Genomic DNA, 57671 nt, shown 5'->3' with positions numbered 1-57671 from the left:
AACCCCGCGCTGTTCCAGAAGATCATGGTGCCCTACTACGGCACCCCCACGCCGCTGGCCCAGTTGGCGTCGCTGCAGAACCCCGAGGCGCGCACGCTCATCGTGACGCCCTACGACAAGGGCGCCCTGCGCGACATCGAGCAGGCCATCCGCGACGTACCGAACCTCGGCGCCAACCCCACGAACGACGGCAACATCGTGCGCATCACGCTGCCCGACCTCACCGAGGAGCGCCGCAAGGAGTACGTGAAGATCGTGCGCACCAAGGCCGAAGACGGCAAGGTGTCGATCCGCAACATCCGCCGCAAGGCCAAGGACGACCTCGATGCGCTGAAGAGCGAGGTGGGCGACGACGAGGTCTCGCGCGGCGAGAAGGAGCTCGAGCAGATCACCAAGAAGGCCGTCGACTCGATCGACGACGCCCTGAAGCGCAAGGAAGCCGAACTCCTCGAGGTCTGACCTCGACCGGCACCCCATGACCCACGATCCGGGAACCCCGCGCACGCCGCCCGCCCGGCGGGGCCGGCCGCTCTCGCGGGCCGACATCCAGGCCCAGGTGCGGGCGCGCCGCGAGCAGTTCGAGGAGGCCAACGAGAAGATCACGGCGCGCTCGGGCCGCAATCTGATCTCGGCGATCGCGATCGGCGTGGTGCTGGCCGCGGTGATGGTTCTGAGTCTCGTGCTCATCAAGGAGATCTTCCTGGTGCTCGCCGCCGCCTTGGTGGCGTTCGGCACGCTGGAGCTCGCAACCGCTCTGCGGCACGCGGGCATCCATGTGCCCCGGATCCCGGTGATGGTGGCGGGCGTGGCCCTCGTGCCGGCCTCCTACTACTGGGGCGCCGAGGGGCAGTGGCTCGTCTTCGTGGGCGGGGTCGTGCTCGTGGCGCTGTGGACGGTGGTCGAGCGCGTGGCGATGCCGCGGCTCCCGGATGCGCAGGGGCTCGTGCACGACCTCGCCGCAGGCGTCTTCGTGCAGGTCTACGTCTCGTTCCTCGGGAGCGTGGCGGTGCTGCTCCTCTCGCAGGACGGCGGCCAGTGGTGGGTTCTCTCCTTCATCGTCGTCGTGGTGCTCACCGACGTCGGGGCCTATGCGAGCGGGCTGAACTTCGGCAAGCATCCGATGGCCCCCACCATCAGCCCGAAGAAGACCTGGGAGGGGCTCGCGGGCGCCGTGGTCGTGGCGCTCATCGGAGGAGTTCTGCTCGCGATCTTCGCCCTGGGGCAGCCCTGGTGGTTCGGTCTCATCCTCGGTGCGGTGATCGTGACCACGGCGACCATCGGCGATCTCTCCGAGTCGCTGCTGAAGCGCGACATCGGCATCAAGGACATGAGCTCCTGGCTCCCGGGCCACGGCGGCTTCCTCGATCGGCTCGACTCCATCCTCCCCTCCGCTGCCGCCGCCTACGTCCTCTGGGTGGTCTTCGCGAGCTGAACACGCGGTTCGGGCGAAGTTGCCAGCCAATCGTTGGCACAATAGGAACGTGAGCGTACCCTTCCCCCGCACCCGCAATTCGAGTCTCGGCTACGACGTGACCGAGGTCGACGAGTTCCTCGCGCAGGCGCGGGTCGCCTACGACGAGCGTGCTGCCGAGGGGAACGGCGCCGTGCTGACCAGCGAGGTGGTGCGGAGCAAGGCCTTCTCGATGACGAAGGGCGGCTACTACGCCCCTGCCGTCGACGCCGCCCTGGAGCGGCTTGAAGACGCCTTCGCCCTGCGCGAGCGCGACCGTGCCTACCAGGCCGCGGGCGACGAGGCCTGGTTCTCGAGCGCGCGCTCGCGGGCGGCGGAGATCCTGGCACGCCTCGAACGGCCCGAGCGGCAGAAGTTCGCGAAGGCGGGATTCCTGCAGGTGGGCTACCACACCAAGGACGTCGACGCCTTCGTGGCGTACCTCGTCGAGTACTTCCGCGCCGGAGCAGACGTGACGGTGACGGATGTGCGCACGGTGGTGTTCCGCTCCAAGCGCGGCGGCTACCGCGAGTCGCAGGTCGACGCCGTGCTGGATGCCGTGGTCGACGTCATGCTCGCCGTGCGCTGATTCATCGCACTTTTTGCGCGTTGCGTGGCACCCCGTTTTCGCGAGGATTTCGAGCGTCTCGGAGAGAATTCGCGCGTGAACATTTCAATCTTGTAAAGATGACCCTCTTCCGCGGGTAACCCCTTTGGGTCACAGACACCTGTTGTGTTAGCTATGTCTCACAGCAAAGCCCGGGGTGCGCGATCAGTCGCGCCTGCCGTGCCTATCGCAACACGGATCAGGAAGAGGTATCGACGGATATGACATCCGCAACCACATTCACGCGGCGCACGCTCGCCGTGGCAGCCGGAGGAGCCGCCTTCGCCCTCGTGCTCGCCGGGTGCTCCGCCTCCTCGGGCGGTTCGACGTCGAGCGCCTCCGACGCGATCGTCGTCGGCACGACCGACAAGGTCACCACCCTCGACCCCGCGGGCTCCTACGACAACGGCTCCTTCGCCGTGATGAACCAGGTCTTCCCGTTCCTCATGAACACCCCATACGGCAGCCCCGACGTGCAGCCCGACATCGCCGTCAGCGCGGAGTTCACGGCCCCCACGGCCTACACCGTCAAGCTCAAGCCGGGCCTCAAGTTCGCGAACGGCAACGACCTGACCTCCTCGGACGTCAAGTTCACCTTCGACCGCGACATCGCGATCGCCGACCCCAACGGGCCGTCCTCGCTGCTCTACAACCTCGCGAGCGTCGACACCCCCGACGCCACCACCGTCGTGTTCAACCTGAAGAACCCCGACGACCAGGTCTTCCCGCAGATCCTCTCCAGCCCCGCCGGCCCGATCGTCGACGAGCAGGTCTTCTCGGCCACCGCGGTCACGCCCGACAAGGAGATCGTCGACGGCAAGGCCTTCGCCGGCCAGTACACGATCACGAGCTACGACTTCAACAACCTGATCTCGTACGCGCCCTACGACGGCTACCAGGGTGTGCTGCCGAAGGCCGTCTCTCCGATCAACGCGAAGTACTACGCCGACTCGTCGAACCTCAAGCTCGACGTGCAGGAGGGCAACATCGACGTGGCGTTCCGCAGCCTCTCGGCCACCGACGTCGCCGATCTGTCGACCAACGACAAGGTGAAGGTGTGGGACGGCCCCGGCGGCGAGATCCGCTACATCACCTTCAACTTCAACACGCAGCCCTACGGCGCCACCACCGCCGAGGCCGACCCGGCGAAGGCCCTGGCCGTGCGCCAGGCCGTGGCCGACCTGATCGACCGCAAAGAGATCGCCGATCAGGTCTACAAGGGCACGTACACGCCGCTCTACTCCTTCGTTCCGGCCGGACTCACCGGCGCCACCGAGGTGCTGAAGAGCGAATACGGCGACGGATCCGGCGGCCCCTCGGTCGACAAGGCCAAGGCCGCACTCACCGCAGCCGGCGTCACCACGCCGATCGCGCTGAACCTGCAGTACAGCCCCGACCACTACGGCCCTTCCTCGGGCGACGAGTACGCGCTGATCAAGAGCCAGCTCGAGACCTCGGGCCTGTTCACGGTGAACCTGCAGTCGACCGAGTGGGTGCAGTACGCGAAGGACCGCACGGCCGACCTCTACCCGGCCTACCAGCTGGGCTGGTTCCCCGACTACTCCGACGCCGACAACTACCTCACGCCCTTCTTCCTGAAGGACAACTTCCTCGGCAACCACTACGACAACCCCACGGTCAACGACCTGATCCTCCAGCAGGCGTCGACGGCCGACCCGGCCGCTCGCCAGAAGATCATCGAGGACATCCAGGCCAAGGTGGCCGCCGACCTGTCGACGGTTCCCTACCTGCAGGGCTCCCAGGTCGCCGTGGCGGGAACGAACGTCTCGGGCGTCACGCTCGACGCCTCGTTCAAGTTCCGCTACGCCCCGCTCACCAAGGGATGACCACCGCACTCCTCCCGAGTGACGCACCGTCGCCGGTCGCCCCCACGCCGAAAAGCGCTGGGGGCGGCCTCGGCCGTTACCTGCTCGTGCGGTTCCTGCTGATCTTCCCGACCATCTTCATCCTGGTCACGCTCGTCTTCATCCTGATGCGCAGCATCGGCGACCCGATCACGGCGGCCCAGGGCGGTAAGCTGCCGGCCGACCAGTTGCAGGCGCTCATCCACGCCGCCGGCTACGACCGCCCGGTGATCGTGCAGTACTTCGAATACCTGGGCCAGGTGTTCACCGGAGACTTCGGCAACACCCTGAGCGACAACCGTCCCGTCACCCAGGTGCTGCTCACCTACGGCGGGGCGACTCTCGAGCTCGCCTTCTACGCGCTCATCGTGGCCTTCATCGTGGGAATCCCGCTCGGGATGCTCGCCGCGTACTTCCGCGACCGCTTCCCGGATGCGGCCCTGCGCATCTTCGCCATCCTCTGCTACGCCACCCCGGTGTTCTTCGCAGGGCTCCTGCTGAAGCTCGTCTTCTCGGTCTGGCTGCAGTGGCTGCCGGTGGCCGGCCGCGCGTCGACGCGCACCGAGCTCGCGATGCAGACCCTGCCCAACAAGACCGGCATCTACCTGATCGACGCGATCGCGCTCGGCAATCCGGCGGCCGTCGGCGACGTTCTCGCGCACGCCGTGCTCCCGGGCATCGCGCTCGGGCTCCTCACCGCCGGGGTGTTCCTCCGCCTGGTGCGCACGAACGTCATCGGCACGCTCTCCACCGACTACGTGGACGCCGCGCGCTCACGAGGCGTCAGCGAGTACCGGCTCGTGCGCAAGCACGCCTACAAGCCCGCCCTCATCCCGATCATCACCGTGATCGGCCTGCAGATCGCGCTCCTGCTCGGCGGGGCCGTGCTGACCGAGACCACCTTCGAATGGAAGGGCCTCGGCTTCCAGCTCGCGGCCTACCTCGCCTCGCGCGACTTCGTGGCCGTGCAGGGCATCGTGGCGCTGCTCGCCGTCATCGTGGCCGTGACGAACTTCGTCGTCGACGTCATCGCGGCCCTCATCGACCCGAGAGTGAGGTACTGAGCATGACCACCGAACTCGTCGCATCCGTTCCGCCCACCAGCAGAGGCCTCTGGGGCCGGCTCCCCGTGCTCAAGCAGCTCCGGCAGAGCGTGGGTCTCCAGCGCGGGATGCTCGTCGCCGGCCTCGTGATCGTCGCGATCTTCGTGCTGGTCGCGATCTTCGCGCCCGTCATCGCCCCCTACGGCTTCGCCCAGCTGCGGGATGCGCAGGGCCCGTTCGGCGCGCAGCAGCCGCCGAGCGCCGCCCACATCATGGGCACCACGGTGGGCGGCTACGACGTCTACTCGCGGGTGATCTGGGGCGCACAGACCGCCGTCCTCGTGATCGTCATCGCGGTGGTGTTCTCGATCTTCGCGGGCATCTTCCTCGGCCTCGTCTCCGGTTACATCGGCGGCTGGCTCGACCGGGTGCTCGTGGTGATCGGCGACGCCGTCTACGCGTTCCCCTCGCTGCTGCTCGCGATCGTTCTCTCGATCGTGATCTCGGGCGGGCAGTCGAGCCTGTGGGGCGGCATCTTCGCGGCGGCCCTCTCGATCACGGTGGTGTACATCCCGCAGTACTACCGCGTCATCCGGGCCGAGACCATCCGCATCAAGGCGGAGCCCTACGTCGAGTCGGCCAAGATGCTCGGGGCCTCGACCCCGCGCATCATGTTCCGGCACGTGCTGCGCAACGCCACCCGCACGCTGCCGATCATCTTCACGCTCAACTCCTCCGAGGCCATCCTCACGCTCGCGGGTCTCGGCTTCCTCGGCTTCGGCATCGAGCCGACGGCCGCCGCCGAGTGGGGCTACGACCTCAACAAGGCGTTGTCGGACGTCACGAGCGGCATCTGGTGGACGGCCCTGTTCCCGGGCCTCGCCATCGTGCTCTCGGTCCTCGGCATCACCCTGGTGGGCGAGAGCCTCAACGACCTCGCCGATCCGCGGTTGCGCGGTCGCAAGCGCGTGAAGGCCAAATCCGGCACCATGTCGCTGACCTCGGTCGACGCCGCCCTGCCCTCCGACGAGGAGATCCTGGAGGAGAACCGATGAGCAGTCCCGTCGTGGACATCCGTGACCTCTCGATCTCGTTCGCGACCGACGCCGGTGCGGTCAAGGCCGTCGACGGGGTGAGCCTGCAGGTGAACCGTGGCGAGGTGCTCGCCATCGTGGGCGAGTCGGGCAGCGGCAAGACCGTGACGGCCAAGTCGATCCTCGGGCTGCTGCCCGAGACAGCCACCACCGGGGGAGCCGTGCTGCTCTCGAACCGGGAGGGCACCTCGACCTCCGACGTCGTGACGCTCAGCGGCAAGCAGCTGCGCGGCATCCGCGGCTCCGACGTGTCGATGGTGTTCCAGGAGCCGTCGACCGCCCTGAACCCCGTCTACACGGTCGGCTGGCAGATCGCCGAAGGCCTGCGCGCCCACCGCAAGCTCTCGGCCGGCGAGGCGAAGCGGGAGGCCGTCGAGATCCTGCGCAAGGTCGGCATCCCCGACCCGGAGACGCGGGTGAACCACTATCCGCACCAGTTCTCGGGCGGGCAGAAGCAGCGCATCGTCATCGCCTCCGCCCTCGTGCTGAACCCCGGCCTGATCGTGGCCGACGAGCCCACCACGGCGCTCGACGTGACCGTGCAGGCCGAGATCCTCGACCTGCTGCGGCGGCTGCGTGACGAGTTCGACACCGCGATCGTGCTCATCACCCACAACATGGGTGTGGTGGCCGACCTCGCCGACCGGGTCGTGGTGATGTACCAGGGCGCGGTGGTGGAGGAAGCGGATGCGACCACGCTGTTCGCCTCGCCGCAGGCCGACTACACGAAGAAGCTCCTCGACGCCGTTCCGCGCATCGGGCAGGGCCGCGCGCACACCGAGGAGCGCGCCCGCCTGCGCGCCGAGCGCACCGCGGGAGCAGTGGCGGAGGCCGCCGTGGTCGAGGCGTCCGGCCTCGTGATCGAATACCCCGGCCGATTCGGGCGCAAGGGATTCCGGGCGGTGGACGAGGTCTCGTTCGCCATCCGTCCGGGCGAGGTGCTCGGGCTCGTGGGCGAGAGCGGATCGGGCAAGACCACCATCGGACGCGCCATCGGCGGACTCACCCGCATCACCGGCGGTTCGCTCCGGGTGCTCGGGTTCGAGATGCTCGACTTCTCCGAACGGCGCTTCAAGCCCCTGCGCGCCGACATCGGCTTCGTCTTCCAAGACCCGGCGGCGAGTTTCAACCCGCTGCTGACGATCGCGGACGCCGTGGCCGAGCCCTTGGTTATCCACGGCCGCGCGAAGAACCCGGCCGCGGCCCGCCAGCGCGTCGACGAGCTGCTCGAGGCCGTTCAGCTGCCCAAGAGCTACGGCGATCGCTTCCCGCACGAACTCAGCGGCGGTCAGCGGCAGCGGGCGAGCCTCGCGCGCGGACTCGCGCTCGAGCCGAAGCTGCTCATCGCCGACGAGCCCACTTCGGCGCTCGACGTCTCCGTGCAGGCCCGGGTGCTCGAGCTCTTCGCCGAGCTCCAGCTCGAGTTCGGCTTCGCCGCGCTGTTCATCAGCCACGACCTCGCGGTGGTCGATCTGCTGGCCGACCGCATCGCCGTGCTCTACCACGGCGAGCTCGTGGAGGAAGGGACGGGGGCCGAGGTGCTGGGCGATCCGAAGGACCCGTACACCCGCCGTCTGCTCGCTTCGCTGCCGGTTCCCGACCCCGCCGAACAGGCCGCGCGCCGCATGACGCTCGCCCGCATCCGGCAAGAAGCAGGAGACAATCAGCTCTGATGGGCTAAAATCGGTCAAATCGTGGCAAAGCACTCCCTGACCGAAGCGCGCACGCCGAGACCTCCCCGGGTTGGTGGCGTCGGTCGGCGAACCACGAAGGCCTCGCGCATCGCCCTGCAGGTGATCGGTCTCGCGGCCGTCACGGCCTGCGCCTTCGTCACCGTCGTGGCGCCGAACGTGGGCGTGGCCTCGGCCTCCTCCTTCGGCGGCACCTTCTCGGAGACCGGGCTGGCCTCCCAGAAGCTCGACGTGAGCGGGTCGGTGGCCGCCAGCATCTTCCGCGACAACTACTCCGTCACCGAGGCCCCGAAGCCGATCGTGGTGGCGCTGCCCGCCTCCACCGGCTCGTCGAGCAACGGCTGCCCCGACCCGAACGCGGCCACCGCCGACCCGGCCGGCGCCCAGGTGATCGCCGCGGCGCTCGCGGCGGAACGAGGCTGGACCGGCGCGCAGTTCGACGCCCTGATCGCCCTCTGGAGCCGCGAATCCGGATGGCGCGTGAACGCGCTCAACGCCTCGAGCTGCGCCTATGGCATCCCGCAGGCCCTGCCCGGCTCGAAGATGGCCTCGGCCGGAGCCGACTGGGCCACGAATCCCGCCACGCAGATCACCTGGGGCCTCAACTACATCCAGGGCAGCTACGGAGATCCGATCACAGCACTTGCGCATTCCGACGCGGTGCACTGGTATTGATGCAGATGTCTGCTTCCCGAACCTCCACCAACCCCGTCGTGCGCACGGGCCTGCAGGTCACGGCCTTCGCCGTGGCCGTGGCCTTCGTGGGGCTCTTCGCGCTCAGCGCACACTCGGTCGGCGCCAACGCCTCGGAGGCCTACGCGCCCACGGTGAACGCCTCGGTGGGCGGCCAGCAGTCGCTCTCGGTCGCGGCCGGTGGCGGTCTCGCCGTCTCCCGTGACGCCTACACGGTGACCGCCGCGCCCGCTCCGGAGCCCGTCGTCGTGCCGGTCTCGGTCGCCGCCGGATCTGCGGCGTCGACCAGCGCGGCCCCGGCGGCCGGATGCGAGGCCAACGTCGTTCCGACTCCCGGCCCTCCCGCGCCCGGCACCCTGCAGGACATCGCCTACCAGGCGGTCCTGGGCTACGGCTGGGGCGAGCAGAACTACTACTACCTGCTGGCGCTGTGGAACCGCGAGTCGGGGTGGAACCCCACCGCATCGAACCCCTCGGGCGCCTACGGCATCCCCCAGGCGCTCCCGGGCAGCAAGATGGGCCCGGGCTGGGAGTCCGACCCCAACGTGCAGATCAACTGGGGCCTGCAGTATATCGCGGGTTCCTATGGCACTCCGTGCGAGGCCTGGGCCTCGTCGGAGAACCGCGGCTGGTACTGAGCCGACCCCTCGTAACACCCGCACGACGGCGCATCCGCCCTTCAGTAGGCTGATCGCATGAGGCCCGAGCTCGTCGTCGTGATCTGCGTCATCATCATCATCGGCGTCTCCGTGCTCTCGCCGAAACTCAAGATCGCGACGCCGCTCGTCCTCGTGGTGATCGGGCTCGGCATCTCGGTGCTGCCCGGCGTGCAGCCGGTCGTGATCCCCTCGGAGTGGGTCCTCGCGGGCGTCCTGCCTCCCCTCCTGTACGCCTCGGCCATCAACCTGCCGCTCGTCGACTTCCGCAAGAACTTCGGCTCGATCTCCGTGCTCTCCGTGGCCCTCGTGATCGTGAGCGCGCTCGTGACCGGCTTCCTGCTGTTCATGATCCTGCCCCAGCTCAATCTGGCCTCCGCGATCGCCCTCGGTGCGGTGATCAGCCCGACGGATGCGGTGGCGGCCACCTCCATCGGCAAGCGCCTCGGACTGCCTCCGCGGTTGGTGGCCGTGCTCGAGGGCGAGAGCCTCGTGAACGACGCCTCCTCCCTCGTGCTGCTGCGCACGGCGGTCGCGGCGGCGGCGGGCACCACCGCGATCGCCGGAGGCGGCGGTGCCGTCATCGACTTCGCGTACTCCTCCGTGATCGGCATCGCCGTCGGACTAGCCGTGGGCGCGCTCACCGTGTTCCTGCGGTCGAAGCTGCACGACTCGGTGGTGAACACCGCGGTGTCGTTCCTGATCCCCTTCCTCGCGTACATCCCCGCCGAGGCGCTGGGCGCATCCGGTGTTCTCGCCGTCGTCGTCGCGGGCCTCTACACCGGGCACATGGGTGCCCGGTACTTCTCGGCATCGACGCGCATCAGCGAGCGCACGAACTGGCGCACCATCCAGTTCCTGCTCGAGAACGGCGTGTTCCTGCTGATGGGACTCGAACTGAAGAACATCGTCGTGGCGGCGATCGAACCGAGCGGCGAGACGGATCACCTCGACGCGGTCGGCGCCGTGGTGCTGGGGCTCGGTGCGGCGATCGTGCTGCTCGTCATCCGCTTCGCCTTCGTGGGGCCGTTGCTGGCGGTGCAGCAGGCGCGGGCCCGGCGCCGCGACCCGACCGGCGCGGAGGCCTCCGAGGCCACGGGCTGGCGCGGGGGAGCGGTGCTCTCCTGGGCCGGGATGCGCGGGGTCGTCACCGTCGCGGCAGCCCAGTCGCTGCCCGACGGCACCCCCTACCGCAACGAGCTCGTGCTGATCGCGTTCACGGTCTCGATCGTGACGCTGCTCGTGCAGGGCGGCACGCTGCCGTGGATCATCCGGGTCATGAAGCTCACGGGAGTCGACGAACGGGCCGACCACGAGGAGTTCGCGACCCTCGTCGACGAGCTGCGGGCCGCCGGGCTCCAGGTGCTCGATGCGCCCGAGCTGACGCTGCCGAACGGCGACGCCGTCGACGAGAGCGTGGTCGACCGTGTGCGCAGTGATGCCGACCTCCGGAGCGAATCGGCCTGGGAGCGCGCGCACGCCGCCGACTCGGGAGGCACGGCCCCGCACCGCCAGTATCGCGTGCTGCGGCTCGAGGTGCTGAAGGCGGAGCGGGCGGCCCTGCTGGATGCGCGTGGGCGCGGGGAGTACAACTCGCGCATCCTGGTGCGGGCGCAACTCATGCTCGATCAGGAGGAGGCGCGGCTGGCGCAGTCGGATGGGTCCGGGCAGCACTGAGCAGCGGCGGCAGCGCGGCAGCGGCGGCAGCGCGGCGGTGGCAGCGGCGGCAGGAGACCGGCGGGCCCAGGCCGCGACGATCGGCCACCCCTGCCCGCACTGCTCGTAGACTGGAACGTATGCCCCGCAACAACCGCCCGCGCCGCCGCGCGGACGAGGGCGACGAGGAGAGCGACCTCTCGCGGCTGATGTCGGGCTGGCGCCGAGTGGAGCATCGCCGAGGGGGAGACTGGAACGTTCAGCCGATCTCGGCGGCGAGCGCCGTGAAGGCCTACGCGTGCCCGGGATGCAGCGTGCCGATCGCGCCGGGTGTCGCCCACCTCGTGACCTGGCGGGCCGATGGTGTGCTCGGTGACACGAGCGACCTCGCCGCGCGACGGCACTGGCACACGCACTGCTGGAGGATCGGAGCCTGATGACCCGGATCGAGATCCGCAGCAGCACCGAGCTGCCCGCGCGGCGCGAGCAGATCGAGCTGCACACGGCCGACGGGCTCACGCTCGTGGGGGAGCTCGCGCTGCCGCTCTCCGGCGCGCCGGTCGCGACACTCGTGACCCTGCATCCGCTGCCCACGCATGGCGGCTTCATGGACTCGCACATCCTGCGCAAGGCGGCTGCCCGGCTCCCGGCCCTGGCCGACCTGGCGGTGCTGCGGTTCAACCTGCGGGGAGTCAGCTCGCCCCGGGGAACGAGCGAGGGCGCCTTCGACGGCGGCGACGCCGAGCGCTTCGACGTGGCTGCGGCGATGGATTTCGTGCGTGAGCGCGGCCTTCCGCATCCCTGGCTCGTGGGCTGGTCGTTCGGCACCGAGCTCGTGCTGCGCTATGGGGCGCAGTATCCGATCGACGGCGCCATCCTGCTCTCCCCGCCCTTGCATCGCGCCACGCCGGCGGAGGTGGCGGCCTGGGAGGGCAACGGCAAGCGGCTCGTGGCCGTGATCCCGGAGTTCGACGACTACCTGCGGCCAGCCGAGGCCCGCGAGCGCTTCGCCTCGGTGCCGAGCCTGGAGCTCGTGGCGGTCGAGGGCGGCAAGCACCTCTGGGTGGGGGAGCAGCAGACGCGGCGCGTGCTCGACGAGATCGTCGCGCGGGTCAACGCGGCCGCCTACCCGCTTCCGACCAGCTACGAGGAGTAGCCGAGAGCGTCAGCGTTCATTCTGGATCGGGATGACGACCTGCTTGATGATGAGCAGGAACGAGGCCGCGATCGGAATGGCCACGAGAGCGCCGAGAACGCCGAGGAGCGTTCCGCCGGCGAGGGCCGCGATGACCACCACGGCGCCGGGCACCGACACCGCCCGGTTCATGATCTTCGGGCTCAGCAGGTAGGCCTCGACCTGCATGTAGACGATGTAGTAGATGGCGGCCACGAGCGCGGTGAGCGGCGAGCCGAGGCCCGGGATGAGGCAGACGAGCACGATGATCACCGAACCCGAGAGGGTTCCCACGAGGGGGATGAGCGAGAGCATACCCGCGAGGAAGGCGAGCACGGCCGAGAACGGCGCCTGGATGATCGAGAGGAAGATGAAGCTCAGGATGCCGTTGCACAGCGCCAGGCTGATCTGCCCCACGACGTAGCGGCCCACGGCCCCGGTGACCTGCTCGCTCAGGTCGGCGAAGCGCTCCCGCTTGGAGGCGGGGGCGAGACGGTAGACCGCTCGCTTCATGCCGTTCAGCGAGGCGGTGAAGTAGAGCGTCAGGATGAGCACGATCACGGCGCCGAAGAAGCCGCTCGCGATGCCGATGCCCACCTGCAGGGCGCCGCCGGCGAGGGCCGTGACGTTGCCCGCATCCTGGAAGTAGCTGACGACGGCGTTGTAGACCTCGTTGACGTTGATGAAGCCGCCGAGCTGCTGGGTGACGGTGTCACGCCAGTTCTGGTCGATGACCTGGTTGATGAGGTTCGGGATGAGCTCGAAAAGCTGGGTGGTCTGGCTCACGATGATGGGGATGACGGCGAAGACGAGCCCTGTGAAGATGCCGAGAACGGCGATGACCACCACGAGGATGGCGAGCCAGCGCGGCCAGTGCTTCTTCTCGAGCCACGAGATGATCGGATCCAGCCCCAGGGCGATGAAGATCGCGACGCCGATGTAGGTGAGGATCGTAGCGAGCGACGCCACGGCGCCCAGGATCAACAGGCCCACGCCTACACCGAGGGTGGCGACGAGACCGAGGGTGAACGCGTTCTGGATCTTCACGGAAACCTCCTCGAGCCAGGCGTCCTGGCCTGCGTTGCTCCATCCTATGGGGCGGCTGAGATCACGATCCGGTATCGCATCGGGGCCGGATCGTGTCGTGGTGAAAGTCCCCTGAATGCCGGCTGTATGGGGGTGCAGGGTTCATCGGCTATCTTTTAATGTCTTTGTCAGGAGTCTTCGTGCGCTTTATCTTCGCTATCTTCGCCTTCATCATCGCGACCGCGCTGATCGGCGCCGGCGTCGCGCAACGAACGGTGTTCCTGCCGCCCAGCACGGTGTCCTCCACGGTCAAGGTCGACGACGGCGCTCCCTACCTGCTGATCGACTCCTCGGCCCTCACCGCGAACGCCGGCAAGCAGACGCTCGTGCTCAGCGGAGCGAAGACCATCTTCGCCGCCTACGGCCGTACCGCCGATGTGAAGGCGTGGCTCGATGGAGCCGCCTACGACAGCATCACCGCCGATCAGGACGGTGAGATCAGCTCCACGGCGGTCAGCGCCAATGCGGATGCCGCCGCCAACGTGGCCAGCGGGTCGGCGAACCCCGCCGGTAGCGACCTCTGGCTCGAGCAGTTCACGGCGACCGACGCGATGTACCGCACGGTGAACCTGCCCGCAGGGTACTCGATGATCGTGGCCTCCGACGGCACCGCCGCCGCACCTGGCGAGATCACGATCTCCTGGCCGATCCCGAACGCCACCCCGTGGGTGGGTCCGCTCATCGTGGCCGGTATCGCCTTCCTGCTCGCGGGGCTCGTGCTGCTCGTGCTCGGGCTGCTGCACCTGCGGCGCTCGCAGCGCCCGCGGCGCAAGCCGCCGGCGCTGCCGAAGGGCAAGCGCTTCTCGCCGTCGCGCACGAACGCCATCGAGTCGGGGGTGAAGCGCGGGCGCCGTTCGATCGCCCCGCTCGTCGCCGTGCCGATCGCGCTGGTCTCGCTCGTCGCGCTCAACGGATGCTCGGCCGACTACTGGCCGCAGGCGGCCGACTCGAGCTCGACCGACTCCGCCACCGCGGCTCCCGACGCGACGGGCGCCCCGGACGCCACCAGCACGGTCGCGCCCACCCCCGTGCCTGACGCCGACTCGAGCGCGCCCGTTCCGGCCGTCACCGAGGCGCAGCTCGAGGGCATCGTCTCCACCATCTCCACGGTCACCGCTCAGGCCGACGCGGCCTCCGACGCCGGCGCGCTCGCCGCGCGCTTCGACGGCCCCGCCCTCGAACTGCGCAAGGCGACCTACGCCATCCGTGCCGCCTATCCGGAATACCCGGCTCCGCAGGCCATCCCCGCGGGCCCCCTGCAGGTCGTGCTCCCGCAGGCGACCGACAGCTGGCCGAAGTCGGTGTTCACCATCATCCCGAGTGCCGACGCCACGGTTCCCCCCGTCGCGCTCATGCTCATGCAGGACACCCCCCGCTCGAACTACAAGGTCTATTACGAGATCACCCTCGAACCCGACACGAGCCTGCCGCCCGTGGCCGCGGCGAGCGTGGGCACCACGCGCCTGGCACCCGACACCAAGCTGCTGATGATGACGCCCGCCCAGCTGAAGACGGCCTACGCCGACATCCTCATGGTCGGAGACGCGAGCCAGTACATCGACAAGATCGACGCGACCGGCGACACCCTCCGCACCCAGGTGGGCGTCGACTACAAGAACGCCAAGAAGGCCGGGATCACCTCGACGGCCTCGATCGACTTCGCCTCGGTGGCGGGCACCGGTCAGAGCATCGCGCTCTCCACGAGCGAATCGGGCGCGCTCGTCGCGGTCGACCTGCGCGAATCCGAGACCGCGAAGCCGCTCGAGTCCGGCGCCACCGTGAGCCCCGAGGGCGCCGTGAAGGCCCTCTCCGGCCTCACCGAGTCGGCCAAGGGCGTCGAGGCGATCTACGGCTACCAGCTGTTGTTCTACATCCCCCCGTTCGGAGACCCCGGAAAGGCCCAGCTGCTGGGCTTCTCGCAGGGGCTGCTGCAAGCGAAGGAACTGCCGTGAGCATGATCCCGCCGTCCGCAGGCAATCTGCGTGGAGCCGTCGATCTGTCGTCGCTCGTCAATCGGGCGCAGGCGCCGTCCGCCGGCCCGGGAGCCGCTGCGGCACCCGGAGCGCCCGCGGGGGCGACGGCGGGCGTCGTGCCCTCCCTCGTGCTCGAGGGCTCCGACGCCACCTTCACCGAGTTCATCGAGCTCTCGAACACCGTGCCGGTGATCGTCGACCTCAAGGCCGAGTGGGCGGAGGCGAGCAAGGAGCTCTCCGCCGTGCTGGCCAAGGTGGTCACCGAGTACGCCGGCCGCATCGTGCTCGTGGGCATCGAGGCCGAGGCCAACCCGCAGCTCGCACAGGCCTTCCAGGCACAGTCGGTTCCCACGGTGGCGGCGCTGGTGGGCGGCCGTCCGGTGTCGTTGTTCCAGGGCTCCTACCCCGAGCAGGAGGTGCGGGCGATCATCGAGCAGGTGCTCCAGCTCGCCGCGCAGAACGGCGTGACCGGCACCGTCGCGGTCGACGGCGCTCCGGATGCGGGCGACGCCGAGCCGGTCGAGGAGCCGCTGCCCCCGCACCACGCCGAGGCGTACGAGGCCATCGCCCGGGGCGACTACGCCACGGCGATCGCCGAGTACCAGACCGCGATCGCCCAGAACCCGCGTGACGCCCTCGCGGTGGCCGGGCTCGCCCAGGTGAAGCTGCTCGACCGCCTCGACGGAAAGTCGCTCGACGAGATCCGCGGCGCCGCGGCGGCGAATCCCGGCAATCTCGACGCCCAGCTGCTCGTGGCCGACCTCGACGTCTCCGGCGGCCACGTCGACGACGCCTTCGACCGCCTGCTGACGCTGTTCCCGAAACAGGACCAGCCGGGCAAGGACGCCATCCGCACCAGGCTGCTCGAGCTCTTCGAGGTCGTCGGGCCCGAGGACCCGCGGGTGACGCAGGCCCGCCGGCGACTCGCGGGCCTGCTCTACTAGCCGGATCCGCCGCCCCGCCCCGCTCGTCAGGAGAACCGGATGCACGTGGTCGATGTGATCGTCAGCGGCGGCGGACCGACGGGCATGATGCTCGCCGCCGAGCTGCGCCTGCACGGGGTCGACGTGCTCGTGCTCGAGCGCGACCCGGTGCCGAACCCGGCGGTGCGCTCGCTGGGCCTGCATCCGCGCAGCATCGAGATCCTCGACCAGCGCGGGCTGCTCGAGCGGTTCCTCGAGAACGGGCAGCTGTATCCGGGCGCCGGCGGGAGTCTCGCCGGCATCGTGCCGCCGCGGCCCGTGCAGCTCGACTCCGCGCACGGCTACATCCTCGGCATCCCGCAGCCGGTGACCGATCGCCTGCTGGCCGAGCATGCCGCCGAGCTGGGCGCAGAGATCCGGCGCGGTGAAGCGCTGACGGGGCTGGCGCAGGACGACGACGGGGTGACCGTCGAGCTGTCGGACGGCACGGCGCTGCGCTCGCGCTGGCTCGTAGGGTGCGACGGCGGCCGGAGCCGCGTGCGTACACTCGCCGGCATCGGCTTTCCCGGAGAGGCCGCGACCACCGAGTGGTTGCTCGGCGAGGTCGCGGTGACCGCCTCGCCCGAGGAGGTGGCGGCGGTCTCGGAGGAGGTGCGCAAGACCCATCGCGGGTTCGGGATCGGCCCCGCCGGAGACGGGCTGTTCCGCGCGGTCGTGCCCGCCGCATCCGTCGCCGAGGACCGCACGGTGCCGCCGGCGCTCGAGGAGTTCCGTGCCCAGTTGCTGGCCTATGCCGGCACCGACTTCGGCGTGCACGCGGCGCGCTCGCTCACCCGCTTCACCGACGCCACGCGGCTCGCCGAGCGCTACCGGGAAGGACGGGTGTTCCTCGCGGGCGACGCCGCCCACGTGCATCCGCCGCTCGGCGGGCAGGGGCTGAACCTCGGCATCCAGGATGCGTTCAACCTCGGCTGGAAGCTCGCCGCCGCCGTCGACGGCTGGGCGCCCGAGGGGCTGCTCGACAGCTACGGCGCCGAGCGGCATCCCGTGGCCGAGGAGGTGCTCACGCTCACCCGGGCGCAGAGCGTGCTGCTCCAGCCCGAGCCCGGGCCGCAGGCGGTCCGGCGGCTGCTGACCGAGCTCGTGGAGTTCGACGACGTGGCCCGCTTCCTGGCCGAGCGCATCTCGGGGCTCGGCATCCGCTACGACTTCGGCGGCGGCAGGGGCGCGGGTGCGGCTCCCGGACTCGTCGGAACCCGCTTGCGCGACCTGCCCCTCGCGCCAGGCCGGCTCTACGAGCGCCTGCACGAGGGGCGTGGAGCCCTGCTCGACCCGAGCGGCTCGTTCTCGGCGGCGGGCTGGGCCGACCGCGTCGACCATCTGGTCGAGGCGATTCCCGGGCTGGAGGCCGCTGCCGTGCTCCTGCGGCCCGACGGCTACGTCGCCTGGGCGGGCGACGAGCAGCGCGGTCTCGAGCGCAGCCTGGCCCGGTGGTTCGGCGCCGCGGGGGCCTGAGCCGCGCCCGGGGCGCCTAGCCCTTGTGCGGCTTCAGGAAGAGCGCGGCGAGTGGCGGCAGGGTGAGCTGCACCGAGGCCGGGCGACCCGACCACGGCACGTACTCCGCCTCGACCGAACCGTAGTTGCCCACGCCGGAACCGCCGTACTCCACCGCGTCGGTGTTCACGAGCTCATCCCAGCGCCCGCCGAACGGCAGGCCGACGCGGTAGGGCCCCACCGGGTTGCCGGAGAAGTTCATCAGCACGGCGATCGGGTTGCCCTCGGAGTCCCAGCGCAGGAACGACACGAGGTTCTGCGACGACGATCCGCCGTCGATCCACTCGAAGCCCGCAGGCTCGTTGTCGAGCGCCCAGAGCGCCGGATTCTCGGTGTAGACCCGGTTGAGGTGCCCGACGAGCGCGAGCAGTTGCTGGTGCACGGGCTGGTCGAGGATCCACCAGTCGAGCCCCCGCTCCTCGCTCCACTCGGAGGGCTGGCCGAACTCCTGGCCCATGAACAGGAGCTGCTTGCCGGGGTGCGCCCACATGAAGCCGAGGTAGGCACGCAGGTTGGCGAGCTTCTGCCAGTGGTCGCCGGGCATCTTGTGCAGCAGGGAGCCCTTGCCGTGCACGACCTCGTCGTGCGAGATCGGCAGCATGAAGTTCTCGCTGAAGGCGTAGAGGAACGAGAAGGTGATCTCGCCGTGGTGGTAGCTGCGGTACATCGGGTCCTGCTCGATGTAGTTCAGGGTGTCGTGCATCCAGCCCATGTTCCACTTCATGCCGAAGCCGAGGCCGCCGCGGTCGGTGGGGTGGGTGACGCCCGGCCAGGAGGTCGACTCCTCGGCGATCATCACGATGCCGGGGTTCGCCTTGTACGCGGTGGCCGTCACCTCCTGCAGCAGGCTGATGGCCTCGAGGTTCTCGCGGCCGCCGTACTGGTTGGGCAGCCACTCACCCTCCTTGCGGGAGTAGTCGAGGTAGAGCATGCTCGCCACCGCGTCGACCCGTAGCCCGTCGAGGTGGAACTCCTCGAGCCAGTAGAGCGCGTTCGCCACCAGGAAGTTGCGCACCTGGCTGTTGCCGAAGTTGAACACGAGCGTGCCCCAGTCGGGCTGCTCGCCGCGGCGGGGGTCGGGATGCTCGTAGAGCGCCTCGCCGTCGAAGCGCGCGAGGGCCCACTCGTCTTTCGGGAAGTGCGCCGGCACCCAGTCCACCAGCACGCCGATGCCGGCCTGGTGCAGGCGGTCGATCAGGTAGCGCAGGTCGTCGGGGTGGCCGAAGCGGCTCGTGGGCGCGTAGTAGCTGGTGACCTGGTAGCCCCAGGAACCGCCGAAGGGATGCTCGGCGAGCGGCATGAACTCCACGTGCGTGAAGCCGAGGTGCTGCAGGTAGGGGATCAGCTCGTCGGCGAGGGAGCGGTAGTCGAGGCCGAGCTTCCACGATCCGACGTGCATCTCGTAGACGCTCATCGGGTGGGTGTGGGGGTCGCGGGCCGCGCGTTCGCGCATCCAGTCGCCGTCTCCCCACTCGTAGGAGCTGGTGCCGATCACCGAGGCGGTGAGCGGGGGGACCTCGGTGTAGCGCGCCATCGGGTCGGCGCGGCGCACCCATTGGCCGGCCTGGGTGAGGATCTCGAACTTGTAGTTGCCGCCGGTGGTGAGCCCGGGGATGAACAGCTCCCACACGCCGGTGCCGCCGAGGCTCCGCATGGCGTGGCGCGTGCCGTCCCAGGAGTTGAAATCGCCGATCACGCGCACGGCCTGGGCGTGCGGCGCCCAGACCGCGAAGGCGGTGCCCTCGGCCGGGGCGTCGACGCCCCACTTCTGCTCCACGCGGGCGCCGAGCACGGTCCAGAGCTTCTCGTGGCGGCCTTCGCCGATCAGGTGCAGGTCGAGTTCGCCGAGGGTGGGGGAGAAGCGGTACGGGTCGTCGGCGGTCCAGACGGCGCCGTCGTCGTAGCGCGCCTCGATCTCGTAGTCGTTGAGGCCGGTGAGCGTGAAGCCCTGCCAGATGCCGCCGTAGAGGTGCGTGAGCTGTGCGCGTGCCCCGTTCGAGAGCACCGCGCTCACCTCGCTCGCGAGCGGGCGGAGGGTGCGGATGACCGTGACCGGGTCACTGACGCCTTCGGCGTGCACGAGGTGCTGGCCGAGCACGGCGTGGGGGTTGTAGTACGAGCCGCTCGCCACCCGCTGCAGCACCTCTTCGGGGAACGCGGGGAGGGTCAAGGCGGTGGAGCCGTCGGGAATGGCCATCAGGATGTGCCGCCTTCGTGGGAGATGTGCAGGATGTGCGCGGGCTGCGTGAACGCATCCAGCCGCACGTAGTTGTGCTCCGACCACTCCCAGACGCTGCCCGAGAGCAGGTCGGTGACCGTGAAGGAGGAACCCGGGGCGAGCCCGAGGAGGGCGAGGTCGAGGTGCACGGTGGTCTCGCGCACCGAGTGCGGGTCGACGTTCACGACCACCAGGAGGGTGTCGGCCACGCCGTCGGGCGTGAACTCGCCGTCGAGGTGCTTGGAGTAGACCACGATCGAGTCGTCGTCGCTGCCGTGGAACCGCAGGTTGCGCAGCTGGCCGAGGGCGGGATGCGCGCGGCGGATCTGGTTGAGCCGGGTGATGTCGGAAACGATCGAGCGGCCCTGGGCCTCGGCGAGCTCGAAGTCGCGCGCCTTGAACTCGTACTTCTCGTTGTCGATGTTCTCCTCGGCGCCGGGCCGGGCCACGTTCTCGATCAGCTCGAAGCCCGAGTAGACGCCCCAGGTGGGCGCTCCGGTGGCCGCGAGCACCGAGCGGATGCGGTAGGCCGGCATCCCGCCGAACTGCAGGTACTCGGTGAGGATGTCGGGGGTGTTCACGAACAGATTGGGGCGGAAGAAAGCATCCGTCTCCTGGGAGATGCTCGTGAAGAACTCCTCGATCTCCGTCTTCGTGTTGCGCCAGGTGAAGTAGGTGTACGACTGCTGGAAACCCACCTTGGCGAGCGCCTGCATGCCGGCCGGACGGGTGAACGCCTCGGCGAGGAAGATGACCTCGGGGTTCGTGGCGTTCACCTCGTGGAGGAGCCACTCCCAGAAGTCGAGCGGCTTGGTGTGCGGATTGTCGACCCGGAAGATCTTCACGCCGAACGAGATCCAGTGCCGGAGGATGCGCAGGGCCTCGGCGCGGATGCCGGCCGGGTCGTTGTCGAAGTTGATCGGGTAGATGTCCTGATACTTCTTCGGCGGGTTCTCGGCGTAGGCGATCGAGCCGTCGGGGAGGGTGGTGAACCACTCCGGATGCTCGGTCACCCACGGGTGGTCGGGCGAGGCCTGCAGGGCGAAGTCGAGGGCGACCTCGAGCCCGGCCTTCTTGGCCTGGCCGAGGAAGTAGGTGAAGTCGGCGACCGTGCCGAGCTCGGGATGGATCGTGTCGTGCCCTCCCGCCGCTCCGCCGATCGCCCAGGGCGAGCCCGGATCGCCCGGCTGCGGGTCGAGGGTGTTGTTGCGGCCCTTGCGGAAGGCCTCGCCGATGGGGTGGATGGGCGGCAGGTAGAGCACGTCGAAGCCCATCGCCGCGACGGCCGGCAGGCGCTTCGCGGCGGTGCGGAAGGTGCCGCTCTTCCAGCTGCCGTCTGCGGCCTGCTTGGCACCGATCGAGCGGGGGAAGAACTCGTACCAGGCGCCGGCGCCCGCGCGGGTGCGCTCCACCCGGAGGGGCTTCCAGTCGCTGTAGCTGACCAGGCTCTGCGCCGGCCGTTCCCGCAGCGCGGCCGTGACCTCGGGGCCGTAGGCGAGGCCGAGGCGCTCGGCCGACGGACCGGCCGTCTCGCGCAGGGCGGCCTCGACGCGGGCGAAGAGCTCGCGCTCGGCCGCAGGGCGCTCGGTCTCGGCCGCCAGACGGGCGAACAGCCGGGCGCCGAGGGCGAACATCAACTCCACGTCGATGCCGGCGGCGATCTTGATGGTCGCGTTGTGCTCCCAGGTGGCGTAGTCGTCGGAGTAGGCGCGGATGCGGAAGCGCCAGGCGCCCTCGCTCGTCACCTGCGCGAGGCCCCGCCACTCGTCGTCCCAGCTGTGCGTGCGGGTGAGCGCACGATCGGTCACGGTGCCGTCGGGGGCCTCGAGCTCGAGGTGCGCGCCGACCGCGTCGTGGCCCTCGCGGAACACCAGGGCGCCGAACGGGATGACCTCGCCCACGTAGCCCTTCGCCGGCCAGCGGCCGCCGTCGACCTCCGGGAAGACCCGCAGGATCGGGATGCGCCCGACGGCGGGCTCGAAGGACGCCCCGGGGGGTGCCGTCGCGGGCGTCGCCGCCGGTGCGGTGGATGCTGCGGGGGCCTTGGCCGGTGCCGCTTGGGATCTGGTTCGTGCCACAATCCGACCCTACCGACAAAGGGGGGCACTGCAACGGGGTTGTGGGAGCGGTGTTCGCGCATCCGTGCATCCGGTGATCGCGCATCCGTGCATCCGGAGGGCTGGCGCCGTTCACGCTCTCGTAACGCCGCTGTCGTAGGCTGGCGTGGCCGTCTCCCTGCACCCGGCGGTTCGAGTTCGACCGGCGCCCGACGCCGAAGAAGGAGTCTCTCGCGTGAAGGCGATCCGCAGATTCACCGTCCGTTCCGTGCTGCCCGAGTCGCTCTCGGCGCTCGGCGAGCTCGCCGCGAACCTCCGCTGGGCCTGGCACGAGCCCACCCGCCAGATCTTCGCCCACATCTCGCCCGACGACTGGCAGGCCACCCTGGGCGACCCCGTGGCGCTGCTCGGCGCCGTGCGGCCGGAGCGACTCGAGCAGCTCGCCGCCGACCCCGGTTTCGTGGCCTGGGCCAACAGCCTGCGCGACGACCTGAACGCCTACCTGAGCGAGCCGCGCTGGTACCAGGGCCTGGAAGGCGCCCGGCCTCGCTCGATCGGCTACTTCTCGCCCGAGTTCGGCATCGCCGCCGCCCTGCCGCAGTACTCGGGTGGTCTCGGCATCCTCGCCGGCGACCACCTCAAGGCGGCCTCCGACCTCGGGGTGCCGATCATCGGGGTCGGCCTGTTCTACCGCTCCGGCTACTTCACCCAGGCCATCTCACGCGAGGGCTGGCAGGAGGAGAGCTACCCGGTGCTCGACCCCGACGGGCTGCCGCTCTCGGTGCTGCGGCTCGCCGACGGCACGCCCGCGCAGGTCGTGCTCGCGCTGCCGGGCGACCGCGCGCTCTACGCCCGCATCTGGCAGGCCCAGGTGGGGCGGGTGCGGCTGCTCATGCTCGACACCGACATCCCCGACAACGACGACGATCTGCGCTCGGTCACCGACCGGCTCTACGGCGGTGGCGGTGAGCACCGCCTGCTGCAGGAGCTGTTGCTCGGCATCGGCGGCGTGCGCGCGCTCGAGGTGGTCTCCGAACTCACCGACCAGCCGATGCCCGAGGTCTACCACACCAACGAGGGGCACGCCGGGTTCCTCGGCCTCGAACGCATCTCGAACCTCATCGGCGGCGGTCTCTCGTTCGACGAGGCGCTGCAGGTGGTGCGGGCCGGCACCGTGTTCACCACCCACACGCCCGTGCCCGCGGGTATCGACCGCTTCGACCGCTCGTTGATCGAGCGGTACTTCTCCACCGACATGCTGCCGGGCCTCGAGGTGGACTCGGTGCTCTCGCTCGGCGCCGAGGACTACGACGGCGGCTCGCCCGAGGTGTTCAACATGGCCGTGATGGGCCTGCGGCTCGGGCAGCGCGCCAACGGAGTCTCGGTGCTGCACGGGGAGGTCAGCCGCGGCATGTTCAACGGCCTCTGGCCGGGATTCGACCGTGCGGAGGTGCCGATCACCTCCGTCACGAACGGCGTTCACGCCCCCACCTGGACCGACCCGCTGCTGCAGGAGCTCTCGCGCGCGAAGCTCGGAACGGGCGACACCACCGCGGCCGACTGGGCCTCGGAGGCGGTGACCGACGCCGAGCTCTGGGCGGTGCGCGGCGACATGCGGCGGCAGCTCGTGCACGACGCCCGCCGTCGCGTCACCGAGGCGTGGCGCGAGCAGAACCCCGACAGCATCCCGCCGACCTGGTTCCAGACCCTGCTCGACCCGAACGTGCTCACCATCGGCTTCGCCCGGCGCGTGCCCACCTACAAGCGGCTCACACTCATGCTGCACGACCCGGTGCGGCTGAAATCGATCATGCTGAACCCCGACCGGCCGATCCAGTTCGTGATCGCCGGCAAGTCGCATCCGGCCGACGAGGAGGGCAAGCGGCTCATCCAGAAGCTCGTGCAGTTCGCCAGCGATCCCGAGGTGCGTCAGCACATCGTCTTCCTGCCGAACTACGACATCGGCATGGCGCAGCTGCTCTACCCGGGGACGGATGTCTGGCTCAACAACCCGCTGCGGCCGCTGGAGGCGTGCGGCACCTCCGGGATGAAGGCGGCGCTGAACGGTGGCCTCAACCTCTCCATCCTCGACGGCTGGTGGAACGAGTACTACGACGGCGAGAACGGCTGGGCCATCCCCACCGCAGACTCCGCGGGAGACGCCGAGGAGCGTGACACCCTCGAGTCGGAGGCGCTCTACGACCTGATGGAGAACCAGGTCGCGCCACGGTTCTACGACCGCGACGCCGACGGCATCCCGGTGCGCTGGATGCAGTCGATCCGGCACACGCTCGCGACGCTGTCGCCCGAGCTCTCGGCCGAGCGCATGGTGCGCGAGTACGTGCAGCGGCTCTACATCCCTGCCGCGTCGGCCGAGCGCGTGATGACCGCCGACGACCACGAGGCGGCCCGCGAGCTGGCGGCCTGGAAAGAGCGTGTGCGCTCGCTCTGGGGTGGCGTCGCCGTGGTGCACGTGGAGTCGGGCGGGCTCGACGACACCCCGCAGGTCGGCGACGTGTTGCACGTGCGCGCGCACATCCAGCTCGGCGGCCTGTCGCCGCACGACGTGGCGGTGGAGGTGCTCTACGGGCACGCGGTGCACGGCGACGACATCGCCGACGCGGCGGCCGTGGAGCTCTCGACGCCGCACGTGCCGGAGACGACCGCGTCGGAGCAGCCGGCCGAGCTCGTGTACTCGGGCACGGTCGAGCTCGCGCGCGCGGGTTCCTTCGGCTACACCGTGCGCGTGGTGCCGAAGCACCCGAACCTCGCCTCGCCGGCCGAGCTCGGCCTCATCGCCGTCGCCCGCTAGTCGCCTCCGGCCCGGCCAGCTCCGCCATCCCTCCTCCTCCTCACAAAAACAAGGAGTTTCAGCCCGACACGCCGTCATTCAGGGCAGCCCGGTCGGTGTGTCGGGCTGAAACTCCTTGTTTTTGTGAGGTGGAGGCGAGAGAGGAGAGGGGAGGGGCGGCGGGTCAGCGGGGAGTTCGGGCCGCTGTGGGGGATTGCAGGGGCGGGTGGGTGGCGCGGATGATGTCGAGCTTCTCGGGGAAGACGGCGGTCATGAGTTCGCGGACCGCGGGGTCGTCGTCGAAGTCGTCGAACATGCGCACGCCGAGCACGACGTTCGCGAGCATGCCGCCGGCGAGGAACTCGGAGGCGTCGGCCGCGGTCATGCCGGCCTCCTCGCGGAGCAGGCGGTAGACGTCCATGAAGCCGCAGCGCGCGGCCGGGCCGATGACCGGGTCTGCCCCGAGGGCGAAGGCGTGCATGAGGATGAGCAGGATGCTGCGGTCGGCGGTCAGCTCGAAATAGGCCAGGCCGAGGCGGCGGTGGATGCCGACGGCCGGGTCGCCGGCGATGGCGCTCCGGAAGGCGACGAGCAGCCGGTCGAGCGCGCGCCCCAGAACCTCGAGGAAGAGCTGCTCCTTCGTGCCGAACATGCGCACGACGTAGGGCTGGCTCACGCCGGCGGCGCGCGCCACGGCGTCCGTCGTGGCGCCGTTGTAGCCGGCGTCGCCGAACACCGTGGTGGCGGCGGCGAGCACCTGCTCGCGTCGCTCGTCGGCCGGCATGCGGCTCTTCTTCTCCGGGGCGTCGTCACTCACGCTTGACATGGTATCAGTCGATTACTTATGGTTGCTTTTGTAATCATCCGATTACCTATTACTTCCGAAGGAGTCCGTCATGGCACTCACCGATGCGCGGCCCGACACGGCCGCCCGGCCGCCCCGGCCCGCTCGCGCCGCGCGGCGCATCCCGATCTGGCTGGCCGTCGTCGCGGCGAGCCTGCCCATGTTCATGGCCACCCTCGACAACCTCGTCGTGACCAGCGCGCTGCCCGTTCTCGGTCGCGAGCTCAACGCGAGCGTCGAGCAGTTGCAGTGGTTCGTGAACGCCTACACGCTGAGTTTCGCGAGCCTCATGCTGTTCGCGGTGGCGCTCGGCGACCGCTTCGGCCGGCGCACCGTCTTTCTCTTGGGTATCGGCATCTTCACCGCCGCCTCCGCCGTGTGCGCGATGAGCACCGAGCCGTGGATGCTCATCGCCGCCCGCGCGGTGCAGGGCGCCGGGGCCGCAGCCCTGATGCCGCTCTCGCTCACGCTGCTCGTCGGCTCCGTCAGCGCCCGGATGCGACCGCTCGCGATCGGCATCTGGGGAGGAATCTCGGGCCTCGGCGTGGCGCTCGGCCCGCTGATCGGCGGCGCCGTCATCCAGGGCTGGACCTGGGACGCCATCTTCTGGATCAACGTGCCCGTCGGCGTCGTGGCCGTGCCGCTCGTGCTGCTGGCCCTTCCGAACTCGTTCGGTGCACGCCTCCGCGCCGACGTCGTCGGCGTTCTGCTCGCGGGCGTCGGCGTGCTCGGCATCGTCTACGGCATCATCCGGGGCAACGACGCCGGCTGGGGCAGCCTCGAGGTGCTGGGGAGCATCGTCGGCGGCGCCGCACTGATGCTCGTGTTCCTCTGGTGGGAGTCGCGGGTGTCGAACCCGCTGCTGCCGCTGCGGCTGTTCCGCGACCGCAGCTTCTCGGTGGCGAACATCGTGGGTCTGGTGTTCAGCTTCGGGGTGTTCGGGTCGATCTTCATCCTGATCCAGTTCCTGCAGATCGTGCAGGGCGCATCGCCGCTGGATGCCGGCATCCAGACCATGCCGTGGACGCTCGCGCCCATGGTGATCGCGCCGCTCGCCGGCTTCATCGCCCCGCGGGTCGGCACCCGGCTGCTCGTGGTGGTCGGGCTCACGTTCCAGGCTGTGGGCGTGGGCTGGTTCGCGGCGACGATGGCTCCGGATGTCGCCTACGGCACGATGCTGCCGGCCTTCGTCTTCGCCGGCGTCGGCATGGGTCTCGTGTTCGCGCCGCTGTCGACCGCGGTGCTGGCGAACATGACGCCGGAGGACAACGCGAAGGCCTCCGGCACCAACTCCACCCTCCGCGAGATCGGGGTGGCGCTCGGCATCGCCGTGCTCACGGCGATCTTCACCGGAGCCGGTGGCCAGTTCACCCCCACCGGCTACGTGGATGCCGCCATCCCCGCCATCTGGGCCGGCGCGGGCGCACTCGCGCTCGCCGCCCTGCTCTCCCTGGCGCTGCCCTCGGGCCGGGCTTCGAAGGCCCCTCAGACCGCTCGGTAGAGCTGCATGGAGGTGGGGGACACGTCGACCACCTCTCCCGGCGCGAACCGGGGGAGGGGGTCGTCGTGGTGGTGGGTGGGCGGCGCATCCTGCGCCGAGTCCCAGAGCAGCTCGTAGGCCTCCACGCCGTCGTGCAGCGGCAGGGTGACCTTCTCCGGCGCCTCGACGCCGTGGATGACGGTCAGGATGCGGTTGAACGGCTCGTGCTCGGGCGTCGATGCGGCCACGTAGATCAGCGTGCGGTTCTCGGGTGAGTTCCAGTCGGGCACCGACATGGTGTCGCCGCGGGCGTCGTACCAGTCCATCTGGCTGGCGCTCGGGGTGCGCTCGCCGAACACGCCGAAGCGCACCGGGCGGAGGGCGGGGTTCTCGCGGCGCATCCGGAGCAGGTGCTGGGTGGTGCGCCAGAGGTCCTTCTGCCAGGTGCGGCGGTCCCAGCTGATCCAGGTCAGCTCCGAGTCATGGCAGTAGGCGTTGTTGTTGCCCTTCTGGCTGCGGCCGAACTCGTCGCCGGCGGTCACCATCGGGACACCCGCCGAGAGCAGCAGCGTTCCCATCAGGTTGCGCATCGCCCGCCGCCGCGCCGACTCGATGCCGCGGCTCGATGTGGGCCCCTCGATGCCGTGGTTGTACGACATGTTGTTGTCGCTGCCGTCGCGGTTGGCCTCGCCGTTGCCGACGTTGTGCTTCACGTTGTAGGCGGTGAGGTCGGCGAGGGTGAAGCCGTCGTGCGCGGTGACGAAGTTGACGCTCGCGAGCGGCCCGCGCTGCTGCGAGAAGGTGTTCGACGAGCCGGCGATGCGGGTGGCGAGCATCCCGACGCCGTCGCCCGGGTTGCCGTTCTCGCGGATCGACTTGATGTCGCGCAGCCAGAACTTGCGCATCCGGTCGCGGAAACGGTCGTTCCACTCCTGCCAGCCGAGCGGGAAGTTGCCGGTCTGCCAGCCGCCCATGCCGACGTCCCACGGCTCGGCGATCATCTTCACGCCCGCGAGCTCGGGGTCGGAGACGATGCCGGTGATCAGCGGATGCGCGGGGTCGTAGTAGTGGTCGGCGTTGCGCCCGAGGGTGGCGGCGAGGTCGAAGCGGAAGCCGTCGATCTGCACCTCGTTCGCCCAGTACTTCAGCGAGTCGAGCACCATTCGCGAGACGGCGGGCACGGAGGTGTTGACCGAGTTGCCGCATCCGGTCACGTCGACGTAATCGCCGCGGGCCGTCTGCCGGTAGTAGTTGGCGTTGTCGATGCCACGGAAGCTCGTGGTCGGGCCCATCCGGCCCTCCTCGGCGGTGTGGTTGTAGACCACGTCGAGGATGACCTCGAGCCCGGCCTCGTGCAGCAGCTTCACCATGCCCTTGAACTCGCGCAGGATGGCGCTCGGGCCCTCCGCCTGCGCGGCCTTCGAGGCGTAGAGGTTGTGCGGCGCGAAGAAGCCGAGCGTGTTGTAGCCCCAGTAGTTGCTGAGTCCCTGCTTCTGCAGGCGCTGCTCGCTCACGAAGGCGTGCACGGGAAGCAGCTGCACGGCGGTGACGCCGAGGCTCTTGAGGTAGCCGATGCTCGTCTCGTGCGCGAGTCCGGCATAGGTGCCGCGGAGGTTCTCGGGGATGCGGCTGTTGAGCTTCGAGAGCCCCTTCACGTGGGCTTCGTAGATGACGGTGTGGTCGAGCGGGGTGTTGGGCTTGGCGACGCCGTTCCAGTTGAACTCCTCGTCGACCACCACGCTCCGCCACTGCTCGCGGCCCGAGCGCACGAGGCCGCGCGAGTATGGATCGAGCAGGGCGAGGCTCGGGTCGAAGGCGTGCTGCGGCCCCTCGGGGCCGGTGGCCTTGAGGCTGTAACGGCGGCCGGGGGTGAGGCTGCGGGTGCGTCCGGTCCACACGTTCGAGACCGGGTCGCGCGTGAGCGGAACGCTCTTGAAGACCCAGTTCGGGTCTTTGCTGTCGTAGAGACAGAGCTCGATGGCCGACGCGTTCTCCGACCAGACCCTGATCTCGCCGCCGTGTGAGGTCTGTCGCACGCCCATCCGGGCGAATGGGTCGGCCGTCATCATGAGACTTAGAGTAGTTGCACGCGACAATCCGCTGAAATCCGGCGTGAAACGGTTCAGCCGGGTCGCGGACCGCTCCTGAACGCGCAAGGAATCCGATGCCCGTCTACCTCGACCACGCGGCCACCACGCCGATGCTGCCGGGCGCGCGGGCGGCCTACGTCGACGCTCTCGGGGTGGTGGGCAATCCCTCGTCCATCCACAGCCAGGGGCAGCAGGCGAAGCGGATGCTCGAGGAGTCGCGCGAGGTCGTCGCGGCGTCGGTGGGGGCCGAGCCGATCGAGGTGATCTTCACCTCCGGGGGCACGGAGTCGATCAACCTCGGGGTCAAGGGACTGTACTGGGCGCGGCAGAGCCCGGCGCGCCCGGTCGTGCTGGTTCCGGGTGGGGAGCACCACGCCACGGTCGACGCGGTCGAGTGGCTCGTGCGGCACGAGGGTGCCGAGGTCGTGTGGCTGCCGGTCGATGCGCTCGGGCGTCTGCACCCCGCGGTGCTGGAGGCGGCACTCGAGCGGCACGGCGCATCCGTGGCCCTGGTGTCGGTGCTCTGGGCCAACAACGAGGTGGGCACGATCCAGGATGTGCGCGCGCTCGTCGCCACGGCGTCGCGCTTCGGGGTGCCGGTGCACGTCGACGCGGTGGCCGCGTACGGCTACCTGCCGCTGGAGTTCGACGCGGTGGGGGCCGCGGCGATGAGCATCTCGGCGCACAAGATCGGTGGGCCGGTGGGCATCGGCGCTCTGGTGCTGTCGCGGCGGAGCTCGGTGGAGCCGCTCATCCACGGCGGCAACCAGCAGCGCGTGCGCTCGGGCACGCAGGACGTGGCCGGCGCGGTGGCGTTCGCGGCGGCTGCCGCGGAGGTCGTGCGCGAGTTCGGGGCGGGCGGCGGCGCGGGCTCGGCGGGTGTGGGTGCGGCGGGCGCGGGCCGTGGCGGCGCGGGCTCGGCGGGGGCGAGTGGTGCTGTCGGCTGGGCGGCGGGTGCGGGTGGTGGCGGCGCGGGCGCGGCGAGTGGAGCGGGCACTGCTGGTGCTGTCGGCGGGGCGGCGGGTGCGGGTGGTGGCGTCGGCTGGGCGGCGGGTGCGGGTGGTGGCGCAGCAGCGGGCTCGGCGGGGGCGGGCGGGGAGAGCTTCGTCGGAGGGCTGGCGGCGCTGCGCGATCGGCTGATCGAGGGGGTGCGGGAGGCGGTGCCCGAGGCGGTGCTGCGGGGCGACCCGGAGGCATCCGGTCGTCTGCCCGGCAACGCCCACTTCACGTTCCCGGGCTGCGAGGGCGACTCGCTGCTGTTCCTGCTCGATCTGGCGGGGTTCTCGGTGTCGACCGGGTCGGCCTGCCAGGCGGGCGTGCCCGAGATCTCACACGTGCTCACCGCGATGGGCGTGTCCGACGACGAGGCGCGCGGCGCCCTGCGCTTCACCCTCGGGCACGGCACCACTCCGGCCGAGGTCGACGCCCTAGTGGCCGCACTTCCTGCGGCCTACGCGGCGGCCCGCAAGGCGGGATTCTCCACGCGTGAGGTCACGCCCGCCGCGCGCTGACGAGCATCCGCTACGCCTGCCTGGTCACCTGCCCACCTGCCGCCCACTGATGTGTCCGCGCGCTCGTCGAGGTCGCGCTACGTGCTGTTTCCGCACGTCACGAGAGCAGTTAGCGCGACCTCGTTGAACGAGGCGAGCCTCTGGCCTGTGGAGAAGTGCTTGCGGGGGCGCCGGGCGAGGCAGGATGTGCGCATGAGCAGAGCACTCCCGCCCGGCCTGGGTGAGCATCCCTTCTCCGTGCGGCAGGGAGAGGCGGCGGGGCTGAGTCGTGGCCGGATGCGCGGCCATGACCTCGCTCGCCCGTTCCGCGGTGCGCGGGTCGTGCGCTCCGTGAGGCCGACGCTCCTGGAGCGATGCGCCGCATACGCGTGCCGGTGCCCGCCGGGTCACTTCTTCAGCCACGTCACCGCGGCCCTGCTGTGGAACGTGCCGCTGCCTCGCGAGCTCGAGCGCGGAGGTGCGCTCGAGGTGGCGGTGCTCAAGCCGGGAGCGATGCCGAGGTCGGCGGGAATCCGCGGGCATCGACTTGCCGGCGACGGCATCCGTGTGGTGAAGCGTCACGGATTGGATGTGGCCGACCCGGCGTCCCTGTGGTGTCAGCTTGCTCGGGTGCTCTCGCACGACGATCTGGTTGCGGCCGGCGATCACCTCGTGCTCGTGCCGGCACGCCCAGATCCCGCCGACCCGCGACCGTATGTCGAGCTGTCGGAGCTGCAGCGGCGGGTGGCCGCGTTCCGCGGACGAGGAGCGCCCGCGCTCCGGCGGGCGATGGCGGCAGTGCGCCAGGGAGCCGAGTCTCGCGCCGAGACCCACTTGCGGCTCGCCATTGTGCGTGCCGGGTTGCCCGAGCCCGAACTCCAAGGGGAGATCCGCAATGCCCGCGGCCGGTTCCTCGGCCGGGCCGACATGGTCTACCGGTTCCAGCGGGTGATCGTGGAATACAACGGTGACCACCATCGCACCGATCCCCAGCAGTTCGAGGACGACCTGGTGCGCATCGAGTCTTTTCGCGACGATGGCTGGACGGTGGTCGAAGTGCGCAAGCGCGGCCTGTACGTGACCCTTTCAGCGACGCTCGCGCGCATCCGCCGCGCCTTGGCATTCTGATTCGCGCCCGCGCCCGCGCCCGCGCGCTGCTCCGCGCTGCTCCGCGCTGCTCCGCGCTGCTCCGCGCTGCTCCGCTCGCGCTCTGCTCCGCTCTGCTCCGCTCCGCTCGCGCTCTGCTCGCGATCCGCTCCGCCGCGTCTGCACCTGCCCGCGCCCCAGAGACCCGTGTACAGCGCTCGATCGTCCATGAGGTCGCGCGAAGTGTTGAGCCGCGGGCCACTTCGAGCACCTGGCGCGACCTCATCACCATGGGGAGCGCGGATGCGTGGGCGGCTAGAGCCGGCTGGAAGCGAGCGAGCGGCGCGCGAGTGCGGCGGGAGAGCAGGCGAGCGGCGCGCGAGTGCGGCGGGAGAGCAGGCGAGCGGCGTGCGAGTGCCGCGGGAGAGCAGGCTAGCGGCGTGCGAGTGCGGCGGGCGAGCGGCGCGCTGGGGCGGGCGCGTGGGCGGGCGAGCAGAGCGCGAGTGCAGCGAGAGAACGGGCGCCCCGGGTCAGAGGTTCAGGGTGGTGAGCACGGCCAGGTGGTCGCTCGCGCCGGCGTTGAGTGTGGTGCTCGAGGTCACCTGCATGCCGCGCTGCAGCACGTGGTCGAGCCGCGTGAGTGGGCTCGAGGCCGGCCAGGTGAAGCCGAAGCCGCCGGACGACTGATTCGCCTCGGAGAGCTGGTCGGTCAGCGCGGCGAAGTTGCGGTCGGAGCTACCGGCGTTGAAGTCGCCCAGCATCAGGAGGCGCGTGTTCTCGTCGCGGGGCACGTAGCTCGCGAGGTTCGCGAGCATGGTGTCGCGGGCGGCGTGGTCCTCAGGCCGGGCCGACGCGGCATGGATGACGTAGATGCTCACGAGGCCCGCCGGGGTCTGCAGGTCGGCGGCGATCGCGCGCTGCCAGCCCAGCCCGAGGTCGAGCGGCTGGGCGTTCTCGATGGGGTAGACGCTCCACACCCCCACGGTGCCGATGCCGTAGGAGTAGGGGTAGGCCGCGCCGAGGGCCGCGCTCACCTCGTCGCGCGCGGTGGAGTCCATCTCCTGCAGCGCGATGACCTGGGCTCCGGTGGCGGCGAGGGTGCGCGCCGAGTCGCCGGCGGTGCCCGCGCCGGCGTTCACGTTCTGGCTCGCCACGGTGAGCGTGCTCGCGGATGCCATGGGTGCGCTCCAGGAGAGCGGCACGATCCCGGGCACGAACATCACTCCCCACACCACCGCCGGCACCAGGGCCGCGATGACCGCCCCCCGGCTGCGTGTGACGAGGGCGGCGACGACGAGCACCGGTATGCCGAGCCCGAACCACGGCAGGGCGGAGTCCACGAGCAGCCCGATGCCGAAGACCTCTGGCACGAACACGTGCAGAGCGAGGCCGAGCGCGAGGAGCAGCGAAAAGGCGCACACCAGCACGGCGAAGGCCCTGCGTGGTCGGCTCGTGCGGCGTGGAGTGGGCTGTCGGGTCTCGCGCGGCGTCTCGAGTAGTGCTGACATCACGGTCATTCTGCACTCCGGCCCTGAACTTTGCCCGTCTGCCGGCAAAGACGCGCGGATATCCACAGCAACTCTTGCGGGCCGCGTTCTCCACAGCCTGATCCCCGCCCGGCCCGCTGTCGGGACCCCACCGTATGCTGGAGGCATGAAAGTTCTCGCAGCCATGAGCGGAGGTGTCGACTCCGCGGTCGCCGCCGCCCGCGCGGTCGAGGCGGGTCACGAGGTCGTCGGCGTGCACCTGGCGCTCAGCCGCATGCCCGGCACGCTCCGCACGGGCAGCCGGGGGTGCTGCACCATCGAAGACTCCATGGATGCGCAGCGTGCCGCCAACAAGATCGGCATCCCCTACTACGTGTGGGACTTCTCGGAGCGCTTCAAGGCCGACGTGGTCGACGATTTCATCGCCGAATACACCGCCGGCCGCACTCCCAACCCGTGCATGCGCTGCAACGAGCGCATCAAGTTCGCCGCCCTGCTCGAGAAGGCGCTCGACCTCGGTTTCGACGCCGTGTGCACGGGCCACTACGCCACGGTGACGACGGATGCACGGGGCAACCGCGAACTGCACCGCGCCGCCGCCTGGGCCAAAGACCAGAGCTACGTGCTCGGGGTGCTCACTGCTGAGCAGCTCGCCCACAGCATGTTCCCGCTCGGTGCCACCCCCTCGAAGGCCGAGGTGCGCGCCGAGGCCGCGGCCCGCGGGTTCTCGGTCGCGAACAAGCCCGACAGCCATGACATCTGCTTCATCCCCGACGGCAACACGAGCGGCTGGCTCGCCGACAAGGTCGGCACGGCCACGGGCGAGATCCTCGACCGCTCCGGCGCCGTCGTGGGCTCCCACGAGGGAGCGCACGCCTTCACGGTCGGGCAGCGCCGCGGCCTCAAGCTCGGCATGCCCGCGGCCGACGGCAAGCCGCGCTTCGTGCTCGAGGTGCGCCCGAAGACCAACACGGTGGTGGTGGGTCCGAAGGAGGCACTCGACATCGCCGAGATCGCGGGTGCGCGCTTCACCTGGGCCGGGCTCGCGCCCGAGCATCCGGAGCTCGACTTCGCGTGCGAGGTGCAGATCCGTGCGCATGCCGACCCCGTCGAGGCCGTGGCGCGCGTGCGCTCCTCGGCCGACGGCAGCTCGGAGCTGGTCATCACGCCGAACACCCCGCTCAACGGTGTGGCGCCCGGGCAGACCGCCGTGGTCTACGTCGGCACCCGCGTGCTCGGGCAGTGCACCATCGACCGCACGGTGAGCACCGTTCCGGTTCCGGCCGGGGCCGTCGGTGCCGGTATCGGTGTCGATGTCGCTGCCGCAACTGCGGGCGTCGCGGGCTGATGCCACGCGGGGCGAAGACGGCGGCTCAGGGAGTCGCCGGGGCGCAAGCCGAGGAGACTCTGCCCGAGGCCGCACCGGCCGATCTCGAGGCGGCGAAGGCCGAGGCCCAGCAGCTCACCACGCGCATCCTGGAACTCCGAGACGAGTACTACGAGAAGAACGCGTCGACCGTCTCCGACAAGGAGTACGACCAGCTCGTGCGTCGGCTCGACGCCCTCGAACGCGCGCATCCCGAGCTCCAGTCGCACGACAGCCCCACGCAGACCGTGGGCGGCCGGGCCGTCACCACCATGTTCACGCCGGTCACCCACGCCGAGCGCATGCTGAGTCTCGACAACGTGTTCAGCGAAGAGGAGCTCGACGAGTGGGCCGCCAAGGTCGAGCGCGACGCCGGGCGAACGCGGGTGCGCTACCTCAGCGAGCTCAAGATCGACGGGCTCGCGATCAACCTCCGCTACGAGAACGGCGTGCTCGTCACGGCCGCGACCCGCGGCGACGGTGTGGTGGGCGAAGACGTCACCGAGAACGTACTGCAGATCGAATCGATCCCCGCGCGCCTGGCCGGCACCGGGCATCCGCCGCTCGTCGAGGTGCGCGGTGAGATCTTCTTCCCGGTCGCGGCGTTCGACGAGCTGAACGCGGCCCAGGAGGCCGCGGGCGAACGTGTGTTCGCGAACCCCCGCAATGCGGCCGCGGGCTCGTTGCGGCAGAAGTCCGAGGGCAAGAACGAGAAGCAGCTCGCGCTCGTCACGGCGCGACTGCACCGGCTGCGGATGCTCGTGCACGGCATCGGCGCCTGGCCGAACCCGCCGGTGCAGGCCCAGTCCGAGGTCTACGAGCTGCTCGCCACCTGGGGGCTGCCCACCTCCACCCACTACCGCGTGTTCGACACCATCGGCGAGGTGGCCGAGTTCATCCGCTACTTCGGCATCCACCGGGCGAGCGTGGAGCACCAGATCGACGGCATCGTGGTGAAGGTCGACGACCTCGCGCTGCACGGCGAGCTCGGCGCCACCAGTCGCGCGCCGCGCTGGGCCACGGCCTACAAGTACCCGCCCGAAGAGGTGAACACGAAGCTCCTCGACATCGTGGTGAGCGTCGGCCGCACCGGGCGCGCCACGCCGTTCGCGGTGATGGAGAAGGTCGAGGTCGCGGGCTCCGAGGTGCGGCAGGCCACGCTGCACAACCAAGACGTGGTGAAGGCCAAGGGCGTGCTCATCGGCGACACCGTGGTGCTGCGCAAGGCCGGAGATGTGATCCCCGAGGTGCTGGGCCCGGTCGTCGAGCTCCGAGACGGTTCCGAGCGCGCCTTCGTGATGCCCGAGTTCTGCCCCGAGTGCGGCACCGCGCTCGCGCCGGCGAAAGAGGGCGACATCGACCTGCGCTGCCCGAACTCGCGCAGCTGCCCGGCGCAGGTGCGCGGGCGGGTGGAGCACGTGGGCTCGCGCGGCGGCCTCGACATCGAGGTGCTCGGAGAGGTCGCGGCCGCGGCGCTCACGCAGCCGCTCGAGCCGGCCGATCCGCCGCTCCACACCGAGGCCGGACTGTTCTCGCTCACGCCGGCCGACTTGTTCCCGATCCGCGTGATCGTGCGCGACTCGGAGACGGGCATGCCCAAGCTCGACAAAGACGGCGAATCGCCCAAGGTGGTGGCCCCGTTCCGGCGCAAGCGCCAGAAGAGCGACCCGGCCTTCGACCCGGAGGCCTCGGGTTCCGAGTTCGATGGAGACGCCGAATTCGTGCTCTCCTCCAATGCACTCAAGCTGCTCGACGAGATCGACAAGGCGAAGACCAAGCCCCTGTGGCGCATCCTGGTGTCACTGAGCATCCGGCACGTCGGTCCGGTGGCCGCGCGGGCGCTCGCCGACTACTTCGGTTCGCTCGACGCGATCCGCGCCGCCACCCGCGAGGAGCTCGCGGCGGTCGACGGCGTCGGCGGCATCATCGCCGACGCCCTGATCGACTGGTTCGCCGTCGACTGGCACGTCGAGATCATCGATCGCTGGGCCGAGGCGGGCGTGCAGTTCAGCACCCCCGGGCATCCCGGCCCGGGCGCCGCCGTGGGCAGCGGGGGAGTGCTCGACGGAGTCACCGTCGTGGCCACGGGTTCGCTCGACGGCTACACCCGTGAGGGAGCGCTCGAGGCCATCATCCAGGCCGGCGGCAAGGCGGCCTCGAGTGTCAGCAAGAAGACCGACTTCGTGGCGGCCGGCCCCGGCGCGGGCTCGAAGCTCGGCAAGGCCGAGGCGCTGGGGCTGCGCATCATCGACGCGGCCGAGTTCGCCATCCTCGTCACGCAGGGTCCGGATGCGCTGGGCCCGGCCCCTGAGACCGCCGGCGACGGCGGTTCTGAAGCCGGTGCGGTGGAGCCCCGCTCCGATGGCGATGCTGGCTCCGGCGCCTCGCACGGAGTGACCGGCGGCGGGGGAGCCGATACGGCGACAGAAGCCGCCGAGGTCGCACCCCCCGACGTCGACAGCGCCGCCGACAACGCTCCGGCAGACGACACCGGCACCGGCACCGGCACCGGCACCGAAGCGTGAGCGCGGGGCGGCTCTTCGCGGGCGTCGCTGCGGCGGCGGCGCTGGCCACGGCGGCCACCGGCGCCGCCCTCGCCGTGCGCTCGCTCACCTCGCCCTGGCCCTCCGTGCGGGTCATCCGCGCGGTCTTCGACAAGGGTGCCCGCGAGACCATCGCCGAGATGGAGCCGCACGTGCCGGCGGCGACCTTCCGCGAGCACCGCGATGTCGTGTACGGAGCCTCGAGGCGCAACACCTCCTACGACGTGGTGCTGCCTGCGGGTGCCGGCGATGGTCCGCTGCCGGTGGTGTTCTGGGTGCACGGCGGCGCCTGGATCTCCGGAGACAAGCGCGATGTGCTGCCCTACCTGCGCATCCTGGCCGCCGACGGCTGTGCCGCGGTGGGCGTGAACTACACGGTCTCGCCCGAGGCCGTCTATCCCACCGCCATCACGCAGCTCGCCGCGGCGCTCGCGCACCTCGCGGCGCACGCGGCGGAATTCGGCATCGACCCCGATCGCATCGTGATCGCGGGCGATTCCGCGGGCGCGCAGCTCGCGAGCCAGCTCACCGCGCTCGTCGTCGACGCGGCCTACGCCGAGACGCTCGGTGTCGAGCCTCCGGTCTCGCCGGAGCAGCTCGCCGGGCTCATCCTGCACTGCGGCGTCTACGATCTCGCTGCCATGGGCGGGCTCACCGGAGTGCTCGCCTGGGGCTTCCGCACGGCGCTCTGGGCCTACACGGGCTCGAAGGACTGGTCGGGCACGCCGGCCGGCGCGACCATGTCGACCATCCACCGGGTGAGCTCGCGGTTCCCGCCCACGCTCATCTCGGGCGGCAACGGCGACGGGCTCACAGCCGGCCAGTCGCATCCGATGGCCGAACGGATGCGCGAAGCCGGCGTCGACGTCACCCCGGTCTTCTGGCCCGACGACCATGAGCCCGCGCTGCCGCACGAGTACCAGTTCCACCTCGACCTGGCCGAGGCGCGCGAGATGCTCGGGCTCAGCCGTGCGTTCCTGGGCAGAGTGACGGCGCGGGAGCCGGCCCCCGGTGCATCCACCCCCGGTGCATCCGCGCCTCGTACGCCCGCCCCCGCGCAGCCCGCCGCCACCGAATAGAATTGCCCCACACCCCTCGCGAACAGAACACCGGAGCACCATGTCCGAAATCACACAGGAGCAGGTCGCGCATCTCGCGAACCTCGCCCGGATCGCCCTGACACCCCAGGAGATCGAGAGCCTCACCTCCGAGCTCGGCTCGATCGTCGACAACGTCGCGAAGGTGTCCGAGGTGGCGACCGACGACGTTCCGGCCACGAGCCACCCCATCCCTCTCGTCAACGTCTATCGCGACGACGTTCCCGGCACCACGCTCACGACCGAGCAGGCGCTCGCCGGGGCGCCCGACCACGACGGCTCCCGCTTCCGGGTGACCGCGATTCTCGGAGAGGAGCAGTGATGACCCACCACGACCACGAACTCATCCGCCTCTCCGCCGCCGCCCTCGCCGAGAAGCTCGGTTCGGGAGAGGTCAGCGCCGTCGAGGCCACCCGTGCGCACCTCGATCGCATCGAGGCGGTCGACGGCGACGTGCACGCCTTCCTGCACACCGCACCCGAGCTGAGCCTCGCGACCGCGGCCGCGATCGACGAGCGGCGGGCGAACGGTGAGTCGCTGCATCCGCTCGCCGGCGTTCCGATCGCCATCAAAGACGTCATCGTCACCAACGACATGCCCACGACGAGCGGCTCGAAGATCCTCGAGGGCTGGGTCCCGCCCTACGACGCCACCGTCATGACCAAGCTGCGCGCAGCCGGCCTGGTGCCGATCGGCAAGACGAACATGGACGAGTTCGCGATGGGCTCCTCCACCGAGCACTCCGCGTACGGGCCCACGCACAACCCGTGGGACCTCGAGCGCATCCCGGGCGGCTCCGGCGGCGGCTCGGCCGCGGCCGTGGCGAGCTTCGAAGCGCCGCTGGCCCTCGGCAGCGACACTGGCGGTTCGATCCGCCAGCCCGCGCACGTCACCGGCACGGTCGGGGTGAAGCCCACCTACGGCGGAGTCAGCCGCTACGGGGCCATCGCCCTCGCCTCGAGCTTCGACCAGATCGGTCCGGTGAGCCGCACCGTGCTCGACTCGGCGTTGCTGCACGACATCATCGGTGGCCACGACCCGCGCGACTCCACCTCGCTCACCGACGAGTGGCCCTCGATGGCCGAGGCGGTGCGCCGGGCCGACGTGAAGGGTCTGCGCATCGGCGTGATCTCGCAGCTCACCGGAGACGGGTTCCAGCCCGGTGTGCTCGAGCGCTTCCGTGAGGCCCTCGACCTCCTCGCCGCCGCGGGCGCCGAGATCGTCGACGTGAGCCTGCCGAGCCTCGAGCACGCCATCGCCGCCTACTACCTGATCATGCCCGCCGAGGCGTCGAGCAACCTCGCCAAGTTCGACTCCGTGCGCTTCGGCCTGCGGGTGAACCCGCCCGGCGGCGGCACGGTCGAAGACGTCATGTCGGCCACCCGCGAGCAGGGCTTCGGTGCCGAGGCCAAGCGCCGCATCATCCTCGGCACCTATGCGCTCAGCGCCGGCTACTACGACGCCTACTACGGGAGCGCCCAGAAGGTGCGCACGCTCGTGCAGCGCGACTTCGCCGCCGCCTTCGGCCAGGCCGACGTGCTCGCCTCACCCACCGCGCCGACCACGGCGTGGAAGCTCGGGGCCAACCTCGACGACCCGATGGCGATGTACCTCAACGACATCGCCACCATCCCGGCGAACCTCGCCGGCATCCCCGGAATCTCGCTTCCCGTGGGGCTGGCTGCGGAAGACGGGCTGCCCGTCGGCATCCAGTTCCTCGCCCCCGCCCGCGAAGACGCCCGTCTCTACACCGTCGGCGGCGCCCTCGAACGGATGCTCGAAGACGGCTGGGGCCACACCCTCATCAGCCGCGCCCCCGACCTCGCCCCGGGCGAGATGACCGCCGCACAGGAAGGAGCCGTCTGATGGCCAAGGCCAAACTGATGGACTTCGACAAGGCCCTCGAGCTCTTCGAACCCGTTCTCGGCTTCGAGGTGCACGTGGAGCTCAGCACGAAGACCAAGATGTTCTCCGACGCGCCGAACTACTTCGGCGGCGAGCCGAACACCAACATCACCCCCGTCGACCTGGGGCTGCCGGGCTCACTGCCCGTGGTGAACGGCGAGGCCGTGCGTTACAGCATCAGCCTCGGGCTCGCCCTGGGCTGCTCGATCGCGGAGTCGAGCCGCTTCGCGCGCAAGAACTACTTCTACCCCGACCTGGCCAAGAACTACCAGATCTCGCAGTTCGACGAGCCGATCGCCTTCGGCGGCTCGGTCGACGTCGAACTGCCCGACGGCCGCATGTTCACGGTGCCGATCGAGCGCGCACACATGGAGGAGGATGCGGGCAAGCTCACCCACGTCGGCGGCGCCACCGGGCGCATCCAAGGTGCCGAGTACTCACTCGTCGACTACAACCGCGCCGGTGTGCCGCTCGTGGAGATCGTCACCGACATCATCTACGGCGCCGAGGCCGACGCGCCGGAACTCGCGAAGGCCTACGTGTCGACCATCCGCGACATCGTGGTGTCGCTCGGTATCTCGGAGGCGCGGATGGAGCGCGGCAACCTGCGCTGCGACGCGAACATCTCGCTGCGCCCGCGCACGGCGCCGGGCGAGCCGCCCGCGAAGCTCGGCACCCGCACCGAGACGAAGAACGTGAACTCACTGCGCTCGGTGGAACGAGCCATCCGCTACGAGATCCAGCGCCAGGCGCAGATCCTCGCCGACGGCGGCACCATCACGCAGGAGACGCGCCACTGGCACGAAGACACCGGCACCACCTCGGCGGGCCGCCCCAAGTCCGACGCCGACGACTACCGGTACTTCCCCGAGCCCGACCTGCTGCCCGTTCAGCCCTCGGCCGAGCTGATCGAGGAGCTGCGGGCGGCCCTGCCCGAGCCGCCCGCTGCCCGTCGTCGTCGCCTGAAGCAGGAGTGGGGCTTCACCGACCTCGAGTTCCAAGACGTGCAGAACGCCGGGCTGCTGGTGGAGGTCGCCGAGACCGTCGCCGCCGGCGCGAGCCCGCAGGCCGCCCGCAAGTGGTGGTCGGGTGAGATCTCGCGCCTCGCCAACGCCCGCGACGCCGAGGCGGCTAGCCTCGTCTCGCCCGGCGATGTGGCTGCGCTCGTGTCGCTGATCGACTCCGGCGCGCTCAACGACCGCCTGGCCCGCCAGGTGCTCGAGGGTGTGATCGACGGCGAGGGAACCCCGCAGGAGGTCGTGGATGCTCGTGGTCTCGCGGTCGTCAGCGACGACGGCGCCCTCATCGCCGCCATCGACGAGGCCCTCGCCGCGCAGCCCGACGTGCTCGCGAAGATCCGCGACGGCAAGGTGCAGGCCGCCGGCGCCGTCATCGGCGCGGTCATGAAGGCCATGAAGGGCCAGGCCGACGCGGCGCGCGTTCGCGAGCTGGTGCTGGAGCGCGCGGGAGCGAGCTAGAGGGCGGCGGCGTGTGACCCGTTCGGGTGTCGGGGGTCGCTCGTAGAGTGAGCGTATGAACGTGGTGCTCGCCCAGATCGTGGTCACGACCATCAGCGTGACGGGCGGCGCCCTGCTCGCTCTGCTGATCGACCGTGGCAAGGGGCGCCGGGCCGAACGACTCGCCGAGGTCAACGCCCTGCGGCTGCTGATCATCGAGATCGCCTCCCGGCGGGCGCTCGCGCCGCGGCAGCTCGCGGCGCCGCTCACCCTCGACCGGGCCGATCCCGACTCCGACCTCACACGCGTGATGCGCTCCGTCGTGCTGATGCGCAAAGACGTGCGCATCGCACGGCGTTCACTCCGCGGTCGCTCCGGGGCGTGGAGCCCGCTCAACGGCATGGTCTCGGCGTGCAACATCTTCATCGAGAACGTCGACGAGACGCCGGCGAGCATCGTGGCCGAGCTCGAGCTGCTGCGCATCGAGCTCGACGCCCTGCTTCTGGAGCTGTGCGCCGCGCATCCGAACGAGCTCGTCTACCAGGCAGCAGGCTCCCTGGCCTACCGCCGCCCGGTGGCGACCGGCGTCGGTGAGTAGAACCCCGGGCGGTCGAGGGAGCCTAGGCCGAGACCCGGTCGTCGCGCCCGGTCAGGGCCAGCAGCCTCGACTGCAGCGGTGCATCCTCGCCCACCGGGATCGGCGAGGCGAACAGTCCGCTGGCCTCGAGCGTTTCCCGCTGGGGCTCGAACACCGTCCAGACGGCGGCGATGAGCTCCTCGTCCAGGGCTTCCTCGGCGCCCACGGCCCGGGCGAGGTCCCAGGTGTGGATCGTGACGTCGGCCACCTGCTCCTTGAGGTAATCGATCACCTCGACCGTGTCGTAGGACAGGTTCACCGGCTGCTCGGGGGAGGCGTCGTGCCAGGCCGTGGTGGCCGCGAGAGAGTACCGGTGCCACTCCTCGGCGAGGTTCTCGCCCAGCTTGTGCAGTCGGCTCTGGGCCTGCTTCGTGCTGAGCCCCGAGAGCAGCCACGGCACCCACTGCTGCTCCTCGATGACGTGGCGCACGAGATCGGCGGTGTCCCAGTCGTCATCCGGCGTGGGTGCCGTCCAGTCCCTGACGAGCGCGACGCGCGCACCGAACTCCTGGTGGGCTCTCTTCTGCAGCCGAAGCCACGTGGTGGCCTCGTGGCCGAGGGGGGAAGGGGAAGTCATGCGTTGGCTCCTGTCGATCTCTATTGTCAAGGATCCGCCGGCGGACCGCATTCCTGTGTGGCGTGCTCCCGCGCTCGCCGTGGGCGAACACGCTAGGGTCGGCCTGTGAATCCGATCGTGCGCCCTTTCGCCCCCGCCGACCTCGACCGGGTGGTCGAACTCAACCGGGCCGCCGTGCCCGCGGTCAACGACGTCGACGGCGAGCGGATGCTCGAACTCGTGGGCCTGTCACACGCGGCGGTCGTGGTGGCCGACTCCGCGCATCCGGATGTCGTGCTCGGCTTCGCGCTCACCCTGCGTCCCGGCGCCGACTACGACAGCGAGAATTACCGCTGGTTCAGTGCCCGCGGCGACGACTTTCTCTACCTGGACCGCATCGTCGTGGCCGACGGACACCGCGGCGCCGGCCTCGGCGCCCGGCTCTACGATGCCGTGTTCGCCGAGGCCCGCGCCATCGGAGCCGCCGAGGTCGACTGCGAGGTCAACGTGCAGCCGCCGAACCCCGGTTCGCTCGCGTTCCACTCGCGTCTCGGCTTCGTCGAAGTGGGCCGTCAGTCCACGAAGGGTGGCACCGTGGTGGTGGCTCTCCTGGCGGTGACGCTCAGCTGAGGCGGTGCGCCGGCGCGGCGGTCTTCGCCGGGTCGCGTTCGGCGAGCCCGCCGATCGCCTCGTCGATGCGTGCGAGCGCCTCGGCCGGGATGACGACGCCCGAGGCCTTCACATTGGACTCCACCTGTTCGGGTCGCGAGGCTCCGATGAGTGCGGAGGCCACGTTGTCGTTCGACAGCACCCAGGCGATGGCGAGCTGGGCGAGCGTCAAGCCGAGCTCGTCGGCCACGGGCTTCAGCCGCTGCACGCCCTCGAGCACCTCGTCGCTCATCCAGGACTTCACCATGTCGGCACCACCCTTCGCATCCGTGGCCCGGCTTCCCTCGGGCGCGGGCTGCCCCGGCAGGTACTTGCCGGTGAGCACGCCCTGCGCCACGGGCGACCAGACGATCTGCGAGATTCCGAGTTCGCGCGAGGCCGGCACGACCTCCTCCTCGATCACGCGCCACAGCATCGAGTACTGCGGCTGGTTCGAGATGAGCTGCACGCCGAGCTCCTTCGCGAGAGCATGGCCGTCGCGCAGCTGCTGCGCGTTCCACTCGCTCACACCGATGTAGAGCGCCTTGCCCTGCCGCACCACGTCGGCGAAGGCCTGCATGGTCTCCTCGAGCGGGGTCTCGACGTCGTAGCGGTGGGCCTGGTAGAGGTCGACGTAGTCGGTCTTCAGACGGCGGAGCGAGGCGTCGATCGATTCGCGGATGTGCTTGCGCGAGAGCCCCGTGTCATTCGGCCCCATCGGGCCGGTGGGGAAGTAGACCTTGGTGAAGATCTCGAGCGACTCTCGGCGCTGCCCGGCGAGCGCGTCGCCGAGCACGGTCTCGGCCGCGGTGTTCGCGTAGGTGTCGGCCGTGTCGAAGGTGGTGATGCCGTTGTCGAGGGCCGCCTGCACGCACCGCACCGCGGTGTCGTTCTCCACCTGCGACCCGTGGGTCAGCCAGTTTCCGTAGGTGATCTCCGAGATCTTGAGTCCGCTGTCGCCGAGGTATCGAAACTTCATAGCTTCACGCTACTCCCGCGTGGAGAACGTTCTGAGCGCCTGCCGCGCCGAGAGCGTCGGCAGGTAGGCGCGGGCGAGCGCGAGCCCGATGTTCGGCAGGTTGAGGGGGTCGCGGTAGCAGAGGTAGAGCTCATGGAACTCGGGCCGGAACTTCATCTTGAACCGCAGCAGGGACTGGAAGCCGTACACCGGCTCGAGGGTGCGACTGAGGAACGAGAGGATGCCGGCTGTCGGCTCCTCGGCGCTCGCTTCGGCAGCACTCCCGGCCACGCCGTCGGCCGCGCTCATCGCGAGCGGCGCCCCCGACAGACTCACGAACCCGACCTGCTCGTCGCGCGCCCGCAGGATGGTCTGAGCGATGAGGAACTCCATCAGCCCGTTCATGCTGTCGGGGCGGCGGCGCATGAAATCGAGCGTCCAGCCCACCACGACGCCGTTCTCGAAGGTCGGCAGCCAGCTCGTGACGCCCTCGACGCGGTTGTCGGCGCCGATCGCCACCATCAGCCGCACCTCGGGGTCGATCAGCTCGTCGGTGCTGCCGAGGGTGAAGCCCATCTCCGGGAGATCCTTCTCCGCCACCCACAGCTCCGAGATCTCGCGGATCTGCGCGGTCACGAAGGGGCCGAGCTGGGAGTAGGGCCCCCATTCCGCCCGCACCCCCTCCTTCACGGCGCGGTTGATGGAGGTGCGGATGTCCTGCATCTTCTTGCCCTCGAGCGACCAGTCGGCCGGATGAACGACCGTCTCCTCGGCCACCCGCATCGACGACCAGCCCGCGGCGACGAGCTCGTTCCGCAGCTCCTCGGTGACCGAGTAGAACGCGGGGGTCCAGCCGTGGTCGGTGCAGAAGGTGCTGAAGGCGTGGGCGGTCGCCGGATGCCCGCCCAGCCGCCCCAGCGGATCCCCGGTCGTGATCGCCACGTTGTTCACCACCCGGTAGGCGACCGCGCCGCCGTCGGGCGCGAACCAGTAGTGGTTGCCGCTCCAGGTCGTCATCCAGGACAGGGTGCCCCCGGAGCCCGCGACGAGCAGTTCACGCGCGCGGCCGGCATCCGACACCGAAACCAGCGGGCTCACGCGCCGCATCGCGACGACCGCCGCGACGATGGCCGACACCCAGAACACCGGGCCGACCCACTGCGAGGCGAGGACGGCGACCGGCCCGGTCGGGAAGATGTCGGCGGGCTCGAAGGAGAGGAACCCCACGGGCACGAAGCGTTCGGGAAGGTCGAGCAACAGGTCGCCCAAGCTCGCCGTCGGGGTGAACTGATCACGCACGGTGTACGCGATCGCCAGGTAGACGGCGGAGGTGCTGACGAACAGGCCCACGACGATGCCGAGGAAGCGCAGGGCGGAGCCGCGCCCGATCTGATCGGGGAACAGGCGCAGCGAGGCCACCAGCAGGGCTGCTATCGCGAGCGGAACCAGAGCCGACACGATCTCGAACGGCCGGTAGTCCTCCGCAGCCGCCGTCTGGAACGCCGTGTAGGTGCTGCTGGAGAGCAGCGGGAAGAAGCCGAAGTAGATGGCGGCGAGCAGGGCCAGTGCGACGTTGATCCAGACGGCGAGCCAGAGCGCCACCCGCCGGCCGCGCTGGATTCCCCAGGCCGACACGAGCAGCGCCACCAGAGGCAGCAGCGTGAGCAGCACCGCACCCGGCCCGTCGAGCCGCGAGAGCGCGAGGGCGTTCACACAGTGCTTCGTGTAGTCGCTCGTCTGGCAATGGGCCGCGATGGCGGCGTAGTCGCGCAGCGGGTCGCGGAACAGCAGGCCCAGCGGGTTCAGCACGCCGTTGCCGGTCGGGGAGGCGATCGTCACGAGCGGGCCGAGTGCGGTCACGGCCACGAGGGCGGCGAGCAGCGTGCGGGACTCGCGGCGGGTGGCGCGCGGGCGGCGCACGACGATGCGCGTGCGGGCCATCGCCATCCCGAGCAGCAGGCCGACCAGCGCCGCGAACAGGCGGTACACGTCGGAGGGCTGCCCGGAGTAGAGCACGAAGACGAGGATGGCGGCGAAGCCCACGATGCGCACCCGCCGCTTCACGAGCGGGCCGGTGAAGGCGCTCGCGGCCATGACCACGCCCACAACGCCGATGATCGGGTCCACGGTGCGGTGCGTGCGGGTGATCTCGGCCGAGTACAGGTCGACCACCACGCCCGCGGCCTGGAACAGCAGCCCGAGCAGGATGCCCACCACGGTCACCACCACGAAGCTGATCGCGGTGCGCAGGTGCCCCATCCGCCGTTCGGCCCAGCCCATGCCCAGCAGCAGGGCGAGCACCGCGAAGACGAGGACGACCGGGTTCCAGACGAAGAAGACCGAGGTGATGGTGGAGAGCCAGTCGTGCTGCACGAAGACGGCGTCGAAACCGGTCGAGACGAAGGCGTCGATCCCTCCGCGCACGCGGCCGGGGTGCATGCTGATGCGCACGATGCTCGCCGCCAGGACGAGGGCGATGACCGCCCAGGTCACGGGGATGGAACGCGCCATCCGGCCGGCGGCCCTCAGGAACCGGCGCCGCGCATCCTGGCGTTCGTTGGTCATCGTCTCGTTTCGTGGTGCAGGGGTCGATCGCGGTGCCGGAGCCGGCACGCGATCAGCGGTTCAGACCCCAGTGATCGGCGATCAGACCGAGGCCTTGCGCGAACACGTACGACCACGTCGTCGCGTCGTGCGCGCTGCCCGACGCCTCAATGTAGGTGGCCGTCATCCCAGCAGCCTGAGCGTCGGCATAGAGAGTTTGAATGCCGGGCTTGTAGTTGGTGTCCTCGCTGCCCACGCCGAACACGGCGAAGGTGTCGGTGTAGGGCGCTTTGGCGGCCATGATGGCCGCCGGATAGGCGGCGGCGTACTTCGCGGCATCCCCGCCGAAGCCCTTGGCGATGGTGGTCTGGGCGTCGCCGATCTTCGGGTACTCCTCGCCGGAGGCGTCGAGGATGGCCCCGAAGAGCTCCGGATGCGCGGCGCCGAGCTGAATGGAGCAGGTACCGCCCTGCGAATAACCGCCGATGCCCCAGTAGTTCGGGCTCGGCAGCACCGGGAGGTTGGCGTTGATCCAGGCCGGAACGTCGACGGTGAGGTAGGTGGCGGAATTGCCGATCGGCGAGTCGACGCACATCGGGTTCACGGTGGGGGCGCCCAGCTGATCGGGGGAGACGACGATCGGGGCGAGGCCCTGGTGGGCGGCGGCGTAGGCGTCGAGGCTCTGCTGGAGCTTGGCGGTGGTGAGCGGCTGGTCGGGTGTGCCCGGCTGGCCGGAGAGCATGATGAGCACGGGGAGTTTCGGCGGGTTCGCGGTGAGCGCGGCCGGCGGCAGATAGACCACCGCCTCGCGGGCCGGGAAGCCGGAGACCGTGGCGGGGATCGTCACCGAGGAGACGGAGCCGGCCGTGGGCATCCCGGCGGGCGCTGTCCAGTTCTCGATCGTGTTGGGGTTCGCGGTGTCGCTCTTCGCGATGCTGGGCAGGGCCTGCCCGGCGAAGGCGTTGAGACCGAAGACGCTGCGGATGGTGGTGTACTGGCCGAAGTCGATGTTGATCGCCATCGCGGCGGTGCCGGCGAAGAGCACGACAGCGAGCAGCGATGCGATCATCCGCCGCCAGCTGGCCCGCCAGAGCGAGGCGAGGGCCACGCCGATGCCGGCGAAGCCGAGCAGCACCCAGACCCGCATCACCGTCGTGAGGGCCACGCCGAAGAGGTTGAGCTGATCGGCCAGGAGCCAGGTGAGTCCGAGGCCGAGCAGGGCGCCGACGACCGCCGCCGCGCCGGCGACGAGCAGCCATCGACGGCGGGTCCAGCGCCGGCTCGGGCGCACGAGCACGAGCAGCACGAAGGCGATGGCGGCCGCCACGTAGACGCCGATCACGAACGGGCCCGAGATGATCCCGATGTCGAGGAGGGCTTTCACGGGAGGGATCCTGTCGCTGGTCGTGCACCTCCGGCTGCGGCAGGGGCGTCGAACAGTATTTTCCCTCAGTCTGAGCGAATCCTGGGAGAACCCGATGGATGGGCTGCGCGCGTGTCGGTGGCGCCGCTTAGGCTCGAGGTATGGATGCCGACCAGCAGCTCGTCGAGGCAAGCCCTCCGATTCTGCACGTCGACATGGATGCGTTCTTCGCCTCGGTCGAGCTGCTCTCGCATCCGGAGCTGCGCGGCAAGCCGGTGATCGTGGGAGGCCGCTCGGCGCGGGCTGTGGTGACGAGCGCCACCTACGAGGCGCGAGCCTTCGGGGTGCACTCGGCGATGCCGGTGGGCGCGGCGCTGCGCCTGTGCCCGAAGGCGGTCGTGCTCGAGCCGCACATGGAGCGCTACCGCGAATTCTCGCGTCAGGTCATGGCCCTGTTCCGCGAGGTCACGCCACAGGTCGAACCGCTCAGCATCGACGAGGCCTTCCTCGACGTCTCGGGTGCGCGCCGGCTGCTCGGGGAGTCCGACGTGATCGCCCAGCGCCTGCGTGAGCGCGTGTTCGCCGAGACCGGTCTGCCGTGCTCGGTCGGGGTGGCGCCGACGAAGTTCATGGCGAAGCTGGCCTCGGGCCGGGCCAAGCCCGACGGGATGCTCGTGGTGCGGCCCTCCGAGGTTCTCGGCTACCTGCATCCGCTGCCCGTGCGCGCGCTCTGGGGCGTGGGCGGCCGCACAGCGGAACAACTCGAGCGACTGGGGCTGCGCACCGTGGGCGACATCGCCGGAACCCCGCTCGACGCCCTCGTGCGTGCGGTCGGCGAGGCGAGCGGCTCGAAGCTGCACGAGCTCGCGAACGGCATCGACCCGCGCCCGGTGGTGACGGTCAGCCAGGAGAAGAGCGTGGGCCACGAGCGCACCTTCGACGTCGACGAGCGCTCGCCGGAGGTGCTGCGGCGCGAGCTCCTGCACCAGTCGAACCGGGTGGCGGTGCGGCTGCGCGCGGCCGGCCTGGTGGGGCGCACCGTTGCACTGAAGCTGCGTTTCTCCGACTTCACCACGATCTCGCGCTCACGCACGCTCTCGGAGCCCACCGATCTCGGCAAACGCATCTTCGACGAGGTGTCGGCCGTCTACGACGCCGTCGGCGTGCGGGGCGAGGCCATCCGGCTCATCGGTGTGCGCGTCGAACAGCTGAGCGAGGCCGGGGCCACTCTGCACCAGCCCACGCTCTGGGCCGACGAGGAGGCGCCGTCGGAGGGCTGGCGCGACGCGGAGCGCACCATCGACCGTGTCACGGCCCGCTTCGGCATCGACAGCGTGCGGCCCGCTTCGCTCGTGCGCGCGCCCAAGTCGGGCGAGACCGCCGAGCAGAACGGCACCCGCCGGTAGGCAGCTACGCGCTCCGAGACGACGGAGTTCCGGCACGGAAACCGGGAACGACGGAACCTCTGTGCTCGTGAGCGGCAGGCTCCGTCGTTGCGCGGCGCGGCGGCGCGGGGCGGGTCAGGCCGGTCGGGTGACCAGCACGGACTTCGATGCCAGCTCGACGGGAACCGCGGGCGTGGGCCGGCCGCGCAGGGCGGCGTGGGAGTCGACGAGCGACTCGCCGAACCGCACCGGCAGCGAGCCGAGCTCGAGGGGCGAATCCCCGAGGTTCAGCGCGAGCACCAGTCCCGGCCGCTCGAGGGTGAGCCAGCGCCGCTCCTCGCTGAACCCCACGGTGATGTCCTCGAGCCGCACCGCATCGCCGGGCGGTAGCTCTGCACGGATCGCGGCCAGCCGCCGGTAGAACTCGAGCATCGACCGGTGCTCCGGATGCGCCGGGTCGTCGATCTCGCCCCAGTCGAGCTTGGAGCGCTCGAAGGTCTCGGGATCTTGGGGGTCGGGCACCACCGACTCGTCCCAGCCCATGCGCGCGAACTCGCCGATGCGCCCTTTCGCCGTGGCTTCGCCGAGCTCGGGCTCGGGATGCGAGGTGAAGAACTGCCAGGGGGTCGACGCCGCCCACTCCTCGCCCATGAAGAGCATCGGCGTGAACGGCCCGAGCAGGGTGAGCGCCGCCGCGATGGCGAGCGAATCGCTGTCGAGTGTGGCCGTGAGGCGGTCGCCGATCGCACGGTTGCCGATCTGGTCGTGGTTCTGCGAGGCCACCACGAGCCGCCAGGGGGCGGTGGCCGCGCGGTCGAGCTCGACCCCGTGCATCCGTCCCCGGAAGCTCGAGTAGGTTCCGTCGTGGAAGAAGCCTCGCTCGAGAACCTTGGCGAGTGCGCCGATCGAGTCGAAGTCGGCGTAGTAGCCGGAGGTCTCACCGGTGAGGTTGACGTGCATGGCGTGGTGGAAGTCGTCGCTCCACTGCCCGTCGAGACCGTAGCCCTGGTCGCGCTCGGTGAACATCACCGGATCATTGAGGTCGGATTCGGCGATCAGCAGCCTCTTCACGCCACTGCGCTCCGAGAGCAGATCGACGGCGGCGGCCAGCTCGGCCAGCAGGTGCACCGGGCTCGAGTCCACGAGCGCGTGCACCGCATCGAGGCGCAGACCGTCGACATGGTAGGTCTCGAGCCACATCAGCGCGTTGTCGATGATGAAGCGCCGCACCTCGGGGGAGCCCTCGTGATCGAGGTTCACCGAGGTTCCCCAGGTGTTGCTCGAGGCGTCGTCGAGATAGGGCCCGAAGACGGGCAGGTAGTTGCCGCTCGGGCCGAGATGGTTGTAGACCACGTCTTGGATGACGGCGAGTCCCGCCGCGTGGCAGGCGTCGACGAAGCGCCGATAGGCCTCGGGCCCGCCGTAGCCCTCGTGCACCGTGAACCAGGCCACCCCGTCGTAGCCCCAGTTGTGGGTGCCGTTGAACCCGTTCACGGGGAGCAGCTCGACGTGGGTGACGCCGATCGAGCGCAGGTGGCCGAGCCGAGCGGCCGCGGCATCGAGCGTGCCCTCGGGGGTGAAGGTGCCGAGGTGCAGCTCGTAGATCTCGGCGCGGTCGATCGGCAGGCCGGCCCAGCCGTCGTCGTGCCACACCTGCCCGGCCGGGTCGTCGGTGCGCGAGAGCCCGTGCACGCCCGCGGGCTGCCGCCGCGAGCGCGGGTCGGGGTGGGGGCCTTCGCCGTCGACGAGGTAGCCGTAGTCGAGCCCGGCGGACCACGGAACCTCCGCCGTCCACCAGCCGTCGTCGCCGGCGGACATCGGATGTGTGACGTCGCCCAGCACGAGTTCGACCCGGTTCGCTCGCGGCGCCCAGACCGCGAAGTCGTTCTCGGCCATCATTCTCCTTCGATGCGTTGCAGCAGGGCCACGGGGAACACCGAGAGCAGTTCGGCGACCGGCCGCTCTCCGGCGCGGAAGACCTGCCCGGTGAACGTGTCGACGTACCCGTGCGGGGCATCGGGCAGCTCGAGCACGGTTCCCGCCCAGCCGCCGCCGCGCGCGAGTGTGACAGGGAGGCGGGTGACCACGGTGACAGCACCGCCGCGGTCGAACGCCAGGACGTGACCGGCGGCTGTTCCGCGGGCGGAGAGCCCGCGGTACCCCGTGAAGAGCTCAGGACGGTCGCGCCGCAGTCGCAGGGCGGTCGACACCACGAGGAGTTTCGCCGCACCGGACTCGTCGAGCGAGACCGGCTCTCCGGCGTCTTGCCGATCGAGCAGAGCGGAGCGCTCGTCGTAGTCGACCGGGCGGCGGTTGTCGGGGTCGACGAGCGAGCGGTCCCACAGCTCGCTTCCCTGATAGACGTCCGGGGCGCCCACCGTCGTGAGCTGCACGAGCTTGGCGCCGAGGGCGTTGCTCGCGCCGGCACCGTCGAGGGCGGCGAGCTGGTTCTCGAGCAGGCCCCGGGCGATCGGATCGACGAACACGGTGTCGACCACGTGGGCGAGCCGCTCCTCGAAGGGGGCGTCGGGCTCGAGCCAGTTCGTGGAGACCCCGGCCTCGCGCGCGGCCTTGAGCGCATAGGCCTGCGCCCGCTCTCTCGAGAGTGGCCACGCGCCGAGCAGGGCCTGCCACAGCAGGTTCTCGAAGGGCCCGTCGTGCAGCGGCAGGAGCCCGCGGAGCTTCGTGAGGGTTCCGGCCCAGCCGTCCGCCACCTCGCTGAGGGCCGAGATGCGCGCGCGGGTGTCTTCGGAGCGCTTCGTGTCGTGCGTGGAGAGCGTGGTCATGGCGTCGGGTGTGGACGCGAGGCGGCGCCGCTGGGCGGCGTGGAACTCCTCCGCAGTCACACTGAACTGCTCCGGCAGCGCGCCCACCTCGGTGAGGCTCGTGAGGCGTGTGAAGCGGTAGAACGCCGAGTCCTCGACACCCTTCGCCATCACCATTCCCGAGGTCTGCTGGAAGCGGGTGCTCGCGGCCGAGCCCGTGCGGCCGAGCATCACCGCGGTCTCTGCGAGCACATCGCTCAACTCCGGACGCCGCTCCTGGGCGAGCGCGAGCGCTGCCTCGAGGTGCTCGCGGCCGTCGGGGAGGTAGGAGCGGTAGACCGGGAAGGCGGTGAGCATCTCGGCCAGGGCATCCGTCACCGCGGCCGGTTCGGTGGGCGTGGCGAGCCCCCCGTCGCGTTCGATGTCGCGGGCGAGCCGGCGCACCTCGGCCTGCAGGATGCCGTCGGCCACCCCGCGTTTCGTGCTCCGTACGAGCTCGTGGTAGTCGGTGGCCGCGAGGGCCGCCTCCACCTGGGCCTCCCGCTCGACCTCTGCTGCTGCCGAGGCGGCGCCCTCGTGCCCGAGGGGTTCGCCGCGGAGCCAGCGGTCCAGGCGCGTGAGGGCCGCTTCGCCGGTGGGGTCGATGAAGACCCGGTCGATCAGGGCGAGCGCGTCGTACCCCGTGGTGCCCGCGGTCTTCCACGAGGGCTCGAGCGGCTCGTCGCCCTCGAGGATCTTCTCCACCAGCACGTAGGCGCCACCTGTGAGCTCGGCCAGCCGCTCGAGGTAGCCGCCCGGGTCGGCGAGCCCGTCGGGGTGGTCGACCCGCAGTCCGTCGACGAGCCCCTCGCGGAACCACCGACCGATCTCCGCGTGCGACTCGTCGAACACCCAGGGCTCCTCCACCCGGATCGCCGCGAGCGTGGAGACGGCGAAGAACCGCCGGTAGTTGAGCTCGCTGCTCTCGCGGCGCCAGTTCATGAGTTCGTAGTGCTGGCGGGAGTGCACCGTGACGGCGTCGGCTCCGTCGTCGGCGGTGCCCGGCGCGATGGGGTAGCGGTGGTCGTAGTAGGCGAGCACCGCATCCGCCCCGCTGCCCTCGATGGTGAGCGCCTCGAGCGAGTCGTCACCGAGCACGGGGATGCGGATGCGCCCGCCGCCGGCCTCCCAGTCGACGTCGAAGGCCTCGGCGTAGCGCGATTCCTGGCCGAGCTGGAGCAGGTTCCACCACCACGCGCTGTCGGCCGGGGTGGCCACCCCCACGTGGTTCGGCACGATGTCGACGAGCACGCCCATGCCGGCCTCATGTGCCGCCTCGGCGAGCACCCGCAGGCCCTCGGCGCCACCGCGCGATTCGTCGATGCGCGAGTGGTCGGTCACGTCGTAGCCGTGCTGCGAGCCCGCCTCGGCCTGGAGGATGGGGGAGAGGTAGACCCAGTCCACCCCCAACCGTGCCAGGTAGGGAACCAGGCGCGCGGCGTCGTGAAGTGTGAAGTCGGCGGTGAGCTGGAAGCGGTAGGTCGACCGAGGCGTGCGCATCCGGAACCCCTCCTCAGCCCACCGAGGGGGTGGCGGGAGCCGACTGGCCCGCGCTGTCGGCCTGCGCGGTGAGGGAGGCAGCCACCGAGTGATCGGGCTCCACCTCTTCGGCACGGTGCACGCGCAGCACCACGAGCGAACGCGCCTCGACGGTCATCGACTGCGAGGCCGAGAACACCTGCGAGTCGGCTGCCTCGCCGGCGGTGTCGATCACCACGTCCCACGACTCGGAGTACTCGGCCGAGGGGAGGGTGAACGCCTGCTTCTCGTCGTGCGCGTTGAAGTAGAGCAGGAAGTGCACGTCGTTCAGCGGATTACCGCGGGTGTCGCGGGCCCGGATGCCCTGCCCGTTCAGGAAGACGCCCACCGAGCGCGAGAGGCTCGAGTCCCAGTCTTCCGGCTGCATCTCGCTCGCGTCCGAGTCGAGCCACACGATGTCGGGGAGAGGCTCGCCCTTGCCGCGCTTCACGGGCCGGCCGTCGAAGAAGCGGCTGCGGCGGAAGGTGGGATGCTCCTTGCGCAGCCGGGTGACGGCCGCGGTGAACTCGACCAGCGGGTGGTCCTCCTCGTCCCAGTGCACCCAGGTGAGCGGCGAATCCTGCGCGTAGGTGTTGTTGTTGCCCTCCTGCGTTCGGCCGAGCTCGTCGCCGTGCAGGAGCATCGGCACGCCCTGTGACAGCAGCAGGGTGGCGATGAAGTTGCGCTGCTGGCGTGCCCTCAGCGTGAGCACCTTCGGGTCGTCGGTCGGGCCTTCCACCCCGCAGTTCCAGGAGCGGTTGTGCGATTCGCCGTCGTTGTTGTCTTCGCCGTTGGCGTCGTTGTGCTTCTCGTTGTAGGAGACGAGATCGCGCAGGGTGAAGCCGTCGTGCGCCGTGACGAAGTTGATCGAGGCCACCGGGCGGCGGCCCGAGTGCTCGTAGAGATCGGCCGAACCCGTGAAGCGGCTCGCGAACTCGCCGAGCGTCGACGGCTCACCGCGCCAGAAGTCGCGCACGGTGTCGCGGTACTTTCCGTTCCACTCCGTCCACTGCGGAGGGAAGTTGCCCACCTGGTAGCCGCCGGGCCCCACGTCCCACGGCTCGGCGATGAGCTTCACCTGCGACACCACCGGGTCTTGCTGCACGAGCTCGAAGAAGCTGGACAGGCGGTCGACGTCGTAGAACTCGCGCGCGAGCGTGGAGGCCAGGTCGAAGCGGAAGCCGTCGACGTGCATCTCGGTGACCCAGTAGCGCAGCGAGTCCATGATGAGCTGCAGCGAGTGGGGGTGGCGCACGTTGAGCGAGTTGCCGGTTCCGGTGTAGTCCATGTAGTAGCGCTTGTCGTCATCCATCAAGCGGTAGTAGGCGGCGTTGTCGATGCCGCGGAACGACAGGGTGGGGCCGAGGTGGTTGCCCTCCGCGGTGTGGTTGTACACCACGTCGAGGATGACCTCGATGCCGGCCGCGTGGAGTGACTTCACCATGCCCTTGAACTCCTGCACCTGCTGGCCGCGGTCACCCGTGGAGGAGTAGGAGTTGTGCGGCGCGAAGAAGCCGATGGTGTTGTAGCCCCAGTAGTTGGTGAGCCCCTTGTCGAGCAGCACGCTGTCTTTCACGAACTGGTGCACCGGCATGAGCTCGATGGCCGTGATGCCGAGCTTCAGCAGGTGGTCGACGACGGCCGGATGCGCGACGCCGGCATAGGTTCCGCGCTGCTCCTTCGGAATGGCCGGGTGCAGCTCGGTGAGCCCTTTCACGTGGGCCTCGTAGATGACGCTCTCGCTGTAGGGCACGCGGAGCTTGCGGTCGCCGGACCAGTCGAAGAAGGGGTTGATCACGACGCCGTAGGTCATGTGCTTCGCGGAGTCTTCGTCGTTCCGGGAGTCGGGGTCGCCGAAGTTGTAGGCGAAGAGCGACTGATCCCAGTCGAGCTCGCCGCTCGTCGCCTTCGCGTAGGGGTCGAGCAGCAGCTTGTTCGGGTTCGCGCGCTGGCCGTTCTCGGGGTCGTAGGCGCCGTGCACGCGGTAGCCGTAGCGCTGGCCCGGCTGCACCTGCGGCAGGTAGGCGTGCCAGACGTAGGCGTCGACCTCCGTCAGCTCGATACGGGTCTCTGCGCCCTTGTCTCCGAAGAGGCAGAGTTCGACTTTCTCGGCGGACTCGCTGAAGAGGGCGAAATTGGTGCCGCTCCCGTCGTAAGTCGCTCCGAGCGGGTAGGCCGATCCGGGCCACGATTGCATCTGATCTCCTGTCGGGTCTCCGCCCACGCTACCCGGTTCGGGCTCGCGCACCACGGGTCGGCCCGAGGTGGTTGACAACTCCCGCTCAGAGCCCCCTGTGGAGAACAAGACGCCCCTACCCCGCCGGTGGCGATCGCGGTAGCGTTGGCCCATGGCGAACCTCGTGGACACCCTGACCGACGCGACCAAGACCATCGGAGTGGGTGCCGCCTATGGCGCGCCCGTCGAGATCGACGGAGTGACCATCGTTCCCGTCGCGCTCGTCTGGGCAGGCTTCGGCGGCGGCAACGCCACGGGCAACGGCAACGCCTCCTCGCCCACCGACGCGGCGAAGCCGCTCTTCGGTGGAGACGCCGGCGGCGAGGGCTTCGGCGGGGGCGGGGTGAGCATCCCGGTGGGCGCCTACGTCACGACCGACGGGGTGGCGAGCTTCCAGCCCAACATCATCGCGCTGCTGGCCGTGTCCGTCCCGGTCGTGGTCACGGCCGGATGGGCCTTCGCCCGCGTCATCCGCGCGCTCAAGAAGTAGCCCCCTGGCCCCCGAGCTGCTCTGGAGCGGCCCCGCCGACGGGCCCGTGCTGGTTCTGGCGCACGGCGCCGGTGCGGCCATGGACTCGCCGTGGCTCGACCGCTTCGCCGCGCTCCTCGCGGAGCCGGCCCGCGGCATCCGTGTCGCCCGCTTCGAGTTCGCCTACATGGCCGCGCGCCGCAGCGGCACACGCAAGCCGCCGCCGCGCGCCGAGACGCTCAGGGGGGAGTACCGCGAGGCGGTCGCCGCCGCGACGGATGCCGCGGGCGCGCCGGTCGTCATCGGCGGCAAGTCGATGGGCGGCCGGGTCGCGAGCCTCGTGGCCGACGAGCTGCACGCCGAGGGAGCCGTCAGCGGGCTGGCGGTGCTCGGCTACCCCTTCCATCCCCCCGGCTCCCCCGAGAAGCTCCGCACCGCGCACCTCGAGCACCTCGAGACGCCGACGCTCATCTGCCAGGGCTCCCGCGACCCCTTCGGCACGCGCGAGGAGGTGCCGGGCTACGCCCTGTCGCCGGCCGTCCGCATCCTGTGGCTCGACGACGGCGAGCACGAGCTCAAACCCCGCGTTAAGATCAGCGGGCACACGCACGCCGAACACCTCGCCACGGCGGCGGATGCGGTGGCCGCGTTCGTGAAGCACCCGCGGTAGCGAGCATCCCGCCCGGCCCCGGCCTATACTGATCGCAACACGGGAGTCCGGTGAGCCGGGCTGAGAGGAAGGTTCTCAACCTTCGACCGTCGAACCTGATCTGGATCATGCCAGCGCAGGGAGGCATCTCTTCGCCGTGTCCGGTATCGTCCGGGTCGCCTTCGCGAGCCGCGCCGCCGCCGGACGCGGCAAACCCGTGCCCCTTCCACCGAATGAAAGGGCACGACCAGTGCATTCCACCACCGCAAAATTCGCGGCATCCGCCGCCGTCCGCCGCCGCAGTCTCCGCTGGAGGGTCGTCGACATCGTCGTGGCCAGCGTCGTCGGCGTCGCCGCCGGGCTCGTCTTCTGGGCCTGGAACCTCGTCTACGCCCCCATAACCGATCCGCTGGCGGTCGTCGCGCCCGGCGCCCAGGCGCTCCTCTACGGGGTGTGGTTGTTCGCCGGTGTGCTCGGCGGGCTCATCATCAGAAAGCCGGGCGCCGCGCTCTACACCGAGCTGGTGGC

At 70.2% G+C, this 57671-nt stretch carries 44 protein-coding genes and 1 riboswitch (2 of these 45 only partly in view); of the genes, 31 read left to right on the top strand and 13 right to left on the bottom strand.

Annotated elements, in window-relative coordinates; all coding sequences use genetic code 11:
• The 12 genes from frr to VD659_RS16080 form a co-directional block, all read left to right on the top strand.
• On the top strand, positions 1-459 hold the 3' portion of the coding sequence (gene frr, locus VD659_RS16135) for a ribosome recycling factor (RefSeq protein ID WP_137837583.1). Its footprint begins 96 nt before the window's first position; the window shows 459 of its 555 coding nt (coding positions 97-555); its start codon lies beyond the left edge, outside the window; it ends in the stop codon at positions 457-459.
• Between the two features lie 16 nt (positions 460-475).
• The gene (locus VD659_RS16130) at positions 476-1432 is read left to right on the top strand and encodes a phosphatidate cytidylyltransferase (RefSeq protein WP_137837584.1); all 957 of its coding nucleotides are present in this window, start codon (positions 476-478) and stop codon (positions 1430-1432) included.
• Between the two features lie 49 nt (positions 1433-1481).
• Positions 1482-2039 (top strand): DivIVA domain-containing protein, encoded by a 558-nt coding sequence (locus VD659_RS16125; RefSeq protein ID WP_423262066.1) that lies wholly within the window; start codon positions 1482-1484, stop codon positions 2037-2039.
• 239 nt (positions 2040-2278) lie between these two features.
• Complete coding sequence (locus tag VD659_RS16120; RefSeq protein WP_137837586.1) at positions 2279-3904, top strand: ABC transporter substrate-binding protein; 1626 nt, start codon at positions 2279-2281, stop codon at positions 3902-3904.
• Entirely contained in the window at positions 3901-4986 is a 1086-nt protein-coding gene (locus VD659_RS16115; protein ID WP_423262065.1) for an ABC transporter permease, read from the top strand. The genes VD659_RS16120 and VD659_RS16115 overlap by 4 nt, the downstream gene beginning before the upstream one ends.
• A gap of 2 nt (positions 4987-4988) precedes the next feature.
• On the top strand, positions 4989-6020 hold the full coding sequence (locus VD659_RS16110; RefSeq protein WP_423262064.1) for an ABC transporter permease: 1032 nt from the start codon (positions 4989-4991) through the stop codon (positions 6018-6020).
• Positions 6017-7732 (top strand): dipeptide ABC transporter ATP-binding protein, encoded by a 1716-nt coding sequence (locus tag VD659_RS16105; protein WP_423262063.1) that lies wholly within the window; start codon positions 6017-6019, stop codon positions 7730-7732. The genes VD659_RS16110 and VD659_RS16105 overlap by 4 nt, the downstream gene beginning before the upstream one ends.
• Positions 7733-7753: 21 nt before the next feature.
• Positions 7754-8425, top strand: coding sequence for a lytic transglycosylase domain-containing protein (locus tag VD659_RS16100; RefSeq protein WP_423262062.1), 672 nt, complete (start codon positions 7754-7756; stop codon positions 8423-8425).
• A 5-nt stretch (positions 8426-8430) separates the two neighbouring features.
• Positions 8431-9081, top strand: coding sequence for a transglycosylase SLT domain-containing protein (locus VD659_RS16095; RefSeq protein ID WP_423262061.1), 651 nt, complete (start codon positions 8431-8433; stop codon positions 9079-9081).
• Positions 9082-9138: 57 nt separating this feature from the next.
• Positions 9139-10776, top strand: coding sequence for a Na+/H+ antiporter (locus VD659_RS16090; RefSeq protein WP_423262060.1), 1638 nt, complete (start codon positions 9139-9141; stop codon positions 10774-10776).
• Between the two features lie 119 nt (positions 10777-10895).
• Entirely contained in the window at positions 10896-11192 is a 297-nt protein-coding gene (locus VD659_RS16085; RefSeq protein ID WP_423262059.1) for a hypothetical protein, read from the top strand.
• Positions 11192-11911, top strand: a complete 720-nt coding sequence (locus VD659_RS16080) for an alpha/beta hydrolase (RefSeq protein ID WP_423262058.1) — start codon at positions 11192-11194, stop codon at positions 11909-11911. Before VD659_RS16085 ends, VD659_RS16080 begins: the two co-directional genes overlap by 1 nt.
• Before the next feature lie 9 nt (positions 11912-11920).
• Here the strand turns inward: VD659_RS16080 and VD659_RS16075 are convergent, their stop codons facing one another.
• A complete protein-coding gene (locus VD659_RS16075; protein ID WP_423262057.1) occupies positions 11921-12976 on the bottom strand; it encodes an AI-2E family transporter in 1056 nt (351 codons plus the stop codon).
• A 158-nt stretch (positions 12977-13134) separates the two neighbouring features.
• Here VD659_RS16075 and VD659_RS16070 point away from each other — a divergent pair, with 158 nt between their 5' ends.
• Genes VD659_RS16070 through VD659_RS16060 form a run of 3 tightly spaced genes read left to right on the top strand, consistent with a single transcriptional unit; the run spans position 13135 to position 17426 of the window.
• Positions 13135-14967 (top strand): hypothetical protein, encoded by a 1833-nt coding sequence (locus tag VD659_RS16070; protein ID WP_423262056.1) that lies wholly within the window; start codon positions 13135-13137, stop codon positions 14965-14967.
• Positions 14964-15932, top strand: a complete 969-nt coding sequence (locus VD659_RS16065; RefSeq protein WP_423262055.1) for a tetratricopeptide repeat protein — start codon at positions 14964-14966, stop codon at positions 15930-15932. The genes VD659_RS16070 and VD659_RS16065 overlap by 4 nt, the downstream gene beginning before the upstream one ends.
• 45 nt (positions 15933-15977) lie before the next feature.
• A complete protein-coding gene (locus tag VD659_RS16060; protein WP_423262136.1) occupies positions 15978-17426 on the top strand; it encodes an FAD-dependent monooxygenase in 1449 nt (482 codons plus the stop codon).
• Between the two features lie 16 nt (positions 17427-17442).
• On the opposite strand, the gene glgB is transcribed toward VD659_RS16060, so the two are convergent.
• Together glgB and VD659_RS16050 are read right to left on the bottom strand one after the other, a co-directional pair.
• A complete protein-coding gene (glgB, locus tag VD659_RS16055; protein WP_423262054.1) occupies positions 17443-19662 on the bottom strand; it encodes a 1,4-alpha-glucan branching protein GlgB in 2220 nt (739 codons plus the stop codon).
• The gene (locus VD659_RS16050) at positions 19662-21764 is read right to left on the bottom strand and encodes an alpha-1,4-glucan--maltose-1-phosphate maltosyltransferase (protein ID WP_423262135.1); all 2103 of its coding nucleotides are present in this window, start codon (positions 21762-21764) and stop codon (positions 19662-19664) included. Before VD659_RS16050 ends, glgB begins: the two co-directional genes overlap by 1 nt.
• Before the next feature lie 211 nt (positions 21765-21975).
• Here VD659_RS16050 and glgP point away from each other — a divergent pair, with 211 nt between their 5' ends.
• Positions 21976-24552: an alpha-glucan family phosphorylase gene (gene glgP / locus VD659_RS16045; protein ID WP_423262053.1), complete on the top strand. Its 2577-nt coding sequence runs from the start codon at positions 21976-21978 to the stop codon at positions 24550-24552.
• Positions 24553-24715: 163 nt separating this feature from the next.
• On the opposite strand, the gene VD659_RS16040 is transcribed toward glgP, so the two are convergent.
• Positions 24716-25348 (bottom strand): TetR/AcrR family transcriptional regulator, encoded by a 633-nt coding sequence (locus tag VD659_RS16040; RefSeq protein WP_423262052.1) that lies wholly within the window; start codon positions 25346-25348, stop codon positions 24716-24718.
• 79 nt (positions 25349-25427) lie between these two features.
• Here VD659_RS16040 and VD659_RS16035 point away from each other — a divergent pair, with 79 nt between their 5' ends.
• Positions 25428-26876, top strand: coding sequence for a DHA2 family efflux MFS transporter permease subunit (locus tag VD659_RS16035; protein WP_423262051.1), 1449 nt, complete (start codon positions 25428-25430; stop codon positions 26874-26876).
• Here VD659_RS16035 and glgX (VD659_RS16030) read toward each other — a convergent pair.
• On the bottom strand, positions 26861-28924 hold the full coding sequence (gene glgX / locus VD659_RS16030; protein ID WP_423262050.1) for a glycogen debranching protein GlgX: 2064 nt from the start codon (positions 28922-28924) through the stop codon (positions 26861-26863). The genes VD659_RS16035 and glgX (VD659_RS16030) overlap by 16 nt on opposite strands.
• 95 nt (positions 28925-29019) lie before the next feature.
• Between glgX (VD659_RS16030) and VD659_RS16025 the strand changes: the two genes are divergently transcribed.
• Positions 29020-30456, top strand: a complete 1437-nt coding sequence (locus tag VD659_RS16025) for a cysteine desulfurase family protein (RefSeq protein ID WP_423262049.1) — start codon at positions 29020-29022, stop codon at positions 30454-30456.
• Positions 30457-30648: 192 nt separating this feature from the next.
• Positions 30649-31563: a hypothetical protein gene (locus tag VD659_RS16020; RefSeq protein WP_423262048.1), complete on the top strand. Its 915-nt coding sequence runs from the start codon at positions 30649-30651 to the stop codon at positions 31561-31563.
• A 488-nt stretch (positions 31564-32051) separates the two neighbouring features.
• On the opposite strand, the gene VD659_RS16015 is transcribed toward VD659_RS16020, so the two are convergent.
• Positions 32052-33029: an endonuclease/exonuclease/phosphatase family protein gene (locus VD659_RS16015; RefSeq protein ID WP_423262047.1), complete on the bottom strand. Its 978-nt coding sequence runs from the start codon at positions 33027-33029 to the stop codon at positions 32052-32054.
• 145 nt (positions 33030-33174) lie between these two features.
• Between VD659_RS16015 and mnmA the strand changes: the two genes are divergently transcribed.
• The 7 genes from mnmA to VD659_RS15980 are packed head-to-tail and all read left to right on the top strand — an operon-like array spanning position 33175 to position 41974.
• A complete protein-coding gene (gene mnmA / locus VD659_RS16010) occupies positions 33175-34356 on the top strand; it encodes a tRNA 2-thiouridine(34) synthase MnmA (protein WP_423262046.1) in 1182 nt (393 codons plus the stop codon).
• Complete coding sequence (ligA, locus tag VD659_RS16005) at positions 34356-36899, top strand: NAD-dependent DNA ligase LigA (protein WP_423262045.1); 2544 nt, start codon at positions 34356-34358, stop codon at positions 36897-36899. Before mnmA ends, ligA begins: the two co-directional genes overlap by 1 nt.
• The gene (locus VD659_RS16000) at positions 36896-37996 is read left to right on the top strand and encodes an alpha/beta hydrolase (protein ID WP_423262044.1); all 1101 of its coding nucleotides are present in this window, start codon (positions 36896-36898) and stop codon (positions 37994-37996) included. The genes ligA and VD659_RS16000 overlap by 4 nt, the downstream gene beginning before the upstream one ends.
• 40 nt (positions 37997-38036) lie before the next feature.
• Positions 38037-38336: an Asp-tRNA(Asn)/Glu-tRNA(Gln) amidotransferase subunit GatC gene (gene gatC, locus VD659_RS15995; protein WP_423262043.1), complete on the top strand. Its 300-nt coding sequence runs from the start codon at positions 38037-38039 to the stop codon at positions 38334-38336.
• Positions 38336-39880 (top strand): Asp-tRNA(Asn)/Glu-tRNA(Gln) amidotransferase subunit GatA, encoded by a 1545-nt coding sequence (gene gatA / locus VD659_RS15990; protein ID WP_423262042.1) that lies wholly within the window; start codon positions 38336-38338, stop codon positions 39878-39880. Before gatC ends, gatA begins: the two co-directional genes overlap by 1 nt.
• Positions 39880-41397 (top strand): Asp-tRNA(Asn)/Glu-tRNA(Gln) amidotransferase subunit GatB, encoded by a 1518-nt coding sequence (gatB, locus tag VD659_RS15985; protein ID WP_423262041.1) that lies wholly within the window; start codon positions 39880-39882, stop codon positions 41395-41397. The genes gatA and gatB overlap by 1 nt, the downstream gene beginning before the upstream one ends.
• A 55-nt stretch (positions 41398-41452) precedes the next feature.
• Positions 41453-41974 (top strand): hypothetical protein, encoded by a 522-nt coding sequence (locus tag VD659_RS15980; RefSeq protein ID WP_423262040.1) that lies wholly within the window; start codon positions 41453-41455, stop codon positions 41972-41974.
• A gap of 22 nt (positions 41975-41996) precedes the next feature.
• Here the strand turns inward: VD659_RS15980 and VD659_RS15975 are convergent, their stop codons facing one another.
• Positions 41997-42590: a TIGR03086 family metal-binding protein gene (locus tag VD659_RS15975; RefSeq protein ID WP_423262039.1), complete on the bottom strand. Its 594-nt coding sequence runs from the start codon at positions 42588-42590 to the stop codon at positions 41997-41999.
• A gap of 105 nt (positions 42591-42695) precedes the next feature.
• Between VD659_RS15975 and VD659_RS15970 the strand changes: the two genes are divergently transcribed.
• A complete protein-coding gene (locus VD659_RS15970) occupies positions 42696-43199 on the top strand; it encodes a GNAT family N-acetyltransferase (protein ID WP_423262038.1) in 504 nt (167 codons plus the stop codon).
• On the opposite strand, the gene VD659_RS15965 is transcribed toward VD659_RS15970, so the two are convergent.
• The 3 genes from VD659_RS15965 to VD659_RS15955 are packed head-to-tail and all read right to left on the bottom strand — an operon-like array spanning position 43192 to position 48103.
• Positions 43192-44196: an aldo/keto reductase family protein gene (locus tag VD659_RS15965; RefSeq protein WP_423262037.1), complete on the bottom strand. Its 1005-nt coding sequence runs from the start codon at positions 44194-44196 to the stop codon at positions 43192-43194. The two genes, VD659_RS15970 and VD659_RS15965, sit on opposite strands and share 8 nt — an antisense overlap.
• Before the next feature lie 9 nt (positions 44197-44205).
• Positions 44206-46740 carry a bifunctional lysylphosphatidylglycerol flippase/synthetase MprF gene (locus tag VD659_RS15960; RefSeq protein ID WP_423262036.1) on the bottom strand — a complete coding sequence of 845 codons (2535 nt, stop codon included), beginning with the start codon at positions 46738-46740 and terminating at the stop codon, positions 44206-44208.
• A 52-nt stretch (positions 46741-46792) separates the two neighbouring features.
• Entirely contained in the window at positions 46793-48103 is a 1311-nt protein-coding gene (locus tag VD659_RS15955; RefSeq protein WP_423262035.1) for an alpha/beta hydrolase, read from the bottom strand.
• Between the two features lie 140 nt (positions 48104-48243).
• On the opposite strand from VD659_RS15955, the gene VD659_RS15950 reads away from it, so the two are divergent.
• Positions 48244-49488: a DNA polymerase IV gene (locus VD659_RS15950; RefSeq protein ID WP_423262034.1), complete on the top strand. Its 1245-nt coding sequence runs from the start codon at positions 48244-48246 to the stop codon at positions 49486-49488.
• A gap of 114 nt (positions 49489-49602) precedes the next feature.
• On the opposite strand, the gene treZ is transcribed toward VD659_RS15950, so the two are convergent.
• The 3 genes from treZ to glgX (VD659_RS15935) are packed head-to-tail and all read right to left on the bottom strand — an operon-like array spanning position 49603 to position 55986.
• The gene (gene treZ, locus VD659_RS15945; protein ID WP_423262033.1) at positions 49603-51363 is read right to left on the bottom strand and encodes a malto-oligosyltrehalose trehalohydrolase; all 1761 of its coding nucleotides are present in this window, start codon (positions 51361-51363) and stop codon (positions 49603-49605) included.
• Positions 51363-53771: a malto-oligosyltrehalose synthase gene (treY, locus tag VD659_RS15940; RefSeq protein WP_423262032.1), complete on the bottom strand. Its 2409-nt coding sequence runs from the start codon at positions 53769-53771 to the stop codon at positions 51363-51365. Before treY ends, treZ begins: the two co-directional genes overlap by 1 nt.
• A gap of 13 nt (positions 53772-53784) precedes the next feature.
• Complete coding sequence (glgX, locus tag VD659_RS15935) at positions 53785-55986, bottom strand: glycogen debranching protein GlgX (RefSeq protein WP_423262031.1); 2202 nt, start codon at positions 55984-55986, stop codon at positions 53785-53787.
• A gap of 151 nt (positions 55987-56137) precedes the next feature.
• Between glgX (VD659_RS15935) and VD659_RS15930 the strand changes: the two genes are divergently transcribed.
• The 3 genes from VD659_RS15930 to VD659_RS15920 form a co-directional block, all read left to right on the top strand.
• A complete protein-coding gene (locus VD659_RS15930) occupies positions 56138-56515 on the top strand; it encodes a hypothetical protein (RefSeq protein ID WP_423262030.1) in 378 nt (125 codons plus the stop codon).
• A gap of 46 nt (positions 56516-56561) precedes the next feature.
• Positions 56562-57164, top strand: coding sequence for an alpha/beta family hydrolase (locus VD659_RS15925; RefSeq protein WP_423262029.1), 603 nt, complete (start codon positions 56562-56564; stop codon positions 57162-57164).
• A 29-nt stretch (positions 57165-57193) separates the two neighbouring features.
• Positions 57194-57301: riboswitch (TPP riboswitch) on the top strand.
• 92 nt (positions 57302-57393) lie between these two features.
• A protein-coding gene (locus VD659_RS15920) for an ECF transporter S component (RefSeq protein WP_423262028.1) crosses the window boundary here: on the top strand, positions 57394-57671 show its beginning. It continues 355 nt past the right edge of the window; the window shows 278 of its 633 coding nt (coding positions 1-278); it begins with the start codon at positions 57394-57396; its stop codon lies off the right edge, out of view.

Origin of the sequence: Herbiconiux sp. 11R-BC, assembly GCF_049472555.1 — a bacterium.
Lineage (GTDB): Bacteria > Actinomycetota > Actinomycetes > Actinomycetales > Microbacteriaceae > Herbiconiux.
This window is presented reverse-complemented; position numbering and strand designations above follow the sequence as displayed.

Bases quoted from the DNA above. Each gene is read 5' to 3' on its own strand.
- VD659_RS16130 (WP_137837584.1), top strand. From the start codon at position 476: ATGACCCACGATCCGGGAACCCCGCGCACGCCGCCCGCCCGGCGGGGC.
- VD659_RS16120 (WP_137837586.1), top strand. From the start codon at position 2,279: ATGACATCCGCAACCACATTCACGCGGCGCACGCTCGCCGTGGCAGCC.
- VD659_RS16115 (WP_423262065.1), top strand. From the start codon at position 3,901: ATGACCACCGCACTCCTCCCGAGTGACGCACCGTCGCCGGTCGCCCCC.
- VD659_RS16110 (WP_423262064.1), top strand. From the start codon at position 4,989: ATGACCACCGAACTCGTCGCATCCGTTCCGCCCACCAGCAGAGGCCTC.
- VD659_RS16105 (WP_423262063.1), top strand. From the start codon at position 6,017: ATGAGCAGTCCCGTCGTGGACATCCGTGACCTCTCGATCTCGTTCGCG.
- VD659_RS16095 (WP_423262061.1), top strand. From the start codon at position 8,431: ATGTCTGCTTCCCGAACCTCCACCAACCCCGTCGTGCGCACGGGCCTG.
- VD659_RS16090 (WP_423262060.1), top strand. From the start codon at position 9,139: ATGAGGCCCGAGCTCGTCGTCGTGATCTGCGTCATCATCATCATCGGC.
- VD659_RS16085 (WP_423262059.1), top strand. From the start codon at position 10,896: ATGCCCCGCAACAACCGCCCGCGCCGCCGCGCGGACGAGGGCGACGAG.
- VD659_RS16080 (WP_423262058.1), top strand. From the start codon at position 11,192: ATGACCCGGATCGAGATCCGCAGCAGCACCGAGCTGCCCGCGCGGCGC.
- VD659_RS16070 (WP_423262056.1), top strand. From the start codon at position 13,135: ATGTCTTTGTCAGGAGTCTTCGTGCGCTTTATCTTCGCTATCTTCGCC.
- glgB (WP_423262054.1), bottom strand. From the start codon at position 19,662: ATGGCCATTCCCGACGGCTCCACCGCCTTGACCCTCCCCGCGTTCCCC.
- VD659_RS16035 (WP_423262051.1), top strand. From the start codon at position 25,428: ATGGCACTCACCGATGCGCGGCCCGACACGGCCGCCCGGCCGCCCCGG.
- glgX (WP_423262050.1), bottom strand. From the start codon at position 28,924: ATGATGACGGCCGACCCATTCGCCCGGATGGGCGTGCGACAGACCTCA.
- VD659_RS16025 (WP_423262049.1), top strand. From the start codon at position 29,020: ATGCCCGTCTACCTCGACCACGCGGCCACCACGCCGATGCTGCCGGGC.
- VD659_RS16020 (WP_423262048.1), top strand. From the start codon at position 30,649: ATGAGCAGAGCACTCCCGCCCGGCCTGGGTGAGCATCCCTTCTCCGTG.
- VD659_RS16015 (WP_423262047.1), bottom strand. From the start codon at position 33,029: ATGTCAGCACTACTCGAGACGCCGCGCGAGACCCGACAGCCCACTCCA.
- mnmA (WP_423262046.1), top strand. From the start codon at position 33,175: ATGAAAGTTCTCGCAGCCATGAGCGGAGGTGTCGACTCCGCGGTCGCC.
- ligA (WP_423262045.1), top strand. From the start codon at position 34,356: ATGCCACGCGGGGCGAAGACGGCGGCTCAGGGAGTCGCCGGGGCGCAA.
- gatC (WP_423262043.1), top strand. From the start codon at position 38,037: ATGTCCGAAATCACACAGGAGCAGGTCGCGCATCTCGCGAACCTCGCC.
- gatA (WP_423262042.1), top strand. From the start codon at position 38,336: ATGACCCACCACGACCACGAACTCATCCGCCTCTCCGCCGCCGCCCTC.
- gatB (WP_423262041.1), top strand. From the start codon at position 39,880: ATGGCCAAGGCCAAACTGATGGACTTCGACAAGGCCCTCGAGCTCTTC.
- VD659_RS15980 (WP_423262040.1), top strand. From the start codon at position 41,453: ATGAACGTGGTGCTCGCCCAGATCGTGGTCACGACCATCAGCGTGACG.
- VD659_RS15975 (WP_423262039.1), bottom strand. From the start codon at position 42,590: ATGACTTCCCCTTCCCCCCTCGGCCACGAGGCCACCACGTGGCTTCGG.
- VD659_RS15965 (WP_423262037.1), bottom strand. From the start codon at position 44,196: ATGAAGTTTCGATACCTCGGCGACAGCGGACTCAAGATCTCGGAGATC.
- VD659_RS15960 (WP_423262036.1), bottom strand. From the start codon at position 46,740: ATGACCAACGAACGCCAGGATGCGCGGCGCCGGTTCCTGAGGGCCGCC.
- VD659_RS15950 (WP_423262034.1), top strand. From the start codon at position 48,244: ATGGATGCCGACCAGCAGCTCGTCGAGGCAAGCCCTCCGATTCTGCAC.
- treZ (WP_423262033.1), bottom strand. From the start codon at position 51,363: ATGGCCGAGAACGACTTCGCGGTCTGGGCGCCGCGAGCGAACCGGGTC.
- treY (WP_423262032.1), bottom strand. From the start codon at position 53,771: ATGCGCACGCCTCGGTCGACCTACCGCTTCCAGCTCACCGCCGACTTC.
- glgX (WP_423262031.1), bottom strand. From the start codon at position 55,986: ATGCAATCGTGGCCCGGATCGGCCTACCCGCTCGGAGCGACTTACGAC.
- VD659_RS15930 (WP_423262030.1), top strand. From the start codon at position 56,138: ATGGCGAACCTCGTGGACACCCTGACCGACGCGACCAAGACCATCGGA.